The organism is Crenalkalicoccus roseus (assembly GCF_004761865.1).
Taxonomy (GTDB): domain Bacteria; phylum Pseudomonadota; class Alphaproteobacteria; order Acetobacterales; family Acetobacteraceae; genus Crenalkalicoccus; species Crenalkalicoccus roseus.
Map to the genome: position 1 here is coordinate 147,237 of NZ_SJDM01000003.1, position 55,201 is coordinate 202,437.

52 protein-coding genes and 1 pseudogene are annotated in these 55,201 nt (G+C 72.7%); 17 read left to right on the top strand and 36 right to left on the bottom strand.

Going from position 1 to position 55,201, the window contains the following annotated elements; genetic code table 11:
- The first annotated feature begins 350 nt into the window (after positions 1-350).
- From ET526_RS04580 to ET526_RS22325, 5 genes are all read left to right on the top strand, one after another.
- Positions 351-809 carry a hypothetical protein gene (locus tag ET526_RS04580; protein WP_135466492.1) on the top strand — a complete coding sequence of 153 codons (459 nt, stop codon included), beginning with the start codon at positions 351-353 and terminating at the stop codon, positions 807-809.
- Entirely contained in the window at positions 797-1,306 is a 510-nt protein-coding gene (locus ET526_RS04585) for a hypothetical protein (RefSeq protein WP_135466493.1), read from the top strand. Before ET526_RS04580 ends, ET526_RS04585 begins: the two co-directional genes overlap by 13 nt.
- 248 nt (positions 1,307-1,554) lie before the next feature.
- Positions 1,555-2,478 (top strand): dihydrodipicolinate synthase family protein, encoded by a 924-nt coding sequence (locus ET526_RS04590; RefSeq protein WP_158295492.1) that lies wholly within the window; start codon positions 1,555-1,557, stop codon positions 2,476-2,478.
- A gap of 27 nt (positions 2,479-2,505) precedes the next feature.
- Positions 2,506-3,078, top strand: coding sequence for a putative sulfate exporter family transporter (locus tag ET526_RS22320; RefSeq protein WP_135466495.1), 573 nt, complete (start codon positions 2,506-2,508; stop codon positions 3,076-3,078).
- A complete protein-coding gene (locus ET526_RS22325; protein ID WP_135466496.1) occupies positions 3,021-3,488 on the top strand; it encodes a putative sulfate exporter family transporter in 468 nt (155 codons plus the stop codon). Before ET526_RS22320 ends, ET526_RS22325 begins: the two co-directional genes overlap by 58 nt.
- A 563-nt stretch (positions 3,489-4,051) precedes the next feature.
- Here the strand turns inward: ET526_RS22325 and ET526_RS04610 are convergent.
- The 5 genes and pseudogenes from ET526_RS04610 to ET526_RS04630 all read right to left on the bottom strand — a co-directional run bounded on the left by ET526_RS04610 (position 4,052) and on the right by ET526_RS04630 (position 8,840).
- Positions 4,052-5,140, bottom strand: coding sequence for a mandelate racemase/muconate lactonizing enzyme family protein (locus ET526_RS04610; RefSeq protein WP_135466498.1), 1,089 nt, complete (start codon positions 5,138-5,140; stop codon positions 4,052-4,054).
- Between the two features lie 5 nt (positions 5,141-5,145).
- Positions 5,146-6,033, bottom strand: coding sequence for a TauD/TfdA dioxygenase family protein (locus tag ET526_RS04615; RefSeq protein WP_135466499.1), 888 nt, complete (start codon positions 6,031-6,033; stop codon positions 5,146-5,148).
- A gap of 98 nt (positions 6,034-6,131) precedes the next feature.
- Positions 6,132-7,022 (bottom strand): transcriptional regulator GcvA, encoded by an 891-nt coding sequence (gene gcvA, locus ET526_RS04620; RefSeq protein WP_135466500.1) that lies wholly within the window; start codon positions 7,020-7,022, stop codon positions 6,132-6,134.
- Between the two features lie 27 nt (positions 7,023-7,049).
- Positions 7,050-7,991 carry a Bug family tripartite tricarboxylate transporter substrate binding protein gene (locus ET526_RS04625; RefSeq protein ID WP_135466501.1) on the bottom strand — a complete coding sequence of 314 codons (942 nt, stop codon included), beginning with the start codon at positions 7,989-7,991 and terminating at the stop codon, positions 7,050-7,052.
- A 46-nt stretch (positions 7,992-8,037) separates the two neighbouring features.
- A pseudogene (locus ET526_RS04630) lies at positions 8,038-8,840 on the bottom strand (IS5 family transposase).
- A gap of 107 nt (positions 8,841-8,947) precedes the next feature.
- Here ET526_RS04630 and ET526_RS04635 point away from each other — a divergent pair.
- Positions 8,948-9,256, top strand: coding sequence for a hypothetical protein (locus ET526_RS04635; RefSeq protein ID WP_135466502.1), 309 nt, complete (start codon positions 8,948-8,950; stop codon positions 9,254-9,256).
- Positions 9,257-9,266: 10 nt separating this feature from the next.
- Here the strand turns inward: ET526_RS04635 and ET526_RS21500 are convergent, their stop codons facing one another.
- The 6 genes from ET526_RS21500 to ET526_RS04665 all read right to left on the bottom strand — a co-directional run bounded on the left by ET526_RS21500 (position 9,267) and on the right by ET526_RS04665 (position 15,346).
- Positions 9,267-9,539 (bottom strand): hypothetical protein, encoded by a 273-nt coding sequence (locus ET526_RS21500; RefSeq protein ID WP_192898652.1) that lies wholly within the window; start codon positions 9,537-9,539, stop codon positions 9,267-9,269.
- A complete protein-coding gene (locus tag ET526_RS04645) occupies positions 9,536-11,179 on the bottom strand; it encodes a peptide chain release factor 3 (protein ID WP_135466503.1) in 1,644 nt (547 codons plus the stop codon). The genes ET526_RS21500 and ET526_RS04645 overlap by 4 nt, the downstream gene beginning before the upstream one ends.
- Positions 11,180-11,299: 120 nt before the next feature.
- Entirely contained in the window at positions 11,300-12,439 is a 1,140-nt protein-coding gene (locus ET526_RS04650; protein ID WP_135466504.1) for an SbmA/BacA-like family transporter, read from the bottom strand.
- A 164-nt stretch (positions 12,440-12,603) separates the two neighbouring features.
- Positions 12,604-13,098, bottom strand: coding sequence for a VOC family protein (locus tag ET526_RS04655; protein ID WP_135466505.1), 495 nt, complete (start codon positions 13,096-13,098; stop codon positions 12,604-12,606).
- A 120-nt stretch (positions 13,099-13,218) separates the two neighbouring features.
- Positions 13,219-14,103, bottom strand: coding sequence for an RNA polymerase sigma factor RpoH (gene rpoH, locus ET526_RS04660; RefSeq protein WP_192898657.1), 885 nt, complete (start codon positions 14,101-14,103; stop codon positions 13,219-13,221).
- Between the two features lie 232 nt (positions 14,104-14,335).
- On the bottom strand, positions 14,336-15,346 hold the full coding sequence (locus ET526_RS04665) for an RluA family pseudouridine synthase (protein WP_240048252.1): 1,011 nt from the start codon (positions 15,344-15,346) through the stop codon (positions 14,336-14,338).
- Here ET526_RS04665 and ET526_RS04670 point away from each other — a divergent pair.
- Entirely contained in the window at positions 15,333-15,614 is a 282-nt protein-coding gene (locus ET526_RS04670) for a DUF6476 family protein (protein ID WP_135466507.1), read from the top strand. The genes ET526_RS04665 and ET526_RS04670 overlap by 14 nt on opposite strands.
- An 8-nt stretch (positions 15,615-15,622) precedes the next feature.
- Here the strand turns inward: ET526_RS04670 and ET526_RS04675 are convergent, their stop codons facing one another.
- From ET526_RS04675 to ET526_RS04730, 12 genes are all read right to left on the bottom strand, one after another.
- Entirely contained in the window at positions 15,623-16,495 is an 873-nt protein-coding gene (locus tag ET526_RS04675; protein ID WP_135466508.1) for an MBL fold metallo-hydrolase, read from the bottom strand.
- Positions 16,496-16,670: 175 nt separating this feature from the next.
- Positions 16,671-17,297, bottom strand: a complete 627-nt coding sequence (gene upp, locus ET526_RS04680; protein ID WP_135466509.1) for a uracil phosphoribosyltransferase — start codon at positions 17,295-17,297, stop codon at positions 16,671-16,673.
- 4 nt (positions 17,298-17,301) lie between these two features.
- Positions 17,302-18,879 (bottom strand): peptidoglycan -binding protein, encoded by a 1,578-nt coding sequence (locus ET526_RS04685; protein ID WP_240048253.1) that lies wholly within the window; start codon positions 18,877-18,879, stop codon positions 17,302-17,304.
- Positions 18,880-18,908: 29 nt separating this feature from the next.
- Positions 18,909-20,051 (bottom strand): flagellar motor protein MotA, encoded by a 1,143-nt coding sequence (locus ET526_RS04690; protein WP_135466510.1) that lies wholly within the window; start codon positions 20,049-20,051, stop codon positions 18,909-18,911.
- 36 nt (positions 20,052-20,087) lie between these two features.
- Positions 20,088-20,654 (bottom strand): OmpA family protein, encoded by a 567-nt coding sequence (locus tag ET526_RS04695; RefSeq protein ID WP_135466511.1) that lies wholly within the window; start codon positions 20,652-20,654, stop codon positions 20,088-20,090.
- A 65-nt stretch (positions 20,655-20,719) separates the two neighbouring features.
- On the bottom strand, positions 20,720-21,568 hold the full coding sequence (locus ET526_RS04700) for an inositol monophosphatase family protein (protein ID WP_135466512.1): 849 nt from the start codon (positions 21,566-21,568) through the stop codon (positions 20,720-20,722).
- Between the two features lie 30 nt (positions 21,569-21,598).
- Complete coding sequence (gene efp, locus ET526_RS04705; protein WP_135466513.1) at positions 21,599-22,168, bottom strand: elongation factor P; 570 nt, start codon at positions 22,166-22,168, stop codon at positions 21,599-21,601.
- A 94-nt stretch (positions 22,169-22,262) separates the two neighbouring features.
- A complete protein-coding gene (locus ET526_RS04710) occupies positions 22,263-23,558 on the bottom strand; it encodes a TRAP transporter large permease (protein ID WP_135466598.1) in 1,296 nt (431 codons plus the stop codon).
- A 13-nt stretch (positions 23,559-23,571) separates the two neighbouring features.
- Complete coding sequence (locus tag ET526_RS04715; RefSeq protein ID WP_135466514.1) at positions 23,572-24,132, bottom strand: TRAP transporter small permease; 561 nt, start codon at positions 24,130-24,132, stop codon at positions 23,572-23,574.
- Positions 24,133-24,286: 154 nt separating this feature from the next.
- Positions 24,287-25,267 (bottom strand): TRAP transporter substrate-binding protein, encoded by a 981-nt coding sequence (locus ET526_RS04720; RefSeq protein ID WP_135466515.1) that lies wholly within the window; start codon positions 25,265-25,267, stop codon positions 24,287-24,289.
- A gap of 105 nt (positions 25,268-25,372) precedes the next feature.
- Positions 25,373-25,807, bottom strand: a complete 435-nt coding sequence (locus ET526_RS04725) for a CBS domain-containing protein (RefSeq protein ID WP_135466516.1) — start codon at positions 25,805-25,807, stop codon at positions 25,373-25,375.
- A gap of 149 nt (positions 25,808-25,956) precedes the next feature.
- Positions 25,957-27,732: a glucan ABC transporter ATP-binding protein/ permease gene (locus ET526_RS04730; protein WP_135466517.1), complete on the bottom strand. Its 1,776-nt coding sequence runs from the start codon at positions 27,730-27,732 to the stop codon at positions 25,957-25,959.
- A 188-nt stretch (positions 27,733-27,920) separates the two neighbouring features.
- Between ET526_RS04730 and ET526_RS04735 the strand changes: the two genes are divergently transcribed.
- The 4 genes from ET526_RS04735 (at position 27,921) to ET526_RS04750 (ending at position 32,422) form a co-directional block, all read left to right on the top strand.
- Complete coding sequence (locus ET526_RS04735) at positions 27,921-28,892, top strand: Bug family tripartite tricarboxylate transporter substrate binding protein (RefSeq protein ID WP_135466518.1); 972 nt, start codon at positions 27,921-27,923, stop codon at positions 28,890-28,892.
- Positions 28,893-28,964: 72 nt separating this feature from the next.
- The gene (locus ET526_RS04740; RefSeq protein WP_135466519.1) at positions 28,965-29,963 is read left to right on the top strand and encodes a Bug family tripartite tricarboxylate transporter substrate binding protein; all 999 of its coding nucleotides are present in this window, start codon (positions 28,965-28,967) and stop codon (positions 29,961-29,963) included.
- A 352-nt stretch (positions 29,964-30,315) separates the two neighbouring features.
- Entirely contained in the window at positions 30,316-31,314 is a 999-nt protein-coding gene (locus ET526_RS04745) for a Bug family tripartite tricarboxylate transporter substrate binding protein (protein ID WP_135466520.1), read from the top strand.
- A 109-nt stretch (positions 31,315-31,423) separates the two neighbouring features.
- Positions 31,424-32,422, top strand: a complete 999-nt coding sequence (locus tag ET526_RS04750; protein WP_135466521.1) for a Bug family tripartite tricarboxylate transporter substrate binding protein — start codon at positions 31,424-31,426, stop codon at positions 32,420-32,422.
- 202 nt (positions 32,423-32,624) lie between these two features.
- On the opposite strand, the gene ET526_RS04755 is transcribed toward ET526_RS04750, so the two are convergent.
- Positions 32,625-33,578, bottom strand: coding sequence for a TauD/TfdA family dioxygenase (locus tag ET526_RS04755; protein ID WP_135466522.1), 954 nt, complete (start codon positions 33,576-33,578; stop codon positions 32,625-32,627).
- Positions 33,579-33,699: 121 nt separating this feature from the next.
- On the opposite strand from ET526_RS04755, the gene ET526_RS04760 reads away from it, so the two are divergent.
- Both ET526_RS04760 and ET526_RS04765 read left to right on the top strand, forming a co-directional pair.
- Positions 33,700-34,833, top strand: a complete 1,134-nt coding sequence (locus ET526_RS04760) for a M20/M25/M40 family metallo-hydrolase (RefSeq protein WP_135466523.1) — start codon at positions 33,700-33,702, stop codon at positions 34,831-34,833.
- A gap of 152 nt (positions 34,834-34,985) precedes the next feature.
- Positions 34,986-36,800, top strand: coding sequence for a patatin-like phospholipase family protein (locus ET526_RS04765; RefSeq protein WP_135466524.1), 1,815 nt, complete (start codon positions 34,986-34,988; stop codon positions 36,798-36,800).
- Between the two features lie 15 nt (positions 36,801-36,815).
- Here ET526_RS04765 and ET526_RS04770 read toward each other — a convergent pair whose 3' ends face one another.
- A complete protein-coding gene (locus ET526_RS04770; protein ID WP_135466525.1) occupies positions 36,816-37,334 on the bottom strand; it encodes a 2'-5' RNA ligase family protein in 519 nt (172 codons plus the stop codon).
- A gap of 91 nt (positions 37,335-37,425) precedes the next feature.
- On the opposite strand from ET526_RS04770, the gene ET526_RS04775 reads away from it, so the two are divergent.
- The gene (locus tag ET526_RS04775) at positions 37,426-38,817 is read left to right on the top strand and encodes an L-lactate permease (protein ID WP_135466526.1); all 1,392 of its coding nucleotides are present in this window, start codon (positions 37,426-37,428) and stop codon (positions 38,815-38,817) included.
- Between the two features lie 81 nt (positions 38,818-38,898).
- On the opposite strand, the gene ET526_RS04780 is transcribed toward ET526_RS04775, so the two are convergent.
- Positions 38,899-40,926, bottom strand: coding sequence for an alpha-amylase family glycosyl hydrolase (locus tag ET526_RS04780; RefSeq protein ID WP_135466527.1), 2,028 nt, complete (start codon positions 40,924-40,926; stop codon positions 38,899-38,901).
- Positions 40,927-41,070: 144 nt separating this feature from the next.
- On the opposite strand from ET526_RS04780, the gene ET526_RS04785 reads away from it, so the two are divergent.
- Positions 41,071-41,739 (top strand): DNA-3-methyladenine glycosylase family protein, encoded by a 669-nt coding sequence (locus tag ET526_RS04785; protein WP_135466528.1) that lies wholly within the window; start codon positions 41,071-41,073, stop codon positions 41,737-41,739.
- Here ET526_RS04785 and ET526_RS04790 read toward each other — a convergent pair.
- From ET526_RS04790 to ET526_RS04800, 3 genes are read right to left on the bottom strand one after another with little or no spacing between them, the layout of a single operon-like run.
- Complete coding sequence (locus tag ET526_RS04790; RefSeq protein WP_135466529.1) at positions 41,726-42,502, bottom strand: alpha/beta fold hydrolase; 777 nt, start codon at positions 42,500-42,502, stop codon at positions 41,726-41,728. The two genes, ET526_RS04785 and ET526_RS04790, sit on opposite strands and share 14 nt — an antisense overlap.
- A gap of 10 nt (positions 42,503-42,512) precedes the next feature.
- Positions 42,513-43,421: a DMT family transporter gene (locus ET526_RS04795; protein WP_135466530.1), complete on the bottom strand. Its 909-nt coding sequence runs from the start codon at positions 43,419-43,421 to the stop codon at positions 42,513-42,515.
- Positions 43,422-43,428: 7 nt separating this feature from the next.
- The gene (locus tag ET526_RS04800; protein WP_135466531.1) at positions 43,429-44,436 is read right to left on the bottom strand and encodes an NAD(P)H-quinone oxidoreductase; all 1,008 of its coding nucleotides are present in this window, start codon (positions 44,434-44,436) and stop codon (positions 43,429-43,431) included.
- A 140-nt stretch (positions 44,437-44,576) separates the two neighbouring features.
- On the opposite strand from ET526_RS04800, the gene ET526_RS04805 reads away from it, so the two are divergent.
- The gene (locus ET526_RS04805; RefSeq protein ID WP_135466532.1) at positions 44,577-45,794 is read left to right on the top strand and encodes an ABC transporter substrate-binding protein; all 1,218 of its coding nucleotides are present in this window, start codon (positions 44,577-44,579) and stop codon (positions 45,792-45,794) included.
- Between the two features lie 15 nt (positions 45,795-45,809).
- Here the strand turns inward: ET526_RS04805 and ET526_RS04810 are convergent, their stop codons facing one another.
- The 6 genes from ET526_RS04810 to ET526_RS04835 form a co-directional block, all read right to left on the bottom strand.
- Complete coding sequence (locus ET526_RS04810; protein ID WP_135466533.1) at positions 45,810-46,793, bottom strand: Bug family tripartite tricarboxylate transporter substrate binding protein; 984 nt, start codon at positions 46,791-46,793, stop codon at positions 45,810-45,812.
- Positions 46,794-46,884: 91 nt separating this feature from the next.
- On the bottom strand, positions 46,885-47,958 hold the full coding sequence (locus ET526_RS04815) for an ABC transporter ATP-binding protein (RefSeq protein ID WP_135466534.1): 1,074 nt from the start codon (positions 47,956-47,958) through the stop codon (positions 46,885-46,887).
- A 6-nt stretch (positions 47,959-47,964) separates the two neighbouring features.
- Complete coding sequence (ugpE, locus tag ET526_RS04820; RefSeq protein ID WP_456305107.1) at positions 47,965-48,870, bottom strand: sn-glycerol-3-phosphate ABC transporter permease UgpE; 906 nt, start codon at positions 48,868-48,870, stop codon at positions 47,965-47,967.
- Positions 48,857-49,735, bottom strand: coding sequence for a sn-glycerol-3-phosphate ABC transporter permease UgpA (ugpA, locus tag ET526_RS04825; protein WP_135466535.1), 879 nt, complete (start codon positions 49,733-49,735; stop codon positions 48,857-48,859). Before ugpA ends, ugpE begins: the two co-directional genes overlap by 14 nt.
- Before the next feature lie 121 nt (positions 49,736-49,856).
- Positions 49,857-51,197 carry a sn-glycerol-3-phosphate ABC transporter substrate-binding protein UgpB gene (ugpB, locus tag ET526_RS04830; protein WP_135466536.1) on the bottom strand — a complete coding sequence of 447 codons (1,341 nt, stop codon included), beginning with the start codon at positions 51,195-51,197 and terminating at the stop codon, positions 49,857-49,859.
- 164 nt (positions 51,198-51,361) lie between these two features.
- A complete protein-coding gene (locus ET526_RS04835; protein WP_135466537.1) occupies positions 51,362-52,528 on the bottom strand; it encodes a diaminopropionate ammonia-lyase in 1,167 nt (388 codons plus the stop codon).
- A gap of 98 nt (positions 52,529-52,626) precedes the next feature.
- Here ET526_RS04835 and denD point away from each other — a divergent pair, with 98 nt between their 5' ends.
- A complete protein-coding gene (gene denD / locus ET526_RS04840; RefSeq protein ID WP_135466538.1) occupies positions 52,627-53,616 on the top strand; it encodes a D-erythronate dehydrogenase in 990 nt (329 codons plus the stop codon).
- A gap of 327 nt (positions 53,617-53,943) precedes the next feature.
- Here denD and ET526_RS04845 read toward each other — a convergent pair whose 3' ends face one another.
- A complete protein-coding gene (locus ET526_RS04845) occupies positions 53,944-55,101 on the bottom strand; it encodes a bifunctional 2-C-methyl-D-erythritol 4-phosphate cytidylyltransferase/2-C-methyl-D-erythritol 2,4-cyclodiphosphate synthase (RefSeq protein WP_135466539.1) in 1,158 nt (385 codons plus the stop codon).
- Positions 55,102-55,201: the final 100 nt, after the last annotated feature.

Sequence of the window (55,201 nt, forward strand, 5' to 3'; positions counted from 1 at the left end):
GCATCGCCACCCGATACGACAAGACCGCCCGCAACTTCCTCGCCGCAGCCGTCAGCTACTGGTTATGAGTCCAGACCCTAGGCGGCCACTTCGCCTGCGCGACCGGGATCAACCCCGCCCAGAACCGCTTCGGTATTCGCCTGCCCAATGCGCCCGGCGTCTGCAGCAACCACAACCGGCACGTCTTCGACGCGCCGAATTTCGAACTGCGCCAGCTCGATTCGAATGTCGCCATCCCCTTCCTGAACGAGACCAACGGCTCGGCCATCATCGGCCGGGCGCTGCGCATGGAGGCCTGCTCGCCGATCGTCGCCCGCCACACCGGGGCGGCGCAGGACTGCGAATAGGAGGTGGCCTGGGCCAACACCTACCAGATCGGCATCGACTACACCGCGACCGCCACCCGCTGCGGCAACGCGGTCCTCAACCGTCACCGGGCGCCGGCCTCGCGCCACCTCCGCCTGCTCGGGGCGGCGCCGAACCCGCGCGCCGCCGCCTTTCGCCGCAGCGCCACCGAGGTCGGGGTGGAGGGGCTGACCGCGGTCGCGGTTGCCACCTCGACCACCAGCGCCACCACCCTCGCCGCGCTGTCCTTCAACGGGCTGGACAGAATCGCGGCGACCACCCACGGCTTGCTGCTGGAGGCGCAGCGCGGGCTAGCCTTCGTGGTGGAGCCACCGCGGCGAAGGAGTTCGCGCTCGCCCACTGGCTGGCCGGCGGCGCCAATGGCGGGCGGCTGTTCGTGCGCTGCTTCGACGCGGCGATGGCCGTGCGGGAGAACGTCGCCGGAAATGTGTTGGCCTCGCTGACCACCATGCAGTGGAACACCTCCTCCAAGGCCTGGACCGGCGGCACGGTGACGGCGGACGCCTCGCTCAACCGCCGCATGACGGTGCGGCTGGCGGAGGCGGTGGCTTTCGCCCAGATCGGCGTCGTCGGCTTCGACGGGCAGATCGAGCTCGAGGCGTTGCGGCTCTACGGCCTGCCGGAGCACGCCCCGGCGCTGCTCTGCGGCACGCCCACCCTGCCGGTGGGCCAGCGGGAGTTTGCCGCCGAGGTCTCCTGGGACCTGCCCAACCTGGCGCTGAGTGCCACCAGCCTGCTCGACGTGGCGGTCACCGGCTGCCGGCAGGGAGATGGCGCCCATGCCTCGCTGGCCTCATCGACCCGCTTCATCGAGCTCGACGCCGCCACCTGGACCACCAACACGGTCCAGGTGATGGCACGCAACATCTCGCCCACGGCGAGCTTCGACTTCGGCCCGGCCACGCTCTCCGTCGCGGTGATGAAGCGGCGCATTCCATAATGGCACACCTCGTGGACCGAGGGGTACGACTCATACCCGGCGGACTATGGATTGACCGGCCGCACCTCTGCCCCGAAGCCTTGCGATCCTTTCTACACCTATCCCGAAGCTACCCCAACCAAATCGAGGGGTGGCTTAAATGTTTGAATTTGATGATGCGTCCCAGGAGGCGGTAGTCCCCCGCAGGAGGTCGCCGGACCCTGCCGTTCGGGTCGGGGTAGCGGCGCTTACGAGAGATGGAGCACGACATGAAATACGAGGTCGGTGGGATCGGAGCCGTCAATCCGACTCCTTACAATCCGGACGGCAGCATTAATGAGAATGAGTACCGCCGCCACATACGTTGGCTCGTGGATTGCGGCGTGCGCTTTCTGCAGCCGGCCGCGGCCACCGGGCAATCCATGCAGACCACGCGGGATGAGTACAGGCGCCTGCTCGAGATGACGGTCGAGGAGGTGGGCAGCCGCGCCTTTGTCACCGCCTACGCCGGCCGTCCTGACCCTCGCGAAACGATTGATCTCATCAACATTGCCCAGGATGTGGGAGCCCATTCTGCCTTCCTGATCCAGCCGTTCTTTTCACTTCCCGATCAGGAAGGCCTCTATCGTTACTACAAGATGGTGGCACAAAACACTGAGCTTCCGCTCGTCTTCTATAACAATCCCAGCCGGACCGGGATCAATCTCTCGATTGATGTTATGGATCGGATTACGGACGAGTGTCCGAACTACGTTGGCCTGAAGCAGAGCGACATAGAGCAGTACCCGGCCTCAGTCCGCCGGCTGGGCAGCAAGATCAAGGTCATGCCGAAGTCGGAGCATCACATCCTTTTCGGCCTGACCCTTGGGGCGCCGGGTGTGCTCACCTTCGCCGCGAGCATCATTCCGAACAAGGTCGTGAAGATCCTGAGCGCGTGGCAGGACGGAGACCTGGAGACGGCCCGGCGGACCTACCTCGAGTGGCTACCGCTTTTCGACGCCATTCACATCGAACCGGTTCCGAACGCCGTGCACTACATGCTCAACCGCATGGGTTGGTGTTTCGGCCAGCCGCGCGTACCGGGGCATGAGCCGTCGGAAGCCAACAAGCGGAAGCTCGACGAGATCTTGAACAGCTTGGGGCTGCTGCAGCAGGACGTGAACTCCAGGCCTCGCGCCCAGGTTGCCGGCTGAAGACAGTGACGCAGGGCGGCGGCGAACATGCCGGCCGCCGTGCGCCCCGCAAAGATCTTCCTTGCACCTCTCCTGGCCTTCGCGGAGATCACCGAGCCGCGCTCCATGAAGCAGTTTGCAACTGCCCGTCCATCATCCGAGGTCGTCGTCGCGGCCCACCGTCTTGGTCCCGGCATTGACGTCGCCGTGGTCGTAGCACTGGCGGCAAGCGCCTTGGCCCCGCTTGTCGCGCAGGTTTTTCCAATGCCGGTGTTGGTGATCGCGCTCCTTATCGGAATTACGTCGAATCGGATCGCATCGCGGTCTGCGTTCGCGCCTGGCTTGACCTGGTGCGTGAAAGGGCTGCTACGGGTTGCCATCAGTCTGCTTGGAGTGCGGATAGCGTTCGGCGACATTGCCGACCTCGGGCTCTCGACCGCCCTTCTCGTAACCGCGGCGATAACGCTGACGCTGATCTCGGGCGTATGGCTGGCGCGGATCTTCAGGCTTGGCGTCGGCTATGGCGCGCTTGCCGGCGCCGCCGCGCCGCGGGTGGCGCATCCGTGGCGCTTGCGACCGCAATGGTGGTGCCGAACTACCCGCGAAAGGGCATCGATGTGACCTTCACTGTGGTGACAGCAAACGCCGTCTCCACCTTCGTCATGGTGGCCTACTCGCCCCTTTGCTTGCTCCTCGGCTTCGAGGCGCAAACCACGGGCGTCATGCTCGGTGCCACGATCCACGACATGGCCCAGATAGCCGGAGCCGGCTATGCCGTCTCGGAGCCGGTCGACAACACGGCCGTACTGGTCAAACTCTTTCGCGTGCTCCTGCTTCTGCCGGTTGTGGTCGCCGTTGGATGGTGGTTCACCCGGTCCGGCGCGGAGCATGGCAAGGACCGGGTGTCGGTGCCTGTCTTCGCGCTCGCGTTCCTCGGCCTGTGTCTTGTGAACAGCATCTTGCCGAGCATTCCGGGACTCGATGCCCTTTATCCCCCGTTCAAGTCTGCACTCGTGACTGCATCGAATTGAAAGCTGATCGTCGCAATCGCGGCGCTTGGCCTCCGTACTTCGCTCACGGCGATTCTCCGGATCGGGTGGCGCCAATGGCCGTGTTCTTCGGCACCACCCTGGTGATGCTCGTAGTCGTCCTTGCCGGCCTCGTGGTCCTTGAGATCTGTTGATCAAGCGCCGGAAGAATAGCGGATCAGGGCCGGGACCTCACCACCCCGTCAAGCACTATCCAGCGCACATCGCCCTTGTTGGTCACAGCCGAAGGCACGCTGCGCCCGGCCCAGCGGCATCTGGCCGCGCGGCGCAGCACTGCGGCCGCGGACGTCGTCCGAGCGCAAGCCGGCCTCGTCTCCCCGGAAGACGGCGCCCTTCTCGGTCTTGGCCCGCGCTGCGGGCGCCGAATAGTCCCACCGCAGCCAACGGCGCGCCGCAGCCGCATCTGGCTCATAGGCCCGCGGCAGCGGCATCTGCGCAGTGAAGCCCCAGCGCCTCGGGTACTGTCCATGCTGCACGTCGCCATCTCGGCCGGCTGGGGCCGGTACAGGCCGGTTTTCAACTTCACCAATGCCGGTCCCAATATCTCAATGACCAGCCCAAAGGCGCTGGCGTATCTCCGCCCGCGCGACGGTGCAGCGCTCGATCCAGTCGAGGTCCGGCTCCGGCGCCTCGCTGGCCGGCAGCATCATGATCCCATCTTTGAAACTCGGCGGGTTCCGCGACAATGGCCGGGTGAGTTTCAGGTGCCCGTTCATCTCCCCGGCATTGTGGATCATCGCCGGCGCCAGCGCGGCCTCCACCCAGGTGGTCAACTCCGTCGCCACGCCATCGCCCAGAACGAGGTCCAATCCCGCCGCACGGGCCGTCCGGCCGGCCTCCAGCAGCGCATCGCAGCCACCAAACTTCTTGAGTTTCACCTTGACCAGCCTCACACCGGGGATCGCCGCCGCGCGATGGATATCGGGCAGGCCGAAGATGCTTTCATCCAGCATCACCGGTACGGTCGAAACACCCGCGACGGCGGCGTTCGCCTCCCAGTCGTCGAGATGGCAGGGCTGCTCCAGCAGCTCGATTCCCGCCGGGTCCAGCCCCGCCGCGAAGGTGCAGGCCTCGGCAGCCTGGAAGCCCTGATTGGCGTCGAGGCGCAGCGTCGCCCGGCACGTGACCTGGCGCTGGAGCGCCCGCACCCGCGCCGCATCGGCGGCTGCCTCGAAGCCCACCTTCACCTTCAGTGTCCGGTACCCCGCGGCGAGCAGCGCCTCCACCTCCGCCTCCATCGCTGCACCACCCATGGCGTTCACCGGGGCCAGCAGCTCCACACGCTTGGGGCCGGCGAGGGCCGCGTGCCGCGTGATCCAGTCCAGCGGCACGGCGAGCAGCGTGACGGCATGGGCATTGCTCGCGCGGTGGGGGGCGAGGCGCGCCCGTGCCTCGGCCGGCGTCAGCCCAAGGAAGTGGGGCGCCATCTCCCGCGCGAAGGCCCAACCACCGTCCGGCGTCTCGTGGCCGTAGCCCGGGCTGATGATCGCCTCCCCCCAGCCCGTGCGTCCGTTATCCAGGGTGATGCGGCAGAGGAGCGGGTCAAAGACATGGAAGGTCCGCGAGGAGACCTTGTAGGGCACGGTGAGCGGGAACTCTGCCCGCCACAGCTCCACCCGTTCGATCCGCCCCATGGCGTTCAAACCCGTCCGTGGCGTACGCCGGAAACCTGGGTGCGCCGCAGGAGGCGCCGCGTCGTCGGATCGAAGCTGTCGCGGCGGTGCATGGTAGCGAAGTTGTCCCACATCACCAGATCGCCCACCTGCCACTGTTGGTACCAGCAGAAGGCCGGCTGGGTGGCATGGGCCCAGAGATCGTCAAGCAGCGCCTCGCTTTCGACCAATTCCAGGCCAGGGATGTAGGCGTTCCGCCTGCGACCGAGGAAGAGGCAGATCTTGCCGCTGGCGGGATGGCGGATCACCAGCGGGTGGACGGCACCCGGTGCCTCGCGGGGGTCCTCCACCTCCCGGAAGCCGCGGCGCAACTCGCCCGCGCTGTTGCGGCTGCTGTCGTGCTTGCAGGAGAGATCGGCGATGCGCGCCTTCGTCGCCGCCGGCAGCGTCTCATAGGCCACGGCCATGTTGCAGAAGCCGGTGTCGCCGCCGGACGGAGGCACCTCCACCGAGAAGAGGAAGGAGGCATAGGGCGGCTCGTCGAGGTAGCTCATGTCGGTGTGCCACACGGACTCGTAGGCGCCGAGGCCACCGATCGGCTTGCCGTCCACCACGATGTTCGAGATCGTGAGGACGTAGCCCCGCACGGGATCGGCCCGCTCGCCGGCCGGGATGGGCGCGCGGTCCAGCGTGCCGAAGTGGCGGCTGAATGCCATCAGCGCCTCATCGGTCAGGCTCACGCCGCGAAAGCGGAGCACCAGGTGGTCGGCCCAGGCGCGCTTCACCGCCTCCATGGTATTGGCCGAAAGCGGCTTCGAAAAATCCAGGCCAGTGACGTCGGCCGCAAGGGCTGCACCGGAGGGGGTGACGTGAACGCCGGCGCCATAGTGCACGGCGGTGCTGTCGAGAGGCATGGCGACATCTCCTGCCGGCGCCTGGACCGGCGCCTTGGTCGCAAGGAAGTGCCCCCGCCCCGCCCTGGCCAATGCGTTTTTCTGGGGGAGGCCAAGCCCTATCCCTGCCGCCGCGCCTCGGAAAGGATCCAGGCGCGGAACTGCACCACAGGGCGCCGCGCGCGGCCACGGGGCGAGAGCAGCCACCAGGTCTTGGCCCGCGCCACACGCAGGGTGAAGGGCGCAACGAGCCGGCCCATGGCCAGGTCGTGAGCCACAAAAGGCCCATGACCGATGGCGACGCCGCAGCCGTGATGCGCGGCTTCGAGCGCCAGGGCGTAGGTGTCGAAGCGCGGCGCCGGACGGCCCTGCAGCCCTTCGCAGCCCGCCGCCGTGAGCCAGACCGGCCAGTCCTCCGGGGAGGTCTCCACATGCAGCAGGGCGGCCCCGGCAAGCCGGGCCGGAGCATCGAGCGCGGCCGCCAGGCTGGGGGCGCAGACCGGAAAGATCTCGTCGGTCAGCAGCGGTTCCGCATGGAGGCCGGGTGGGGGCGCCTCGCTGAAGCGGATCGCGAGATCCACCTCCTCCGCTAGGGTTTCGAGGCCGTGCCGGTCGGTCTGCACCAGCAGTTCCACATCTGGGTGCAATGCCTGCCAGCGCTGCAGGCGCGGGATCAGCCACCGTAAGGCGAAATTTGGCATGACGCTGAGGGTCAGGCGCGGCGTCTTGCCCTCACCCAACAGCGCCTCGGTCGCGTCGCCGATGCTGGCGAAGGCCTCGCGCAGTGCCGGCAGGTACTGGGCCCCTCGGTCGGTCAGCTCGAGGGAGTTATGCAGACGACGGAACAGGCGGAAGCCGAGGAACTCCTCCAGCAGCTTCACCTGCTGGCTGACTGCCGTCTGGGTGACGCTGAGTTCCTCGGCGGCACGGGTGAAGTTGCTGTGTCGCGCCGCAGCCTCGAAGGCGCGGAGGGCATTCAGCGGAGGCAGGCGCCGGCGCGGGGCCTCCATATGTGATAGATAACCCGTGCCGCGCGGTCAGGCGAGCAGGCGCAACTCGCGCAGGATGCGGGTGTCCTCGGCTGCCTGCTCCTCCAACATGGCGGCAAAGGCGGCACGGTCCATGGTGCCGTCGAGCGTCCCGGTGTCACGGAGATAGGCCTGGAAGCGCGGCGTGCGCACTGCCTCATCCACCCATGCCTTCATCTGCTCCACCTGAGCCTTCGGGACCTCGCGGCGCATGAACATGCCGCGCCAGTGATAGCGGGCCAGGTCCACGCCCTGCTCGCGGAAAGTGGGAATATGGCCGAAGGGCTCGATGCGGCTCTCGCCTGTATGGGCCAGGACTGCCATCTGATCCCGGAAGCTTGGATAGACACTGATATTGCTCATGGACGCTTCAATATGGCCGCCCATGACGGCAGTGATGGCTTTGGTCCCGCTGTCATAGGGCACCCAGGTGAACTTGGCGCCGAGACGCGACGCAAGCTGCATGGTGGTTATCTGATGCGGGCTGCCAGTGGCGAAGCCGCCGATGCGAATGCCCTCGCCCTTGCGGCGCATCGCCTCGGCGAAGGCCGCAAAGTCCGGGAAGTCGCCGCCAGTGCGCACATAGAGGGCGAAGGGATCGAGCTGCAGCCGGGCCAGCGGCTCGAAATCTCGCCAGTGATGCTGGGCATGCGGCAGTTGCAGGATGGAAGTGATACCCGTCCCGTCGGAGAAGATCACGGTGCCATCGGCGGGGGCCCGCTTCAGCATGTTCATGGCGATCTGCCCATTTGCGCCGGGTCGAGCCTCGACCAGCACCGTGCGGGAGAGAAGGCGGCCCAACTCTTCTGCCAGGATGCGCAGCATGATGTCCTGCGGCGCACCGGCAGAGGAGCCGTGCAGGATACGAATGGGCGTCGTATTGGTCTGGGCAATGGCCGGAAGCGGTAGTACCGTTCCCAGGGCCAAGAGGCTACGACGAGAAAGAGCCATGTCCGTTTACTCCCGCACCGCCTCGACGGGCAGCTTGTTTAGTTGTTTACCATACACCCCGGCAGCGGGGGCGCCACAACCGCGCTTTCCTGGGGGAGGCCAAGCTAAGCCTAGGGTCTGGACTCAACCAGTAGCTGACGGCTGCGGCGAGGAAGTTGCGGGCGGTCTTGTCGTATCGGGTGGCGATGCGGCGGAAATCCTTGAGGCGGCCGAACATGCGCTCGATGGCATTGCGGCGGCGGTAGAGGACGGGGCTGAAGCAGTGCTTCCAGCGTCGGGTGCGCTTGGATGGGATGTTTGGCACCGCGCCTTGGGCCTGGATCTGCGCGCGGATGGCATCGGTGTCGTAGGCCCGGTTCGCCATGACCGGGCATCGGGCGGCAGATGCGGCAGCAGAGCCTCGGCCGCGCGGCAGTCCGCGGCTTGGCCTGGGGTGAGCAGGAAGGCCAGCGGGCGGCCTTGGCCGTCGCTCAGGGCATGGATCTTGGTAGTGCGCCCGCCGCAGCTGATGCCAAGCGCCTGGATCCGCTGCCCCCTTTGCCACCTGTAGCGCAACGGTGCGCCTTCACATGGGTGCTGTCGAGCAGCACCTCCGAAGGCGGGCCTCCGGCCGCGGCCAGGGCCTCGAACACCGCCTGCCAGCTGCCCTTGGCGGCCCAGCGCACGAAGCGGTTGTACAGCGTCTTGCGGGGGCCGTAGACGGCCGGGGCATCGGCCCAGCGGCTGTCAGAGCGCAGTGCGTGGACAATGCCGCTGAATCACCCGCCGGTCGTCCACCCGCGGCTTGTTCGGCAGCAATGGCGCAAGCCAGGCCCACTGGCGGTCACTCAGCCAGAACTCCCCAGACACCCTTCGCCCCCGCGCTGACGACAAGGGTGAAGCACAAACTGCGCTTCCGGGGAATCCCGTTTATGGGTCCAGATCCTAGTCTGGCGCCTCCTGGCGGGAGAGGACCGATGCGGAGATCGTCCGGGCCCCTGGCGGCGCTCGCCATGCTGCTGCCGGCTGCGAGCGTGGCCGGGGAGCAGGCATGCTTCATTTCCTACGAGGCCTTCGAGGAGAAGATCCCCCACCTCGACATCGGGATCTGCCCCAGCCATCAGGTGGCGCCGGAGGAGGGGTTCTGCCGTATCGCCCTGCAGGGGCAGGCCGTGCTGATCTACCTGTTCCGCCACGGCGAGGCCGGGCCCTGCCTGGCGCAGGTGGACCGCTACACCGTCAACGAGTTCGTGGCGCCGTTCGGGACCACCTACACCAGGCCGTGAGGGCGTTCCGTCACCCGCCCCCCGCCGCGCAGGCGGCGCACCAGCCGTACTCCCCGGCCTCCATGCGCGCGAAGGCCGCGTCGCGGCGCCGCTCCGTCGCCAGCCCCATCGCCTGAAGCTGAATCGCGTCCATGCGCGAGAGCCGGCCGACGCTGGTCTGGTCCAGCTCGACCGGGTCGCGGCTTTCCGCCGAGACGGCGCTGACGCCGAGCAGCGCCCCGCGCTCCGCCAGCAGCCGGGCGCGCAGCGCCGCGAGGTCGAGGCCGGGTGGGGCGTCCGTCACCGCTTTGCCTCCACCAGCCCGTGCTGCTCGCGCACGGCGTGGAAGCGCAGCATGGGCCATTCCTCTTCGGCACGGCGGCGGCGCCAGTCGGAGGCGAAGAACACCACCGCCTCGCCGTCATGGTCCTCCGCCGCGTCGCGGCGGTGGGCGGCGAGAAAGCGCTCCAGCGCCGCGCGGTCCTCCCCGGCGACCCAGCGCATCGTCTCCCAGGGCGTGGCATCGAAGCCGGCGGGAATGCCGTACTCCGCCTTCAGCCGGCTCTGCAGCACGTCGAGCTGGAGCTGCCCGACCACCCCGACCACGGGCGGCGAGCCGTCGAGCGGGCGGAAGAGCTGCACCACCCCCTCCTCGGCGAGCTGGGCGAGGGCGGTCCTCAGCTTCTTCGCCAGCATCGGGTCCTCGAGCCGCACGGTGCGCAGGATCTCGGGCGCGAAGGAGGGCACGCCGCGGAAATGCAGCGCCTCGCCCTCGGTCAGCGTGTCGCCGATGCGCAGCGTGCCGTGGTTGGCGATGCCGACCACGTCGCCCGGCCAGGCCTCCTCCGCCACCTGGCGATCTCGGGCGAAGAAGAACAGCGGCGCGTTCACCGGCACCTGCTTGCCGGTGCGCGCCTGCCGCAGCCGCATCCCCTTCAGCAGCCGCCCCGAGCAGAGGCGGAGGAAGGCGACGCGGTCGCGGTGGTTCGGGTCCATGTTGGCCTGGACCTTAAACACGAAGCCGGTCAGCCGCTCCTCGCCGGGCTCCACCCCGCGCGGATCGGCAGGACGGGGGCCGGGCGGCGGGGCGTAGCGCGCCAGCCCGTCCAGCAGATGGCCGACGCCGAAGTCGCGCAGCGCGCTGCCGAAGAAGACCGGGGTCAGCGTGCCCTCGCGGAACCGCCCCAGCTCGAATTCCGGACAGGCGGCGAGCGCCAGCCCGGCCTCCTCGGCCAGCGCCGCGGCCCGCGCCTCCCCCACCAGCGCGGTGAGGCGCGGATCGCCGGGGCCCGAGAGGGGCACGCCCGCCTCTTCCGTCGCGTCCACCGGCAGGAAGCGGTTGTCCAACAGGTCGAAGGTGCCGGCGAAGTCCTGGGCGCGGCCGACCGGCCAGGCGACCGGGGCGGCGTCAAGGGCCAGGGTCTTCTCGATCTCGTCGATCAGCTCGAAGGGGTCGCGCCCCTCGCGGTCCATCTTGTTGACGAAGGTGAGGATCGGGATGTCGCGCAGGCGGCAGACCTCGAACAGCTTGCGGGTCTGCGCCTCGATGCCCTTGGCGGCGTCGAGCACCATCACCGCCGCGTCCACGGCGGTGAGGGTGCGGTAGGTGTCCTCGGAGAAGTCCTCGTGGCCCGGCGTGTCGAGCAGGTTGAACACCAGCCCGCCGCGCTCGAAGGTCATCACCGAGGTGGCGACCGAGATGCCGCGGTCCTGCTCGATCTTCATCCAGTCCGAGCGGGTGCGCCGCGCATTGCCCTTGGCCCGCACCGCCCCGGCGAGCTGGATGGCGCCGCCCTTCAGCAGCAGCTTCTCGGTCAGCGTGGTCTTGCCCGCGTCCGGATGGGCGATGATGGCGAAGGTGCGCCGCCGCGCCGCCTCGGCGGCGACCCGCTCGGCGGGGGCGTCGGCAGCGGGGCGTGCGAATTCGGCAGGGGCAGCGTCCATCGGGCACTCGTCGGGAGGAAGCGGGGGATGCCGGCTGGCGGCGGGGGCTCGCGCCCATGTAGGGGCGGCGCGGCGGGGATGCCAGCCGAGGGCGGTCCCACCACCCCCGGCCGGAAACCCTCAGGAGGGCGCGCCGGCGCCCCCGGCGGGGGCCGGAGCCTCGGCCGCCGGGATCGTTCCCGGCACCGGGCCAGCGCTGACGGGGGCGGGGTGCGGCAGCACCGCGTCATGCAGCGCGATCACCCGCTCGGCCGAGGCGCGCCAAGTGGCGATGCGCGGCATGTGGTCCACCGGCCAGTTCAGCGCCCCGGCCACGTACTGGAAGGCCTGGGCCGCCTGCATCACCCAGCCGAGGGTCACCACGCCCGCGAGATAGGCCGGGGTGGCGGCGAGGAAGGGCAGGCCGCTGCCGAGCCGCGTGTTGCCGACGCAGAAGAGCTGCAGATGCGCATAGGCCCGGGTCTGGCGGTGGAAGGCGGCGGCGACCTTGCCGAACAGGCCGGACAGCACCGGCCCGCTCTCCGCCTCCGCCCGCCCGCCATCCCGCGCCCGCACCAGCGCGGCGCGGTACTCGGCCTCCATCGCCTGGCGGTGGTCGGTGGAGCGCACCAGTGGGCGGCCGAGCAGGGCGGCGAGCACCATGCCCGCCCCGGCGTAGAGCACGGCGATCCAGAGCAGATAGCCCGGCACGGCGTAGGGGATGCCGAGGATGGTGACCATCTCGTGGCTCGACAGCGCCCAGAGCACGCCGACGAAGCAGGTGAGGGTCATCGCCCCATGGGAGAGGGAAGAGGCGAGCTCCACCGCCTCCTCCGTGGCGATGCGGGCATCCTCGTGGATGCGCCCATCCGCATTGGCTTCCCCCGGCGCCGCGCGCGGGGCGCCGCCGGCAAGCCAGCGGCCGGTCAGCTCCTGCGCCAGCCAAGCGCGCCAGCCGAGGGCGAGGCCGCGCCGCGCCTGCAGGTGCATGCAGGAGACGGCGGCGAAGGCGGCGACCAGCAGCAGCAGAACGGCGCATTCCAGCAGCACCGCCGGGGTGTCTCGCCGCTCCAGCGCGTCGAACAGGTCGCGGTGCCACTGGTTGAAGCGCAGCAGCAGCGCCACCTCGGTGGCGTTCAGCAGCAGCAGGCCGAGGGTGAGGCCCCAGGCCTGGCGGCGATGCTCGCTGGTCCAGAAGCCGCCGGCGATGCCGAGGAAGCGGCGCAGCGTGCCGCGCCAGGTTCCTGGCAGGGGCACCGGGGCCGCCGGCACGGGCGCCATCGCCTATCCCCCGCCGCCGGCCCGCACGGTCCGGGACCCGGAGGATGGAGCGGCTTGGTGCATTCGAGGCTTCCCTGCTGGCGGACCGTGCCCGGCGCGGGCGGACCCCATACGCTTACGCTATTGCGGGAGCGGGGGAAGCGGTTCAACCGGCCCCGGCCGGCTCAGCCCGGCTCGGCGAGCAATCCTTCGAGATCGAGGCGCCGCGTGACCATCGCCAGCCCGCCCGCGGCGTCGCGCGGCCACTCCGCCTCGGGCCTGTCGCGGTAGAGCTCGACGCCGTTGCCGTCGGGATCGCGCAGATAGACCGCCTCCGACACGCCGTGGTCCGAGGCGCCGTCCAGCGGGATGCCGGCGGCCAGCACCCGGCGGACCACCGCAGCCAGGGCCGCGCGGTCGGGGTAGAGCAGGGCGACGTGGTAAAGCCCGGTGCTGCCGGGGGGTGGTGGCGACCCGCCCGCGCTCTCCCAGGTGTTGAGCGCGATGTGGTGGTGGTAGCCGCCGGCGGAGAGGAACACGGCGCGGCCGCCCATGCGCTGGGTCTCCTGGAGGCCGAGCACGTCGCGCCAGAAGCCAAGGGCACGGTCGAGATCGGCCACCTTCAGATGCACATGGCCGATGCGGAGCGCGGGGTGGGCGGGAATGGAGGGTGCAGGCATGGCGGGGGTCTCCTTCGCCCCAAAACTGAGGCCAGCCGGACGCCCGCGCCAATCGGGCGGGGGAATGGGGCCGATCCGCGACACTCATGACCGGGCGCGGGTGGCCACCCCCGCGCGGCCTCAGGCGCTCTGCAGGCGCCGCTCCACGATCTGCTGCTTCATGCTCTTCTGCAGCTTCTCGAAGGCGCGCACCTCGATCTGGCGCACCCGCTCGCGGCTGATGCCGTATTGCTGGGACAGCTCCTCGAGGGTGGTGGGCTCGTCCTTGAGGCGGCGCTCGATTAGGATGTGCCGCTCGCGGTCGTTCAGGGTCTTGAGCGCCTCGCTCAGCAGGGCGCGGCGGTTGGACATGTCCTGCCGCTCGGCGAGCTCGGTCTCCTGACTCTCCTGCTCGTCCACCAGCCAGTCCTGCCACTCGCCCTCGCTCTCGGCGCGGACCGGGGCGTTCAGGCTGTGGTCGGGGCTGGCGAGGCGGCGGTTCATGGAGATCACGTCGGCCTCGGGCACGTCGAGCGTGCGGGCGATCTTCGCCACCTGCTCCGGCTTCAGGTCGCCCTCCTCGAGCGCGGCCATCTGGCCTTTCAGGCGCCGCAGGTTGAAGAACAGCTTCTTCTGTGCCGCCGTGGTGCCCATCTTCACCAGCGACCAGGAGTGCAGGATGTATTCCTGGATCGCGGCGCGGATCCACCACATGGCGTAGGTGGCGAGGCGGAAGCCGCGGTCCGGGTCGAACCGCTTCACCGCCTGCATCATGCCGACATTGCCCTCGGAGATCAGCTCTCCCACCGGCAGGCCGTAGCCCCGATAGCCCATGGCGATCTTGGCGACGAGACGCAGGTGCGAGGTGACCAGCTTGTGGGCCGCCTTCTCGTCCCCCTGCTCCTTCCAGCGCTTCGCAAGCTCGTACTCCTCCTCGGGAGAGAGCATCGGGAATTTGCGGATCTCCTGGAGGTAGCGGGAGAGGTTGCCCTCCGGAGCGATGGGGATGACCGAGTTGGAAGCCATCGTGAGCATCTGCCTCCTGCGCTGGCCGGCTCGCCCCGTGACGGCGGCGTCCGCGCCAGCGTCCGACCCTGGCAGCACGAACGCCACGCGGGCCCCCTGGGCCGACCCTCCCCCTGTCACGACGGGGTGAAGTCGGGCCGGCCGAGGCTTGCGGCACCCGTGTGGCGCTGCCGGGGAGGCTGATACCACGGCAGGGGAAGGCAGGGCAATCAAAACCGACCATGGCAGTCGGTTACTCGCTGTTACCATCCAGCAACACGAGCAGCGCCGCCAGATCGGCCGGCAGGGGGGAGGAGAAGCGGAGCCTCTCGCCGGAGACGGGGTGGCGGAAGCCCAGGGTCGCGGCGTGCAGCGCCTGGCGGGGAAAGGCAAGGAGCGCCCGCCGCGCCGGCTCGGGCAGCAGCCGGGCGGCCGCCGGGGCGCGGCGGAGATAGACCGGGTCGCCGACCAGCGGATGCCCCCGATGCGCGAGATGCACCCGGATCTGGTGCGTCCGCCCGGTGAGCAGGCGGCAGCGCAGCAGGGCGCAGGCCGTGCCCCAGGCCCGCTCCGTGGCGTAGCGGGTGAGGGCCGGCTTGCCGCTGCGGGCGACCACCGCCATGCGCTTGCGGTCCACGGGGTGGCGGCCGATGGCGCCCTCGATCTCCCCCGCGGGCGGCTCCGGCAGGCCCCAGACCAGCGCCAGATACTCCCGCTCCAGGTCGCGGGCGGCGAAGGCCGCGGAGAGGGCGTGATGCGCCCGCTCGGTCTTGGCCACCACCATCAGACCGGAGGTGTCCTTGTCCAGCCGGTGGACGATGCCGGGCCGCCGCTCTCCACCGATGCCGGGCAGCTCCTCCCCGGCATGGGCGAGAAGGGCGTTGACCAGCGTGCCCTCCTGGTTACCGGGAGCGGGGTGGACGACCAGGCCCGCCGGCTTGTCCAGCACGATCAGCTCGGCATCCTCGTGCAGGATCGAGAGCGGCATGGCCTGGGGCCGCGGTGCCGCCGGCGCGGCGGGGGGAATGGAGAGGGCGTAGCGGCTGCCCGCGCGCACCGCCTCGGCCGGGTCGGAGAGCGGCGCGCCGTCGCGCCGCGCATGCCCCCCGGCGATCAGCGCCTTGACCCGGGAGCGCGACACCGACCCTATGGCGGCGGCCAGGAAGCGGTCGGCGCGCTCGCCGGCGGATTCCGGCCCGGCCGTGACCTCGAAGGTCGCGCCGGCGGGCTCGGGCAGGGGGGGCGAATCGGTGCGGGCGCTCAAGGTTCTGGTGGTGGTGATGGGGGTGCTGATCGTGTTCGGCACCGTGGCGCTGGCGATCGCCATCGTCCAGCGCCTGGGCGAGGCGGGCAGGGAGATCACGCGCGCCGACCTGTCCCTGGCGCTCCCCGAAGGGGCACGCATCGGCGGCATCGCCGCCGCGGCGGACGGGACGCTCGCGGTCTGGGTCACCGGCCCCGGAGAGGATCGGATCCTGCTCGTGGACCCCCGGCGCGGGCGGGTCGCGGGGGAGATCCGCGCGGGCCGGTGAGACGGGCATCAGGCCTGCGGTTCGAGGCGGAAGCCCTCATCCCAGCGCGCAAGCCGGCCGCGCGAGGGGGAGGGGAAGTGCGCCGTGCAGAGCAGCGTGCCCGCCTCGCAATGGCATTCCAGGAAGCGCCGGCGCGTCGCCGCCGCCTGCCGGGGGTCGGTGTCCGCGCGCATGGACATCTCCGGGTAGCGGGCCTGCAGCGGCGAGTGGATCAGGTCGCCGGTCAGCACCGCCTCGGTGCGGCCCCTGCCGAGCTCGACGGCGAAGTGGTCAGGGGTGTGGCCCGGCGTCGGGGAGAGGCGCACATGCTCGTCCAGCACGTGGTCGCTCCGCACCAGCTCGGCCCGTCCGGCCTCGATCACCGGCAGCACGCTGTCCTCGAGCACGGGGTTCGGCGCCTTCGCGTGTTCCGCCTTCCAGTGGGCGAGCTCCCGCTCGGAGAAGAGGTAGCGCGCCCTCGGGAAGGTCGGCACCCAGCGGCCATTCTCGAGGCGCGTGTTCCAGCCGACATGGTCCACATGCAGGTGGGTGCACATCACCACGTCGATGTCCTCCACCGCGAGGCCGGCGGCGGCGAGGCCGCGCATCCAGCGGTCGTCGGACTTCATGTGCCAGAAGGGGCGGCCGGGCCGGTTCTTGCCGTTGCCGACGCAGCTGTCCACCAGGATGGTGCGGTGCGGCGTGCGCACCACGTAGGACTGGATGCAGAGCCTGAGCCGGCCGGTGGCGGGGTCGAGCGCCAGGGGCTCCAGCCATGTGCGGTTCTCTTCCAGCCGCTCGGGCGTCAGGGTGGGGAAGAATTCGAGCGGGTCGAACAGGGGGTCCTCCTGCTCGACGATCCGGTGGATGGTCATGTCGCCCACCCGGAAGGTCTCGGTCATCGGCGGTGCTTTCCTGGGTTCCTTCCCGCGGGGAGCCTAGCGCCTGATCCGCGAAGATGGGAGCGCCGGAGTGGTGAACCGGCCACCCAACGCAGAGCGGAAGCGTGATCCATCAAAGCGGATCACGCTGTAGAGCGGATCCTATTCAGGCGGGCTCACCCGAACGGGATCCGCTCTAGGTCCCGAAGCAGCGGTCCCCGGCATCGCCGAGCCCGGGGACGATGTAGCCCCGCTCGTCCAGACGCTCGTCGAGGGCGGCGGCCAGCACCGGCACGTCCGGGTGCTCGGCCGCCAGGCGGGCCGCTCCCTCCGGCGCCGCGACCACGCAGGCGAAGCGGATCGCAGCCGCGCCGGCCGCCTTCAGCCGCGCCACCGCGGCCGCGGCGCTGCCCCCCGTGGCCAGCATCGGGTCGAGCAGCAGCGCGCCGCGGCGCGCCAGGTCCGGGGGCAGGCGGGCCACGTATTCGCTCGGCCGCAGCGTCGCCTCGTCGCGCACCAGGCCGAGATGGCCGACCGGCGCCTCGGGCAGGATCCGCTGCGCCCCCTCGAGCAGGCCGAGCCCGGCGCGCAGCACCGCCACCAGGCAGGGCTCGGGGCCGGCCAGGGCCTGGGCACGCATTGGGGCAACCGGCGTCTCGATCGCGACCGGCATGGCGGGCAGGTCGCGCAGCGCCTCGACGGTGAGGATGGCCCCGATCTCGGCCAGCAGCCGGCGGAAGGCGGCGCTCGGCGTGTCGCGGCGGCGAAGCTGCGTCAGCTTGTGCGCGAGCAGGGCGTGGCGGGGGACGCGCAGCGTGCCCATGGGATCACCGGTCGGTCAGGCGCAGCTCGATGCGGCGGTTGCGGGCGTAGGCTTCCGGCGTGTCCGCCGGGTCGAGGGGCTGGTGCTCGCCGAAGGCGGCGGCGGCGACGCGGCTCGGCGGCAGCCCCTCCTGGATCAGCAGCTGGGCGACGGCGATGGCCCTCGCCGAGGACAGCTCCCAGTTCGAGGCGAAGCGCGGGCTGCGGATCGGCGTGCGGTCGGCGTGCCCGTCCACCCGCAGGATCCAGGGAACGTCGGGCGGGATCTGCGCGGCGATCTCCCGCAGCACCCTGGCGAGGTCGCGGATCTGCTGCTCGCCGCGCGACGAGAGCTCGGCCGAGGCGGGAGGGAACAGCACCTCGCTCTGGAACACGAAGCGGTCCCCGACGATGCGCACCTCCGGCCGCTCGCCCAGCACGTCGCGCAACCGGCCGAAGAAGTCGCTGCGGTAGCGCTGCAGCTCCTCGACGCGGGCGGCGAGCGCCGCGTTCAGCCGCTGGCCGAGACTGGCGATCTGCGCGTCCTTCTCCTGCGCCGCCGCCTCGGACGCCTCCAGCGCCGCGGCGATGCGGGCGAGCTGGCGGCGCAGCTCCTCGATCTGGCGGGTCAGCAGCGCCACCTGGGCGCGGGCCGATTCGCCGAGGCGCACCGCCTCCCGCGCCTCGGCCTCGGCGGCGCGGCGCGCCTCCCCCTCCGCCTCGGCGCGGGCCAGGGCCTCCCCCGCCTGCCGCTCGAGCTGGTCGCGCAGCGCGGTCAGGGCGCGGACCTGCTCCGAGAGGCGGGCGATCTCGGACAGCCGTGCCTCGATCGTCTCGCGGTCCGCCCGCACCTGCCGGTCGAGCGCCGCCATCTCCTCGCGCATCGCGGCGAGGCGGCGCTGCGCCGCCTCGAGCTCGGCCTGCGCCTCGGCCAGGCGGCGGCTGACGCCGGCAAGCTCGAGACGCGCCGTCTCCGCCTCGCCGCGGGAGCGCGCCAGCTCCTCGCCGAGCGCCGCCGCCCGCGCCTCCGCCTGCTGCCGCGCCGCCTGCTCGGCGGCCAGGCCGCGCCCGGTCTCGGCCAGGCGGGCCAGGGTCTGCGCGGCGTCGCCGCCCGCCGCCTCGGCGCGACGCAGCGCCTCGGCGAGCTGCGCCTCCAGCCCCGCGATCCGCTCCCCGGTGCCGCGCCCGGCCAGCTCCAGATCGGCGATGCGGGCGGTGAGGCGGTCGCGCTCGCCGCGCGCCGCGTCGCGCTCCGCGCTCAGCCGGTCGCGCTCCTCGCGCAGGTCGCGAAGCTGCGCCGCGAGCGCATCCCGCGCGGCGGAGGCGGCGCGCAGCTCCTCCGTGGCGCGGGTGAGGGAGCCGCGCAGCTCCTGGGTCTGGCCGCGCTCCAGCGCCAGCATCTCGGCCAGCTCCGCCACCTGTCGGTTGAGCCGGTCGAGCGCCTGGTCGCGGCTGGAGAGGACGACGGAGAGGAAGCCCTGCGCCAGCACGAAGACCAGCAGCACGAAGATCAGCACCATGAGCAGCGTGGAGAGGGCGTCCACGTAGCCCGGCCAGGCCTGCAGCCCGCCGTTGCGGTCCCGCCGCCCCCCGACCGCCGGCACGGGTCAGCCCCCTTCCCGCCGGCGCGCGCTCACCGCGGCTGCTCCTCGGCCAGCGCGGCGATGGTGCGGGCGAGGACGCGGATCTCGTTGCGGATCTCCGCCGTTGCCTGGGCCCGGCCCTGGGCGATCTCCTCCAGGATGCGGGCGAGGTAGATCTCGGCGTTGCGCAGGTGGGCGCGCGTCGCCTCGTCCGCCGCGCCCTGCGCCTCGGCGTCGGCGAGGCGGGCCAGCACCGGGCCGAGCGCCTGCTGCTGCTCGGCGACGCGCAGCATCAGGCTTTGCCCGGCGCGCATCTGCTCGGTCAGCACGGCGAGGCGCTCGGTCAGGCGGATCATCGCCTGGCTGGCGGCGGCGCGGCTCTCCTCGCCGCGGCTCATGATCTGCTGCAGCCCCTCGAGGTTCTCCGCCGTCTGCTCGAGCAGCGCCTGGACATAGGCGGGAACGGAGCCGCCCTCGGCCTCCGCCCCGAGCCCGCCGGAGGAGAGGCGGGTGATGCCGGCGAGCCACTCCTCGAGCTCGTTGTAGAAGCGGGTCTGCGCCTGTCCGGCGCAGAGGTCGAGAAAGCCGAGCACCAGCGCCCCGGCGAGGCCGAGCATGGAGGTGGAGAAGGCGATGCCCATGCCGCGCAGCGGCTGGGCGAGGCCGGTCTTGAGCTGGTTGAAGAGCTGGTTGATGTCCCCGGTGCCCACCGCCATGTCGGCGATCACCTCGCTGACCGAGCCGATGGTCAGCAGCAGCCCCCAGAAGGTGCCGAGCAGGCCGAGGAAGATCAGCAGCCCGGTCATGTAGCGCGAGATCTCCCGGCTCTCGTCGAGGCGGGAGGCGATGCCGTCGAGCACGCTGCGCATCGCCGGGGCGGAGAGCGACAGCCGCTCCGACCGGCGCTGGGCGAACATGCTCGCCATCGGGCCGAGCAGGCGCGGCGCCGGCTGGGCCGGGGCGCCGAGCCGGGGGCTGCGGAAATTCTCCAGCCACGCCACCTCCGGGCGCAGCATCAGCACCTGGCGCAGCGTCCAGAAGATGCCGACCAGCAGCACGCCGAGGATCAGGGAGTTGAGCACCAGGTTGGTGGCGAAGGCGCTGGCGATCTGCGGGGCGAGCAGGATCGCCACGATGGCGACCACGGCGAGGAACCCCAGCATCCGCCAGAGGTAGCGTTCGGGCCTGGTCATCGGGCAGGGCGTCCGGTCATGCGGCGTGCGATGCGGTCATCGGGCGGGGCGCCGGGCCTCGGGCGGCAGGATGTCCACGGCATCCAGCGCCTCCTCCGTCCGGCCCAGCGGCCGGACGTCGATGCGGGTCGGCGGCAGCCCTCCCGCCGCCAGCGCCTCCTTCACCGCCAGGCCGCGGGCGAGGGAGAGGCGACGGGCGAGGGAGACGTCCGCCTCGGGCCCGCTCGTCTGGGCCTCGAGGGTGAAGCGGCCCTGGGGCAGCTCGGCCAGCCGGCGCCCGAGCGTGGCGAGCGCCGTGGCAGCGGGTGGGGGCGGGGCCTCGGCCCCCGGCGGGAAGCGCAGCCGCCAGGCGCCCTCCGGCAGGCTCTCGAGCCCCGGCAGGGGCGGCGCCGCGCGGAGCGGCGGCGGGGGCGCGGGGCGGGGTGCATCCTCCAGGCGGGCAGGGGGAGGGGGGGCGGCGGCGGGGTCCGGCGGCGGGGCCGGGTCGGGCAGCGCGGCGGGGGGAGGCGCGGGCTGGGCCAGGGCCGGCGGCGACAGGGCCAAGCCAGGCAGCGCGGCGGACAGCAGCAGCAGCAGGGGGCCGAGGCGAATCACGGGCGCCACCGTAGAGGGTTTTCGCCCGCCATCCGACCGGAAAGCGAGCCGGTCGCCATGCCGTGCGCGCCGCCTCAGGTGCCGGGGCGGGCGGCCGCGCGCGCGGCGGCTATGCCTTCCGCCACCAGCTCGCGCAGGCGCGGCTGCAGCCCCGGATTGCCGGCGACCACATTGCCTTCGAGGTAGGGATCGCCCCCTTCCGGATCGGTGGCGAACCCGCCCGCCTCGCGCAGGATGATCAGCCCCGCCGCCATGTCCCACTTCTTGATGCCGAGCTCCCAGTAGCCGTCGTAGCGGCCGGCGGCGGTCCAGGCGAGGTCGAGCGCGGCCGAGCCGAAGCGGCGCACCCCGGCCACCTGCGGCATGACCCGGGCGAGGATCGCGCTGAACTCCGCCTTCCGCGGCACGCCGGCGAAGGGGATGCCGGTGGCGAAGACCGCCTGCTGCATGTCCCGCCGCGCGGAGACGCGCAGCCGCCGGTCGTTGAGGAAGGCGCCCATACCCTTCTCGGCCCAGAACAGCTCGTCCGCCGCCGGGTTGTAGATGACGCCGGCCATCAGCTCGGTGCGCTCGCCCTCGAGCCGCTTCTCGACGCCGACGCTGATGCACCAGTGCGGGATGCCGTGCAGGAAGTTGGTGGTGCCGTCGAGCGGGTCCACCACCCAGCGCCACTGCCAGTCCTCCGGCCCGAGCGTGCCGCCCTCCTCCATCAGGAAGGCGAAATTGGGCCGCGCCCGGGACAGTTCCTGGCGCAGCGTCTCCTCGGCGCGGGTATCGGCCTGGGAGACGAAGTCGCCCGGACCCTTCACGTTGACCTGGAGGTTCTCCACCTCGCCGAAATCGCGCAGCAGGCGCCGCCCGGCCTTCTGGACGGCGGCCACCACCACGGTGAGGGCGGGGGAGAGGCGGGAGGGAGGGGGCATGCGTGTCCTCGGGGCGCGGCGGGCGGGGCGTCAGCCCTTGGCGCGCTCGACGTAGGAGGCGTCCTCGGTCTTGACCACGATCCTCTCGCCGGCGGTGATGAAGGGCGGGACCATGGTCTTCACCCCGTTCGACAGCACGGCCGGCTTGTAGCTGCTGGCGGCGGTCTGGCCCTTCACCACCGGATCGGCCTCGGCCACCTCCAGCACCACCGTCTCCGGCAGGTCGATCGAGACCGGCTCCCCCTCGATCAGGCGGACGTTCACGGTCATGTTCTCGACCAGGAAGGGCAGGCGGTCGCCCAGGATGGAGGCCGGGACGTGGAGCTGCTCGTAGGTCTCGGGGTCCATCAGCACGAGCTGGTCCCCGTCGGCGTAGGAGAAGGTGTATTCCTTGTCCTCGGTGGTCAGGCGCTCCACGGTGTCGGAGGTGCGCCAGCGCTGGTCCTTCTTCGCCCCGGTCTTGATGTTGCGCATCTCCACCTGGATGACGGCGGCGCCCTTGCCGGGGATCATGATGTTCTGCTTGAGGATGGTGTAGCGCTGGCCTTCGAACTCGATGACCATGCCGGCGCGCATCTGGTTGGCCTGCATCTTTGCCATGGGGCGGGACCTGGGGGCTGGGCGGTTGCGGGATCGGCCCGGGGTTTAGTGGGGAAGGGAGGGGGTGGCAACGCCGCCCGCCCGGCGCGCCCCTTCAGCGCGCCAGCAGCAGTTCCGGCAGGCCGGTGACCAGCGTCGCCGGGAACAGCGTCACCAGCACCACGGTCAGCACCAGCATCAGGAAGAAGGGCAGGGCGGCGAGCGCGATCTCCCCCTGTTCCCGGTTCGTTATGGTCTGCATGACGAACAGGTTGAACCCCACGGGCGGGGTGATCTGCGCGATCTCGACCAGCAGCACCACGAAGACGCCGAACCAGACCAGGTCGAAGCCCGCCGCCTGCACCAGCGGGATGACGATGGAGGTGGTCAGCACGATCATGGACACGCCGTCGAGCGAGGTGCCGAGGGCGATGTAGACCAGCGTCAGGATGGCGATCAGCGCGTAGGGGCTGAGGCCGAGGCCCACCACCCACTGCGCCAGCGCGGCGGGGATGCCGGTCAGCGCCATCGCCTTGGTCAGGAAGGCGGCGCCGGCCAGGATGAACATGATCATGCAGGAGGTGCGCGTCGCCGCCGCCAGGCTGTCGAGGAAGCTGCGCCAGGTCAGGGCCCGGGTCAGCGCCGCGAGGATCAGGCTGCCGAGCACGCCGCAGGCCGCCGCTTCGGTCGCCGTGGCCCAGCCCGCCACCATGCTGCCGATGACCCCGAGGATGAGCAGCAGGCAGGGAATGAGCTGCGCGCTCTGCCGCAGCTTCTCCCGCAAGGGCAGCGGCGGGTCGGGCGGCGGCTGGCGGCGCGGCGTGAGCAGCGCCCAGGCGGCGATGTAGAGGCTGAACAGCGCCATCACGATGGCGGCCGGGATGATCCCGGCGATGAAGACGCGGATGATCGAGACCTCCGCCGCCACCGCATAGACCACCATGATGATCGAGGGCGGGATCAGGATGCCGAGCGTGCCCGCGGTGGCGAGGCTGCCGATTGCCGTCCGCTCGTCGTAGCCGCGCTGGCGCAGCTCCGGCAGCGCGATCTTGGAGACGGTGGCGCAGGTGGCGGCGGAGGAGCCGGAGACGGCGCCGAAGATGCCGCAGGCGAAGATGTTGACGTGCAGCAGCCGCCCCGGAACCCGCCGCACCCAGGGCGCGAGGCCGCTGAAGAGCTGCTCCGAGAGGCGGGTGCGGAACAGGATCTCGCCCATCCAGATGAACATCGGCAGCGCGGCGAGCGTCCAGGAGCCGGTCGCCTCCCAGAAGGCGGTGGCGAGGAACAGCCCCGGGCTCGGATGCGCGGCCGACATCGCCACCCAGCCGACGACCGCGAGCGCCATGGCGATCCAGAGCCCCGCGCCGAGCAGCAGGCAGAGCAGCACCAGCAGCAGCAGCGCGAAGGTCATCAGCTCCACGGCGTCAGGGTTCCTTGGTGTAGTCGCCGGCCGCCGCGCGCTCGGCCGCCGCGCGGACGTAGGAAGGAGTGGCGCCCCGCAGCGTCGCCGCCAGCTCGTCGAGGATCGCCACCAGCAGCAGCCCGGCGCCGAGCGGCATGACGAGCTTCGGCACCCAGAGCGGGAAGGCCACGGTGCCCTGCGCCACCTCCTCGATCTCCCAGGCGAACAGCGCCTCCTGCGCCGTCCACCAGGTGACGTAGGCCATGACGCAGGCGGCGAGGGTCAGCGTCAGGATCTCCATCGCCCGCCGCGGGCCGGGGCGGAGGTGGTTCAGCACCATGGAGACGCGGATGATCTCGCCGCGCCGGAAGGTGGCGGCGAGGGCGAGGAAGGTGGTGGCGACGCAGAGATAGGCGCTGAGGTCGTCGGCGCCCGGAAGCTGGCGCCCCATCTCGCGCAGCACGATCTGCGCGATCATCACCACGAAGATCGAGAGCAGCGACAGGGCGGCGAGGCCCGCCGCCGCCGCGTAGAGGCCGTCGAGCAGCCGCCGCAACGTCACGGCCGGGCCAGGGCCGGGCACGGCGCGCGGCCATGCCCGCGCGCCGCCGCGCTGCGTCTGCGGCAGGACGATGCCATGCGGAACGAGCCCCCCTCATGCTGCGTGCCGGGACCTTCGCCGCCCGTCGCCGGGCGCGCAAGGGGGCGGGCGCCGGCGGCCCGCCCGGATCAGGCCCTCAGGCGCCGGCGCGGAACTGCTCGATCAGCTTCCGCCCGTCCTCGCCGGCGCGCTGGATCCATTCCTCGGTCATGACGCGGTTGATCTCGGCGAGCTGCGTGCGGAGCTCGTCGGTGACGGTGCCGATCTGCATCCCCCGCTCCGCGAGGCGCTTGACCGACGCCTCCTCCGCCTCCTCGGACCAGCGCCAGCCGCGCTCGTTCGCCTTCTCCGCCGCGGCCAGGAGCGCCTGGCGGTGGTCCTGCGGCAGGCCCTCCAGCGCGCGGCGGGAGACGATGACGGCGTTCTTGGTCATGGAGAAGGTCGCCGGGGTGAACACCCGCGCATAGTCCCAGGCGGCGGTGTCCACGCCGGTCTGGGCGCTGGTGACCATGGCGGTGGCGATGCCGGTGGCGAAGGCCTGCGCCACCTCCGCCTGCTGCACCAGCACCGGGCTGGCGCCGATCAGGGCGGCGAAGCGGTTGGTCATCGGGCTGAAGGTGCGGAACCGGCTGCCGCGCAGCACCTCCAGGCTGGTCAGCGGCACCTGGGTGTAGAAGCCGGCCGGCGGCCAGGCGACGGTGTAGAGCAGCGACAGGCCCTGGCGCTGCAGCCGCTGCTCGACGAAGGGCCTCTGCAGCGCCGCCAGGCGCTTCGCGTCCGCGAAGCCGGAGACCAGGAAGGGAATGGCGTCGGCGTCGAAGAAGGGGTCCTCGTTGGCATAGGCGGTGAGCAGGATCTCCCCCATCTGCACCTGACCGCGCTGCACCCCGGCCTTGATCTGCGGCATCGGCAGGAGCGAGGCGTTGCTGTGCACCTGGATGGAAAGCCGCCCGCCCGTTGCCTGCTCGACCTCCGCCACCATCTCGCGGATGTTGCGGGTGTGGAAATTCCCGTCCGGGTAGGGGGTGGCCATCTGCCAGCGCGTCTGGGCGCGCGAGGCGGCGGCGCCAAGGAGGAGAAGGGGGGTCGCGAGCGCCGCGCGGCGGGTGACGGTCATGGTGAAGCTCCCCTTGCCATAGTTCTGCCGCGCCGATTGATGAGCGGCCGGGACGATGGGGGCAAGGGCTTATCGCCGGCCGGCGGCGCCCCGCCCCGCCGGCCCCTATCCGGCCGAGGTCACGTAGGCCTTGAGGGCCTCCGCCTCGTATTCCGCCTCCTCGATACGCGCCTTCACGAGATCGCCGATGGAGACGAGGCCGGCGAGGCGCTCCTCCTCCAGCACCGGCAGGTGCCGCACCCGGTGGCGCGTCACCATGGCGAGCGCCTCCGTCACCAGGGTGCGGGGGGTGACGGTGATCAGGTCGCGCGTCATCAGCCGCTCCGCCGGCAGGAGGCAGGTCTCCTGCCCGCGCTCGGCGATGCCGCGCACGATGTCGCGCTCGCTGATGATGCCGAGGATGCGCCCTTCGGCGTCGCGGACCAGGGCGGCGCCGATGCCGCGCTGCGTCAGGATGCGGGCCACCGCGTGCACCGTCTCGTCGGGCCCGACCGAAACGACCTCCGTGCCCTTGCGGGCGAGGATCGCGCCGATGATCATGGCACTGCTCTCCCGGCCGGGGCGCGCGTGCCGGCACGTCCCGCCCGGATGGGCGGCACCGGCCCGCTCCGCCGCGCCCGGCCCCGTCACAGCCTGCCCCGGCGCGGCGGGGGAAGGCAAGCGAAAGCCCCGCCGGCGGGCGGCACGTGTCAGTGTGCCGGCTGGGCGGGAAGCGCCTGGCCGGTGAGCTGGGTGCGCACCAGCTCGGCGAAGCGCCCGCCCTGGTGGACCAGCGCCTCGAAGCCGCCGCGCTCGACGATGCGGCCGCCCTCGAAGACCAGGATCTCGTCGGCGTCGCGCACGGTGGAGAGGCGGTGGGCGATGATGAAGGTGGTGCGTCCCGCCATCAGCGCCCGCAGCGCCCTCTGCACCCGCGCCTCGGTCGCCGCGTCGAGCGCGCTGGTCGCCTCGTCGAGGATCAGCACCGGCGGGTTCTTGAGCAACGCCCGCGCGATCGCCAGGCGCTGCCGCTGCCCGCCGGAGAGGCTCGCCCCGCGCTCCCCCACCATGGTGTCGTAGCCCCTCGGCTGGCGGAGGATGAAATCGTGCGCCTCCGCCATGCGGCAGGCCTCCTCGAGCTCCTCCTGCGTCGCGTCCGGCTTTCCCACCAGCAGGTTGTCGCGGATGGTGCGGTTGAACAGCATGCTCTCCTGGAACACGACGCCGATGTTGCGCCGCAGGCTCTCGAGCGTGATGTCGCGCAGGTCGTGCCCGTCGAGGGTGATGCGCCCCTCCACCGGGTCCCACATGCGCTGCAGCAGCGCCATGGCGGTGGACTTGCCCGCCCCGGTCTGGCCGACCAGCGCCAGGGTGCGCCCGGGCGGCGCCTCGAAGGAGACGCCCTGCAGGATGCGCGGCCCGCCCGGATAGGCGAAGGAGACGTTCTCGAAGGCCACGGCGCCGCGCGCCCGCCCCACATCCAGCGCCCCCGGCTTCTCCGGCACGGTGGAACGGGCGTCCATCACCTCGAAGAATTCGGAGATCGCGGGCGCGTGGAACACCAGGCGGGAGACGAAGCCCACCGCGCCCTCGAGCTTGCCGATCAGGAGGGTGGCGAAGCCCATGAAGGTGACGATCTCGCCCACCGTCGCCTTGCCGTCGAGGTGCAGGACAGTGCCGAGCACGAAGATCGCGATCACGGTGATGGTGCTCGCCGCGCGCGTCATCACCGAGACGACGGCCCACCAGTTCAGCACCGGGAATTGCCGGTCCAGCACCATGCGGACGATGTCGCCGAAGATCCGCGCCTCGGTCGCCATGCGGCTGAAGGACTGCACGACGACGATGTTGGACAGCGCGTCCTGCGCGTTGCCGGCAAGCTGGCTGTGGTAGCGCTCCACCGCGCTCTGCGCCTCGTCGGTGCGGCGGATCACGAAGGCGACCAGCACCGAGAACACCACCACCAGCGCGATCAGCAGCAGCGCCAGCCGCCAGTTCAGGAACAGGGTCAGCGGCAGCAGCACCAGCACGGCGACGAAGGTGTTCAGGTGCTCGCGGAAGAAGGAGAGCCACAGGGCGAACATGTGGTCGGTGCCGACCAGCATCACCTTCATCAGCCGTCCCGACTGCACGTCCCCGTGGAAGGAGAGCGGCAGGGCGAGCACGTGCTGGAAGTAGCGGCTCATGGCGGCGAGGCGGTTGCGGTGCGCCATGCGGTCCGAGAGCAGCGCCACCGCGACGTTGGCGCCGATGCCCGAGAGGCCGACCGCGCCCCAGAGCGCGAGCAGGGCCAGCGACTCGGCCCAGACCGCCTCGCGGCTCATCCCCGCCGCGTGGGTCAGCACGTCCACCACCCGGCCGAACAGGACCGGTTCCAGGAATTGCAGCCCGGCGAGGGCGACATTCGCGATGCAGAGCCCTAGGGCGACCCAGCGGTCGGGCGCCAGGACCCTGAGCACCCGCAGGTAGAGCCTCACGAAATCCATCCGCCGTGCCCCCGATGGCCGCCCCGGCCGCGCCGGATTCGTGTGGCGGGCGTAGTGTGGGCACGAACGTGCCTACCGGCAGGGCGGGGTGGCGGCAAGGCTTGCCCGCGCCCCCCCGATGCGGCAGGAACGATCAGGCATCGGCAGAACGGGGCGGAAGTCCCCGAAGGTCTGGGAGGATGACGGAGATGCTCGAGCTTGCCCGCCGGACATGGCTCGCCGCGCTGGCGCTGCTGCCCGCCGCGGCCGTGGCGCAGCCCCCTTCTGCCTGGCCTGCCCGCCCAATGCGGCTGATCATCCCCTTCCCGCCCGGAGGCTCGACCGACCTGCTCGCGCGGCTGCTCGCCGACCGGCTCGCCCATCACCTGCGCCAGAACGTGGTGGCGGAGAACCGTGCCGGCGCCGCCGGCAGCATCGCCGCCGAACTCGCCACCCGCGCCGAGCCGGACGGCCACACGCTGTTCTTCGGCACCGTCGGCACCGCCTCGATCAACATGCACATCTATCCGCGCCTGCCCTACCGGCCGGAGGATCTGGCGCCGGTGGCGCTCTGGGCCGACCTGCCGAACGTGATCGTGGTGGCCCACCACTCGCCGATCCGCAGCCTTGCCGGGCTGATCGAGGCGGCGCGCGCGCGGCCGGGCGAGCTCAGCTACGCCAGCGCCGGCAGCGGCACCACGCTCCACCTCTCGGGCGAGCTGCTGAAGGCGATGGCGGGGGTGGACCTGCTGCACGTGCCCTTCCGGGGCGGGAACGACAGCATGAACCAAGTGCTTGGCGGGCGAGTGGACCTCGCCTTCAACAACCTCCCGACCGCGATCGGCCTGATCCGGTCGGGAGAGCTGCGCGCGCTCGCCGTCACCGGCGCCGAGCGCAGCCCAGCGCTGCCCGAGGTGCCGACGGTGGCGGAGCTGCTGCCGGGTTATGAGGCCACCTCCTGGTTCGGGCTGCAGGTTCCGGCCGGCACGCCGGCACCGATCGTGGCGCGCCTCAACGCCGTGGTGAACGCCGCCCTCGCCGAGCCGGCGACGGTGGAGCGGATCACGATGGCGGGCGCCCGGCCGCGCGGCGGCACGCCGGAAGAGTACGCCGCCTTCATCCGGGCCGAGACCGCGAAATGGGCCGAGGTGGTCCGCCGCTCCGGCGCGCGGCTCGACTGAGCGTGCGCGGCGCCGTTTACCGCATCGTCAGCCGCCCGGTCACAGTCTGCAACCGCAGGAACGAGGAGCTACATGACGCCATTCACCCGCCGCACCGTCCTTGCCGGCGCCGCCGTGCTGCTCGCCACCCCCGCCGCGCGGGCCCAGGGCAACTGGCCGACCCGGCCGATCCGCCTGATCGTCCCCTTCGTCCCCGCCGGCACCACGGACATCGCCGCGCGCATCCTGGCCGAGCGGCTGACGCATCGCCTCGGCCAGCAGGTGATCGTGGAGAACCGCGCCGGCGCCGGCGGCAATGTCGGCTCCGACGTGGTCGCGAAGGCCGAGCCCGACGGCTACACGCTGCTGATGTGCACGGTCAGCAGCAGCGCCATCAACTACTCGCTCTACGGCCCGCGCATGCCCTACCGGCCGGAGGACCTTGCCGCGGTCGGGCTGGTGGTGCGGGTGCCGAACCTGATCTTCGTCACGCCCTCGCTGCCGGTGCGGACGCTGCAGGAGCTGGTGGACTACGCCAAGGCCCGCCCCGGCCAGCTCAACAACGGCAGCTCCGGCATCGGCACCTCCCTGCACCTGACCGGGGAGCTGCTGAAGACCGTCGCCGGCATCGACATGACGCATGTCTCCTTCCGCGGCGCGGGCCCGATGCTGCAGGAGGTGATCGCCGGCCGCATCGAGGTGGCGGTGGACAACCTGCCCTCCGTGATCGGCCATGTGCGCGACGGGCGGGTGCGGCCCCTGGCGCTGACGGCGCGCGAGCGCAGCCCGGCGCTGCCGGACGTGCCGACCACGGCCGAGGCGGGGTACCCCCAGGTGGAGGCGACGGCCTGGTTCGGGGTGCAGGCCCCCGCGCGCACCCCGCGCCCGATCATCGAGCGCCTGGGCCGGGAGATCGACGCCGTGGTGAAGGAGCCGGAGACCTGGCAGCGCTATGCCGATCTCGGCGGGATGAAGCCCAACCTGACCCCGGATGGTGGCACCACCCCGGCCGCGTTCGAGGAGTTCATCCGCGCCGAGATCGCCAAATGGGGCGAGGTGGTGCGCGCCTCCGGCGCGCGCATCGACCAGTGACGCCCGCCGCCCGGATGCGCGGCGCATCCGGGCGCAGGCGCATGGGGTGTGATCCTGCCCCGCGAAGGGACGGCCCGGGGCCGGTTTCGCCCCGCCATGCCCGCGTACACGGCTCCGGGCCGCCATGGGCCGCAGTGCGAGACCTCATCGAGGAGGCACGGCATCGCCGGCAGGTCCCCGGCGCGGCCCCGGAGCAGATCCCGTTCGGGTGGCCTCGCCCGAACGGGTGAAGATGCCCGCGCAACGAACGAGCTGGAGCATTTGCCGTGCGCCGGGGCGGACGGACAATGCTCCAGGCACCGGTCACGGACCGGTGCCACCACCATAAGTCAAGGAACAGGGAGGATCCGCCATGCCAGCCACCCGTCGCCACCTGTTCGCCGCCGGCGCCGCCGGGCTGATCGCGGCGCCACGCGCGGCGCGCGCCCAGGCCGCCTGGCCGACCCGGCCGGTGCGCCTCGTCGTCCCCTTCACCCCGGCCGGCACCACCGATCTGGTCGCCCGGCTGGCGGCGGAGATCCTGTCGCAACGCCTCGGCCAGCAGGTGATCGTGGAGAACCGCGCCGGCGCCGGCGGCAATGTCGGCGCCGACCACGTCGCGCGCAGCGAGCCGGACGGCTACACCCTGCTGCTGACCACCATCGGCACCGGCGCCATCAACTTCTCCGTCTATGGCGAGCGCATGCCCTACCGGCCGGAGGACCTCGCCGCGGTCGGGCTGTTCACCCGCGTGCCGAACGCGCTGCTGGTCTCGAACACGCTGCCGGTGCGCACGGTGGCGGAGCTGGTGGAGCTGTCGAAGCAGCGGCCGGGCGGGCTGAATTACGGCACCGCCGGCATCGGCACCTCGCCCCATGTCTGCGGCGAGCTGTTCAAGCTGATGACCGGCGCGCAGCTCACCCACATTCCCTACCGCGGCAGCGGGCCGATGCTGACCGAGCTGATGGCGGGACGGGTGGAGGTCGGGATGGACAACATCCCCTCCTGCCTGCCCTTCATCCGCGACGGCAGGATGCGCGCCCTCGCCACCACCGGGGCGCAGCGCAGCCCCGTGCTGCCGGAGGTTCCCACCATGGACGAGGCCGGGGTTGTCGGCTTCGAGGCGACCGCCTGGTTCGGCATCCTCGCCCCCGCCGCCACGCCGCGCCCGATCATCGAGCGGCTGGGGCGGGAGGTGGACTACGTGGCGAAGGAGCCCGGTTTCCGCCGCCGCCTCGCCGAGCTCGGCGCCGACCTGCCGAGGCTGACCCCCGATGGCGGCACCTCGCCCGAGGCCTTCGAGGCCTTCCTCAGGGAGGAGCGGGAACGCTGGGCCGAGGTGGTCCGCCGCAGCGGCGCCAGGGTGGAGTGACGCTCTCCACAGGGGCGGGCCGCTTGCGCCCGCCGCCACCGCTCTCCAGACTGCCGCCAACAAGATGAACGGCCGGGCCAACCCGCACCGGCCGGACCGGGAGGAAGCCATGCACGTCACCCGCCGCGGCCTTGCCGCCGCCGCCCTTGCCGCAGCAACCGTCCCGCGCGCCGGGGCGCGCGCCCAGCCGGCCTGGCCGGCACGGCCGGTGCGCTTCGTGGTGCCCTTCCCGCCGGCGGGCACCACCGACATCACCGCCCGCATCGCCGCCGAGAAGCTGACCCCCCGCCTCGGCCAGCAGGTGATCGTGGAGAACCGCGCCGGCGCCACCGGCAACCTCGGCGCCGACCACGTCGCGCGCAGCGAGCCGGACGGCTACACCTTCCTCGTCTGCACCATCTCCACCGCCGCCATCAACTATTCCCTGTGGGGCGCGCGGATGACCGTGCGGCCCGAGGATCTCGCCGCGGTGGGGCTGCTGATCCGCGTGCCCAACGTGCTCTTCGTGCCCGCCGCCTCGCCCTTCCGCAGCGTGGCGGAGCTGGTCGCGGCGGCGAAGGAGCGGCCGGGGGCGCTGAACTACGGCAGCGCCGGCAGCGGCGGCTCCCCGCACATGACGATGGAGATGTTCAAGCTGCGCACCGGCGTGGACATCGTGCACGTGCCCTTCCGCGGCGCCGGGCCGATGCTGGTCGAGGCGGTGGCGGGGCGGCTGGACGCGGGCTGCGACAACATGCCCTCCTGCATCGGCCATATCCGCGACGGGCGGCTGCGCGCCCTCGCCGTCACCTCCGCGCAGCGTTCCCATGCCCTGCCCGAGGTGCCGACCCTGGCCGAGGTCGGCGTGCCGGATTTCGAGGCGACGGCCTGGTTCGGCATCCAGGCCCCCGCGCGCACGCCGCGCCCGATCATCGAGCGGCTGGGGCGGGAGCTCGACGCGATCACGCGGGAGCCGGACTACCGCCGGCGCATCGAGGAGCTGGGCGGTGCCCCGCCCGGCCTGACGCCGGAGGGCGGCACCACGCCCGAGGCCTTCGAGGCCTTCATCCGCGACGAGATCGTCCGCTGGGCCGAGGTGGTGCGGGTCTCCGGCGCCCGGATCGACTGACCGGGAAGGCGCGGCGCGCTGATGCCGGGCCTCGCGGATCGCAACCGGTCCGCCCTTGTGCCGGCGGCTCGGGCGCCGACGCATCCGGGCCGTACGCGGCATAGGCCGCGCCCCGGCACCCCCATCGAACAGGAACCGGTGCCGCCGGCACCGGAGGCCGATGCGCGCTCCGCCACGAAGGCGGGCGCGCCGGAGCGGCGACTCAGCCGCCGGCCGCGGGGTGGCCGGAAGGCTGCACGCCGCCGCGCGGGGCGCCGGCCGCCGTCTCGCCGAACAGCGCGCGGAAGCTCTCGGGCAGAGCGCGGGAGTTGGGCATGGCCAGCCACAGCCGCAGCAGGTGCCGCGTCTCCTCCGCCGCCGGCTCCTCGGCCCGGCTGGCCTGCTTCCAGACGAGCTGAGGGTTGCGGAACAGCAGATCCCCCGGATGCAGCGGGATGCGCAGCGCCATGCCCGGCGCCGTGGCGGCCGCCACCAGCGCCGCCAGCGCCGCGCGCTGCGGCTCCGTCAGCGCCTCGCCGGCGATGGCGTCATGGTCGCAGCGGCCGATGAAGGCGCCGCTCGCCATGCTGAACACCGGCAGCGTCACCGGCGCGGCCTGGCCGACGCGCTGTGGCAGGCCCTCGTACAGGGCCGCCAGCGCCGCCCGGTCGGCCTTCAGCAGCGCGTTGTGCAGCGCGGCGGCGGAGAACAGGGCGACGCTGCCCCCCTCCCGCGTCTGACGCAGGCAGAGCAGCCCCACCGCATCGGCCGGATCGGCCTGGAAGCGGGGTGGGCCCGGCTCCGGCGTGCCGGGGCCGGCGAGGGCACGCAGCAGGCTGCCGCCCTCGTCCTGCGGCAGCGCCGTGCCGAGCCGCGCGGCGAGCGCGAGCAGCGCCGCCTCCGGCCCGCCGGCGCCGAGGCGATCGAGCGGCAGGCCGCGCAGCAGCACGAAGCCGCGCCCGTTCTCCAGCCGCTCCGCCACCGCCTGCAGCACCGGGACCAGCCGTGGCGGAACCTCGCGCCGCGCCCGGCCGGCATCGTCGGGTGCCGCCGCCAGGGTTTCGAGGCAGGCGGCTTCCTCGGCGCCGATCGGCAGCATCCAGTCGGCGGGGCTCAGGCTGTCGCCGCTCCAGACGGCCGGGCCGGCCTGGGGGACGAGACGGGGGGGAAAGGTCATGCCCCCAGGGTAGCAGAGCCGGGGCGCCCGCAACCGGAAAAGCCGCGGGCGGAAGAACCGCCGCCCCTTGCCGCGCCCGCCGCCGCGCCGCACCCTGCGGGCGCCGCGGAAGGAGAGACGCATGGACGCGCCCGCCCTCGACCTGCCCTTCGACGCCGAGGCGATGCTGCCCGGCCTGCGCCGCTGGGTGGAATGCGAGAGTCCCACCTTCGATGCCGCCGCCGTGGCGCGCATGATGGACCTCGCCGCGCGCGAGCTCGCCCTGCTCGGCGCGCGGATCGAGACCATTCCCGGCCGCATGGGCTATGGGCCCTGCGTGCGGGGGAGCTTCCCGCACCCGAGGGCGGGCGAGCCCGGCATCCTGGTGCTCGGCCACCTCGACACGGTGCATCCGCTCGGCACGCTGGAGGCGCTGCCCTGGCGGCGCGAGGGCGGGCGGCTCTACGGGCCCGGCGTCTACGACATGAAGGGCGGCAACTACATCGCGCTCGAGGCGATCCGCCAGCTCCTGCGCGCCGGCATCGCCACCAGCCGCCCCGTCACCGTGCTGTTCACCTCCGACGAGGAGGTGGGCAGCCCCTCGACGCGCGACCTGATCGAGGCGGAGGCGGCGCGGCACGCCGTGGTGCTGGTGCCCGAGCCGGCGCGGCCGGACGGCGGCGTGGTGACCGGGCGCTACGCCATCGCCCGCTTCAACCTGCGCACCATCGGCCGGCCGAGCCATGCCGGCTCGCGCCTCGCCGACGGGCGCAGCGCCATCCGCGAGATGTGCCGCCAGGTGGTGGCGATCGAGGCGATGACGAGCGAGAGCGTCACCTACTCGGTCGGCGTCATCCGCGGCGGGCAGTGGGTGAACTGCGTCGCCACCTACTGCGACGCGGAGAGCCTCTCCATGGCCAAGCGCCAGGAGGATCTGGACGAGGCGGTGGAGCGGATGCTCGCCCTCAGGCCCATCGGGGAGGAGGTGCGGCTCGAGGTCACGCGCGGCGTGACGCGGCCGGTGTGGGAGCCGGATGGGCGGGTGATGGCGCTCTACGAGAAGGCCCGCGCCATCGCCAACCGCATCGGCTTCGACATCACCCACCAGAGCTCGGGCGGCGGCTCGGACGGGAACTTCACCGGCGCCATGGGCATCCCGACCCTCGACGGGCTCGGCGTGCAGGGCGCGGGGGGGCACACCCTGGAGGAGCACCTGCTGGTGGACAGCCTGGTGCCGCGCGCGAAGCTGCTGGCGGGGCTGCTGCAGAGCGTGTGACGCCTGCCACCTCCACGCGCGGCCTGTGCGCCGGCGCATTGCGCGTGGGGGGCGTTCCCCCTGGGCTGTTCCCGCCGCGCGGGACTTTGGCCTAGCCTTTTCGCGCGGAGTCGGCGGCGTGGCCGCCGGCCGCGGCAGGGAAGGGAAGGGCCATGGACCAGGTCGCGACGGATCTGCTGGAGGAGCCCGACGAGCTCGAGATCTGGGCCCGGGACTACCCCGTGGAGCGCCAGCCCAAGCCCGATGGCATCTTCGAGCTCGCCTTCTGCATGGCCGGCGCCGTCTCGGCTGGCGCCTACACGGCCGGGGTGCTCGACTACTTCGTCGAGGCGCTGGACGCCTTCGCCGAGGAGCGGCGGCGCCGCGCCGGCACCGGGGAGGCGCCGCTGCACGAGGTGCGGGTGCCGGTGCTGGGCGGCGCCTCGGCCGGCGGCATGTGCGCCGCGCTCGCCGCCGTCTTCCTCGACCGGCGCTTCCCGCCCGCCCGGCCGGAGATGGCGCCGGCGGAGCGCCGCGCCAACCCGCTCTACCGCGCCTGGGTCTCGGACATCGACATCCGCCACCTGCTCGGTACCGAGGATCTGACCGAGGGCCGCAAGCTGGTCTCCCTGCTCGACTGCACGGTGCTCGAGCGGATCGTGGACGGGCTGCTGGACGAGGCGCAAAGCATGGCGCCGGCGCACCGCCCCTGGCTCGCCAGCCCGCTGCGGGCGGTGGTGACGCTGAGCAACCTGCGCGGCGTTCCCTATGCGATGCGCTTCCAGGGCCGGGGGTTCCGGCACTGGATGTCCTGGCACGCCGACTACGTGCGCTATGCCGTGACGCTCGACCCCGCGGCGGGCGCCGCGACGGAGGATCCGATCAAGATCGGGGAGACGGTGCTCGACCGCGCCGCGCCCCGCGGCAGCGCGGCGCGGGAGGCATTCAAGGCGGTGGCGCTCGGCACCGGCAGCTTCCCGGTGGCGCTGGCCCCGCGCGTGCTGCGTCGGCCGGCGGCGGACTATCTCTACCGCGCCGCGCTGACGCCGACCGGGCCGTTCCGCAAGGGCGGGACGTACCGTCCCCGGCCGGGCTGGGCGGAGTGCATCGCCCCGGCCTGGTCGCCCGCCATGCCCGACCCCTACGCCGCGCTCTGCGTGGATGGCGGGGCGATGAACAACGAGCCTTTCGACCTGGTGCGGCGGGTGCTGGTCGGCCACGGCCCGAGCGTGCCGAAAACGGTGCAGGAGGCGCGGCGCGCCCTGCTGCTGATCGACCCCTTCGTGAATCCCCCTGATCGGCCGGGGCCGGAGGAGGCGCAGGGGCTGGTCAGCGCCATCCTGCCGCTGTTCCGCGCCCTGGTGCAGAATGCGCGCTTCAAGCCGGAGGATCTGGCGGCGGCGGCGGATGAGCGCATCGGCAGCCGCTTCCTGATGGCGCCGAGCCGCGGCCCCAACTGGGAGGCCGAGGGCGCGATCGCCGCCGGCCATCTCAACGGGTTCCTAGGTTTCTTCTCCGAGGCCTACCGCGAGCACGATTTCCTGCTCGGCCGGCGCAACGCCCGCAGCTTCCTGCTGCACCATTTCGTGCTGCCGGAGACCAACCCGCTCTTCGCCGGCGGGCGCTGGTCGGAGGCGGACCGCGCGCGCTGGACCGTGGAGGTCGAGGATGGCGTGCGCAACCTGCCCATCATTCCCCTCTGCGGCGACCTCGCGGCGCGGGAGGAGCCGATGCCGGCCTGGCCTGCCGGCCGCTTCCGGGTGGAGGAGGTTGCGCCCCACATCCGTGCGCGCGCCGCCGCCGTGGTGCCGGCCCTGCGCGAGGCGCTGATCGGGGCCGCGCTGCGCAAGCCGGGGATCTGGCCCTGGCTCGGTCGCCAGGGGGTGCGCGGCCTGTCGCGGCTGCTGATGCCGAGGCTGGTCGAGGCGATGCTCGACAAAATCGCGGCCGAGGTGCGGGACCTCGACGAGGGGCGCCACCGGGTCTGACCCCCTGAGCGGAGCTCAGGCCAGGGCGAAGCGCCCCGCCGCCTCCCAGGGCCCGCCCCGGTAGCGCCAGAGCAGCAGCGCCTCCGTCATCGCCCGCCGTGGCGGCAGCATGGCCGAAAGGCGCGCGTGGAGGGCGCGCGCCGCCTCCGGCGCCACCTTGTTCTGCACCGTCGCGTGCGGGCGCCAGCCCTGGCGGTCCTGCGCCGTCAGCCAGGGGCGCCAGGCCTCCGCGAGCCGCGCCCGCAGCGCCGCCACCTCCGGCGCCGCGACCGCCAGCGCCACGCCGCGGCCGAGCAGGAGCGGCGGGCCGAGCGTCGCCGGCGCCCGGCGCACCGTGGCGCAGGCCGCCGCCAGCGCGGCGCGGATCCTGGCCTCCTCCCCGCCGGGCAGGGCATGGAACAGGGTCACATGCGCCGGCACCAGGGTGCGCCCGGGCGGGAAATGCGCTTGGCGCAGCGCCTCGAGCCAGGCCATCGCGTCCGCATCGAGCGCCAGGGTCAGGATCAGGGGTGGCGCATCCGCGCAGGGCCGCATGCGCAGGGTGTGGGGCCGCCGCGCCCCGCCGCAAGCCCGCCATGCCGGTCCGGCGCTGGCGCGCGAAGGGAAGGGCGGCGAGGATCGGCGCATGACGCTGCTGCTCCAGGCCCTGCCGCTGCTGGTGCTGCTGGCGCTGCTCGGCAGCGGGCGGGCGGGGCCGGTCGGCGCCTGCCTCGTCGCGCTGGCGGCGGCGGTGCCGGCCGCGCTCGTTTCGCTGCCGCCGGGGACGGCGCTGCCTGGCTTCCTGCTCGGCGAGGCGCTGCGCGGCGCCTTCCTGGCGCTGCAGCCGGTGGCGGTGGTGGCGGGCGGCCTGCTGTTCCACGCCGCGGTGTCGCAGGGGGAGGGGCCGGCGGCGCGCCCGGCCACCGCGGCGCGGATCTTCGCCGTGACGCTGCCGATGGGCGCCTTCCTGGAGAGCGTCACCGGCTTCGCCGTCGGCGCCGTCTTCGCGCTGGCCGCGCTGCGCGGCATGGGGATCGGCGGGGCGGTGGCGGCGGCGCTGTCGCTCCAGGCCCTGGTGCTGGTGCCCTGGGGCGGGCTCGGGCCCGGCACGGCGCTCGGCGCGGTGCTGGCGGCGGTGCCGGCGCAGGATGTGGCGCGCGTCGCCGCCTGGCCGAACGCCGCCTGGCTGCTGCTGCTCGGGCCGCTGATCTGGTCCCTGGCCGCGCGCGCGGGCGTGGCGGTGCCGGGGCGGGAGCGGGCGGCGCAGGCGGCGATGCTCGGCGCCATCGCGGCGCTGCTGCTGGCCTGGAACGCGCTGCTGCCCTTCGAGGTGGCGGGCATCCTGGCGACCGGCCCGGTGCTGGCCCTCGCGCTGTGGCGGGCCGATCCGCCCCGCGACCTCGGCGCCGCCCTGCGCGCCGCCGCGCCCTATCTGCTGCTCACCGCCTGCCTGCTGCTGGCACGGCTGTGGCGGGAGCCGCCGGGCTTCCGCCCCTTCGCGGAATTCCCGGCCTTTCCGCTCACCCATGTGGCGGTGGTGCTGTGGCTGGTCTCGGCGGCGCTGCTGCTGCGGCGCGCCGATGGGCTGGGCCGTGCCGCCGCGGCGCTGCGGCGCGCGGCGCGGCCGGCGCTGGCGATGCTGCTCTTCGTCGTGCTCGGCCGCATCCTGGCCGGCAGCGGCGCGGCGGCGGCGCTGGCCGGGGCGGCGGCGGAGGCGCTTGGGCCGCTCGCCCCCTACGCGATCGCGCCGATGGGGCTGCTCGCGGGCATGGTCACCGGCAGCAATGTCGGCGCCAACGCGGCGCTGACGCCGGTGCAGGCCGCCCTCGGCGCGGCCGCGGGGCTGCCGCCGGCGCTGGCGCCGGGCGTGCACAATTTCGCCGGCGGGGCGGGGGCGGGGATGAGCGTCGGCGTCCTCGCCATGGTCTGCGGTCTGCTCGGCGACGGTACGCGGCCGGCGCAGGTCTGGCGGCTGCTGCTGCCCTCCATGGCCGCGGTGGTCGCGCTCGGCTGCGCCGCGGTGTGGCTGCTGCGTTAGGGCGGATCGCGGAGGGCCGGAAACGGCCGGGAGCGCGACTCTGCGCCGCGAGCAACGGAGTCCGGGTCACCCGCGCGCGGCTCAGGCGGGCAGGGTGGTGTAGACCTTGGCCTCCCAGGGGTAGAGAGGCTCCCGCCCCACCCAGCCGGGCGGCACCTCGCGCGCCTGGGTCACCTCCCGCCAGCTTCGGCCGGGCGGCGTCGCCGGCCAGTTCGGCACCAGGTATTCCGAGGCGGGATGCCGCGGGTCCGGCGTGCCCCAGTCGGAGAAATTCGCCACCACCACGACCGGATCCTGTCCCGGCCCGCCGCGCCGCCAGGCGAGGATGCGCCGCTCCCCGGTGAAGTCGGCGTGGAGGAACTCCGTGTCGTTGACGCTGAGCGCCGGGCTCGTGGTGCGCAGCCGCACCAGCCGCGCCACGCAGTCGAAGACGCGGCGGCGCCAGGGCTCCTCCAGCCGATCGAAGCGCACTGGATCCACCTGCTTCGCCGGGTGCACCGGCGGCAGGTCGTGCTGGTCGGCGAACTCCTCCCCGGCCAGGATCATCGGGATGCCCACGGCCGTCAGCAGGCAGGCGAAGGCGAGCCTGATGCGCCGCTCCCGGTCCGCGACGCCGTTGTTGCCGAGGAAGTCGTAGAGCCGCTCGTTGCGGAACCCCTCCACGTCGTGCGAGGTGACGTAGTTCACCGCCTGCGCGCCGTCCGCGAAGCCGAGGCGGCGGCAGTCCACCATGCTCCGCACCGTCTCCTCGAAGCCGCGCCCGCCCTCGTCCTCGCCGAGGAGGGCGGCGCGGAGCAGGTGCTTGAAGGTCTCGTTCCACAGCGCGTCCACGCGGTTCTGGTGGACCAGCGCCACGGGCACGGCGAGTTCCTCCGCCACCACCAGGAAGCGCGCCTCCGCCGCCGCGCCGGTCAGCCCCTGCGCCGCGGCGCGTTCGCGCCACAGGGCGCGGGCATGGTCCTTGAACTCCTGGATGAAGTCCCAGCTCCTGAAATTGACCACGCTGTCCATGCGGATGCCGTCGAGGCGGAAGTCGCGCATCCAGCGCGCCAGATGCGCCCGCATGATCTGCCGCGCCGGAACGTGGCGCCCGCGTGCCCCGGAGACCGGGTCGTAGCATTCGGTGCGGAAATTGTACTTGAACAGCGTGCCGCCGAAGGCCTCTCGCCCGTCCTCCTCGGGGTCGCCGGTGCCCTGCCAGACGTGGAAGTCCAGGAAGTTCACCGTCTCGCAGGACCAGCGCGTGGCGAAGGCCATGACCTGGTCGGCGAGGAAGCGGATGCCCGCCTGGTGGCAGGCGCGGACCAGCGCGGCGAGGTCGGAGGAGGCGGTGGGCGAGGCGTGGCGCTGCGGGAAGCCGAGGTCGTAGTCGGCCGCGAAGTAGTTGCTGGTGGCGTAGCCCCACTCGCGGTCCACGAAGCTGTCCGCCGGCGGCAACAGTTCCAGCGCGTTGACGCCGAGCTCGCGCAGATGCGCCCGCCCGGCCTCCAGCGCCGGGACGGCACTGAAGTGGACGGGCTCGGCCTCGGGGTCCACCAGGGCGCGGACATCGCGGAAGGTGCCGATGCCGAGCGCGACACCCGCCTCGGTCTCCAGCGCCACGCTCCAGGTGGTCGGCAGCTCGTAGATCACCAGCCGGTTGTTGGGCGGCAGGGTGGCGAGGGGCGGATCGCCGGCCCAGTCCGGCCGCTCGCCGCCCGGATCGGCTTCCGCCAGGACCCCGCCGGAGAACAGCACGACGCCGGCCGGGTCGCGGTCGTCCTCGCCGTAGCCGGGGCCGGGGCGGGGGGCGAGCAGGCGCCAGTCCACCACCGGCGCCGCCGGATCGGTGCAGAGCATGCGCGCCGGCGCCGCCCGGCGCGGGTCGCTGTCCGTCACCTCGAACCAGTAGTGGTAGACGGTGCCGTCGGCGAGGCCACACTCGGCGGCCGGGAGCTCCCACAGGTCCGGGTGTCCCGCGGCGGGGCGGAGGTCGAGGCGGCGGTGCTCCTCGAAGCGCGCCGGGTTGCCGGGCCGCAGCGTGCCGATGACGAGGCGGGGCGGCGGGTCGGTCACGCGCGGCCGCCACAGCACGAAGCCCTCCGCCTTGCGCGCCAGCAGATCGGCCATGGCGCCGGCTCCTTCCGCACGGGAGGCGCGAGCATGGCATGCATCGCCCGGCGCCGCCGTGCCCTGGCGCATGGCGCCGGCGCCGCCTCGCGCGGCCGTGTTGCGGGAGGGGTGGCAGCGGGCTACCCCAGAGGCATGAGCGACATGGCGGGGAGCACCGCGCGGCCGCGCCGCCAGGCGGTGGACTGGACGGCGGCGGCGCGCCACCTGCGGCGCGACCCGGTGCTCGGGCGCGTGGTGCGCGAGATCGGCCCCTGCACGCTGCGGCCGGTGCGCCGCGAGCCCTATGAGGCGCTGGTGCGCGCCATCGCCCACCAGCAGGTGCATGGCCGCGCGGCCGAGGCGATCCTGGGGCGCTTCCTCGCCCTCTTCCCCGGGCACGCCTTCCCGCCGGCGGAGCTTGTGCTGGCGACGGAGGCGACGGCGCTGCGCGCCTGCGGCTTCTCGCAGTCGAAGATCGCCGCCATCCGCGACATTGCGGAGAAGACGGTGGGCGGGCTGGTGCCGAGCCGCCGCGGCTGCGCCCGCCTCTCGGACGAGGCGCTGATCGAGCGGCTCTCGGCCATCCGCGGCGTCGGGCGCTGGACGGTGGAGATGCTGCTGATCTTCACGCTGGGCAGGCCGGACGTGCTGCCGGTGGACGATTTCGGCGTGCGCGAGGGCTGGCGCGTCGCCGCCGGGCTGGAGGCGCAGCCGAAGCCGAAGGCGCTGGCGGCGATCGGCGAGGCCTGGGCGCCCTGGCGCAGCGCCGCCGCCTGGTATCTGTGGCGCGCCGCCGACGCGGCGAAGCGCAGCGCCTTCAGGCCGCAGTAGCGCCGGCGTCCAGGAAGGGTTCGGCCAGCGCCAGGAAGCCCTCCGGATTCTCGGCATGCACCCAGTGGCCCGCCTTGGGCACGGTGGCGAAGCGCGCGGCGGGGAAGAGGGCGCGGATGCGCGCATGGTGCTCCGGCCGGATGTAGTCGGAGCGCTCGCCGGCGAGGAACAGCGCCGGCCCCTGGTAGCGCGCACCAAGCTCGGGGAAGCCCTCGATCGCCGGCATGGCGGCGGCGATCTCCGCGAGGCCGAGGCGCCAGTCGGGCGGGTCGCGGTCGAAGCGCAGGTTCTGCAGCAGGAAGGCGCGGATGCCGGGCTGCGGCACCGCCGCCGCCAGCGCCGCATCCGCCTCCCGCCGCGTCAGGCCGGGGCGCAGCGCCAGCCCCCGCAGGGCGGCGACGTAGCCGCGCAGTGCCGGCGGGTAGGCGAGGGGGGCGATGTCGGCCACCAGCAGGCGCGACACCGCCTCGGGCCGGGTCAGCGCCAGGGCCATCGCCACCTTGCCGCCCATGGAATGGCCGATGATGGCGGCGGGCAGGGCCCCGGCGGTGGCCAGCGTCTCGGCCACGTCCTCCGCCATCGCGGGGTAGTCCATCGCGGGAGCGCGCGGCGAGGCGCCATGGTTGCGCAGGTCGAGCGCCAGCACGCGGTGACGCGCCGCCAGGCGCCTCTGGATGGCGCCCCAATTCTGTGCCGCGCCGAACAGCCCGTGCAGCAGCGCGACCGGCGCGCCCGCCCCCGCCTCCACCAGGTTCAGCCGCATCCCCGCCCCCTCATCCGCGCGCCGCCAGCCAGACGCTGGCCGCGATCAGCGCCCCGCCCAGCACGATGTCCCAGCCCAGCGCCTCGCCGAGCCAGAGGTTCGACAGCAGCACCCCGACCGCGGGGATCGCCAGGAAGCCGAGCGAGGCGAGCAGGCCGGAAAGGCGCCGCCCTGCCTCGATCGTCGCCCAGGTGCCGATCGGCGCGGCGACGGCGCCGACGAACACCGCCTGCCACAGCGCCGCGGAGGGGATGCCGCCCTCCGGCGCGCGCAGCAGGGCGAGCGGCGCGATCAGCAGCGCACCGATGGCGAAGCACCAGGGCAGCAGCTCCAGCACCGGCCGGGCAGGCGGGAAGCGGCGAGTGGCAAGGATGGCGAGACTCCAGGCCAGGCTCGCCCCGAGCAGCAGCGCGTAGCCCGGCAGCATGGCGAGCGACGCCTGCAGGGACCAGGGCGCCATCAGCGCCAGCACGCCGGAGAGGCCGACTCCCGCCGCCGCCCATTGCCGGCCCGAGACCCGCTCCCCCAGCACCAGCACCGAGAGCGGGATCAGCCAGAACACGGTGACGTTGCAGAGGATGGCGGTGCGCCCTGCCGGCACGTAGTCGAGCGCCAGATGGGTGAGGGTGAAGAAGCTGCCGAGCTGCAGCAGGCCGATCGCCGTCACCGCAGGCCAGTCCGCTCGCCCCGGCAGGCGCAGCCGCCCGAGCGCCAGCAGCACCGCCGCCGAGACCAGCGCCGCCATTCCTGCCCGGTTCAGCGCAAACCACAGCGGTGAGGCGCCCTGGTCCAGCGCGTCCTTGGTGATCGGCCAGATGCCGCCGAACAGCAGCACCGAGACGACAAGGTAGCGCAGCCCAGCCAGGGGCCGCGCCTGCACCGCCCCCGCCGGGGCGGCCGTCCCGGCCTCCGCGCGCATGGCGCGGCTAGTCCGCCACCTTCAGCACGATCTTGCCGATATGCGCGCTGCTCTCCATCAGCGCATGCGCCGCCGCCGCCTCGCGCAGCGGGAAGACCTTGAAGATCGGCGGGGCGCAGCGCCCCTCGTCGAGCAGTGGCCACACCTTCTCGCGCAAGGCGGCGGCGATCGCACCCTTTTGCGCCGTCGTGCGCGGGCGCATGGTGCTGCCGGTGACAGTCAGTCGGCGCAGCATGATCGGCCGCAGATCGGCCTTCTCCACCTCGTGACCGCCGAGGAAGGCGATCAGCACCAGCCGCCCGTCCATCGCCAGGCAGCGCAGGTTGCGCTGGAAATAGGCGGCGCCGACCATGTCCAGCACCACATCCGCGAGCTTCCCCCCGGTCAGTCGCTTCACCTCTTCGGCGAAATCCTGCTCGCGGTAGTTGATCGCGGCGTCGGCGCCGAGGTCGAGACAGGCGCGGCACTTCTCGGCACTGCCGGCGGTGGCGAACACCCGAGCGCCGAAGGCCTTGGCGAGCTGGATGGCAGTGACGCCGATGCCGGAGGTGCCGCCATGGACCAGCACCGTCTCGCCTGCGGCGAGGCGGCCATGGCCGAACAGGTTGGCCCAGACGGTGAAGAAGGTCTCGGGCAGGGCGGCGGCGCGGATGGCGTCGTAGCCCCGCGGCCAGGGCAGGCATTGCGCCGCCGGGGCGACGCAGTACTCGGCGTAGCCTCCGCCATTGGTCAGGGCGCAGACGCGGTCGCCCAGCTTCCAGGGTGCCGCCTCCGGCCCCGCCGCCACCACCTCGCCCGCCACCTCCAGTCCGAGGATGGGGCTGGCGCCCGGAGGCGGCGGATACTCGCCCTTGCGCTGCGCCACGTCGGGGCGGTTCACGCCCGCGGCGAGGACGCGGATCAGCACCTCGTCCGGCTTCGGCTGCGGCAGGGGGGTGGTGGCGGGGACCAGCACCTCCGGCCCGCCGCCGTCGCCGTGCGCGATGTAGGTCATGCTCTGCGGCAGCGCGGCCATGGCGATCCTCCTCGTCCTCGGGCCGCAGCCTTCCGTCGGGGCGGAGGCGGCGTCAAGCCGCGCATCCGGGATGGACAGCGGCGCCCGCAGCGCGTTGACTCCGCGCCGGTCCCCGCCCTGGCAGGGAATCGGAGAAGGTCATGCCCGCAACGCGCCGGATGCTGCTCGCCAGCACAGCCGCGGTGCTGGCGCCGCGGCTGCCGGCGCTGGCCCAGGCGGGCGAACTGCGCTTCGGCGCGCTGTTCCCGCTCTCCGGCCCGCTGGCGCTGCTCGGCGACGAGTGCTTCCGCGGCCTCGAGATGGCGACCGAGGAGCGCAACGCCGCCGGCGGCGTGCTCGGCCGGCCGGTGCGGCTGCTGCGCGCCGACGTCACCGATCCGTCGCAGGCCGGGGCGGAGGCACGGCGGCTTGCCACTGCGGCCTCGGACCGACCGGTGGCGCTGTTCGGCACGCTCGACAACCAGCTCTGCCTCGCCGCCTCCCAGGCGGCGGAGCTCGCCGGCATGCCGTATCTTGAGCTGGCCGCGCCGGCCGATGCGGTGACGGAACGGGGCTTCCGCCACCTGTTCCGCGCCTGCCCGCGCTCCACCGATCTGGCGCGCGCCGCGCTCGACGCGCTCACGCCGCTCGCCGGGCGGCTCGGCCTGCCGGAGACCTCGGTGCGGCTCGGCATCCTCTACGGCGACGGGCCGGGGCCGGAGGCGACGGCCGCCGCGCTGGAGGCGCGGATCCGCGAGGCCGGGCTGCTGCTCTCCGAGCGGGCGAGCTATGCGCCGCAGCCCTCGGAGATCACCGCCGCCGTGCGGCGGCTGCGCGTGGCGCAGGCCGAGGTGGTGCTGCACGCCGGCCGCGGCGCCGATGCGGTGCTGCTGTTCCGCGCGCTGCAGGACGAGGGCTGGTGGCCCCGAGCCCTGATCGGCATCGGCGGAACCTACGCGCTCGCCGACACCGCGCAGGCGGTCGGCCCCGCCTTCGAGGCGACCCTGGTCGCCGACCTGCCGCGGCCGGAGATCGCGCCCGGCTTCGCGCCCGGCATGGCGGGTTTCGCCGAGGCCTATCGCCGGCGCTACGGCGCCGAGATGCGCTCCGGGCACTCCGCGGCCTGCTACTGCGGCGCGCTGCTGTTCTACGATGCGCTGCAGCGCGCGGGCGGGGCCGAGCCGGCGCGCCTGCGCGCCGCCATCCTCGCCACCGACGTGGCGGAGCGCGGCCTCGCCAACGGCTGGGGCGCGCGGTTCGACGAGCGCGGCCAGAACCAGCGGGCGCTGCCCGTGGTGCAGCAGTGGCGGGAGGGGCGGCTGCTCACCGTCCATCCCGCCGAGGCGGCGGTGGCGCCGATGCTGCTCCGCCCCCCCTGACGCCGCAGGGCGCCGTCAGTTGATGGTGATGCCGGCGTCGCGGATGATCGCCTCCCACTTGTCGATCTCGTCCATCAGCCACTGCCGTGCCGTCTCCGGCGTGGTGTCGCTGCGCACCTGCATGGTGAGGTCGGTGAGGCGGCGCTGCACCGCTTCCTGCCGGGCTGCCTGGTTGAAGGCCTGGTTGATCGCCTGCACCACCGGCGCCGGCGTGCCGGCGGGGGTGTGGACCATGTGCCAGGTGTAGGATTCGGCGCCGGTGATGCCGCTCTCGGCGAAGGTCGGCAGATCGGGCGCCTGCGGGATGCGGCGGTCGGCAGCGATGCCGAGGGCGCGCACCTCGTCGCGCTGCAGATAGGGCAGCCCGCCCGCGGCGACATCGAGGAACATCGCGATGCGCCCGGCGATCAGGTCAGGCAGCGCCTGGCTCGAGCCGCGATAGGGCACGTGGTTCATCTTCAGGCCGCCGGCGCGGGCGAGGAAGAGCTCGCTCGCGAGATGCACCGCCCCGCCATTGCCGCTGCTGCCGTAGTCGTACCTGCCCGGGTTGCGGCGGATCAGCTCCACGAATTCGGGCAGGGTACGTGCCGGCACGTCCTTGTTCACCAGCAGCATCATCGGGATCACGCCCATCAGCGCCACCGGCTGGAAATCGGCGACCGGATCGAAGGGCAGGCGCTGGAACAGCGCCCGCAGCACGGAATGGGCGATGGTGCTGTAGAGCAGGGTGTGGCCGTCCTTCGGCGCCCGGGCCACGATCTCCGTGCCCACCACCACGCCGGCGCCGGTGCGGTTCTCCACCACCACGCGCTGGGGCAGGGATTTTGACATCTCCTCGGCGAAGAGGCGGGCGGGAATGTCGGTGGGGCCGCCGGCGGCGAAAGGCACGATCAGGCGCACCGGCTGGGTGGGCCAGACCGGCTGCTGGGCCGCTGCCGGCCGCGCCAGCCCGGCGGCGACCGCACCGCCCGCAACCCCGAGAAAACTCCGACGACGCATTCCTGGCTTCCTTCCTGCTGTGGGGCCTGGCCCCTGTCGTTGACATGCTGGAGATGGAACGGCCGCGCCGCGCGGTCAACGCGGCGGGCGGTCACAGCGGATCCAGCCGCCGGCCGGTCTCGGCGTCGAAGACGTGCCATTCCTCCGGCGGCAGGGCGATCCGGATGCTGCCGGAGGTGCCCTGGGGAAAGCCGGCGAGCTTCGCCGTCAGCGCCTCGCCGCCCGGCAGGCGGCCGTGCAGCACCGTCTCCGAGCCGAGCGGCTCGGCGAGGTCGAGGGCAAGCTCGAGGCCCGCCATGCCGTCGCGCCGCACATGCTCGGGCCGGATGCCGATCAGGATCGGCCGGCCGGCGGGGCCGGGGCGCGGGCCATCGGCGAAGCGCAGCACCGGCCCGGCCTTCAGCGCCGCCGCCGCGCCGCCCTCCGCGAGCCTCGCCTCGAGCAGGTTCATCGCCGGGCTGCCGATGAAGCCGCCGACATAGGTGTCAGCGGGGCGCGACCACACCTCCATCGGGGTCGCCACCTGCGCGGCGTGGCCCTGGTGCATCACCACCAGCCGGTCGCCGAGGGTCATCGCCTCGGTCTGGTCGTGGGTGACGAAGAGGGAGGTGACGCCGAGGCGCTTCTGCAGCCGCCTTATCTCGGCGCGCATCTGCACCCGCAGCTTGGCGTCGAGGTTGGAGAGCGGCTCGTCGAACAGGAACAGCTTGGGCTCGCGCACGATGGCGCGCCCCATGGCGACGCGCTGGCGCTGCCCGCCGGAGAGCTGGCGCGGCCGGCGGTCGAGCAGGGAGGAGATGCCGAGCAGCTCCGCCGTCTCGCCGACGCGGCGGCGGATCTCCTCCTTCGGCAGGCGGCGGATCCTGAGCCCGTAGGCCATGTTCTCGAACACGCTCATGTGCGGATAGAGCGCGTAGTTCTGGAACACCATCGCCACGTCGCGGTCGGGCGGCTCGAGGGCGGTGACGTCGCGCCCGTCGATCAGCACGGCGCCCGAGGTCGGCGCCTCGAGCCCCGCCACGATGCGCAGCAGGGTGGACTTGCCGCAGCCCGAGGCGCCGACGATGACGATCATCTCCCCGTCCTCGACGGAGAGGTCTATGCCGTGCAGCACCTGCGTGGCACCGAAGGACTTGCGGACGTTCTCGATCCTGAGGCGGGCCATGGCGCCCTACTTCTCCGTATCCGTCAGCCCCTTGACGAACCAGCGCTGCATCAGCAGCACCACCGCGACCGGGGGCAGCAGCGCCAGCACGGCGGTGGCCATGACGATGTTCCAGTCGGTGTTCGACTCGGAGCCGATCATCTTGACGATGCCGATGACCACCGTCTCCACCTCGGTCGAGGTCGTCACCAGCAGCGGCCAGAGATACTGGTTCCAGCCGTAGACGAACAGGATGACGAACAGCGCCGCCATGTTGGTGCGCGACAGCGGCAGCACCACGTCCCAGAAGAAGCGCAGCGGTCCGGCCCCGTCGATCTTCGCCGCCTCCACGAACTCGTCCGGGATGGTGAGGAAGAACTGGCGGAACAGCAGCGTGGCGGTGGCGGAGGCGACGAGGGGCACGATCAGCCCCGCGTAGGTGTCCACCATGCCGAGGTCGGAGACCACCTTGAAGGTGGGGAAGATGCGCACCTCCACCGGCAGCATCAGGGTGATGAAGATCGCCCAGAAGGCCGCCATGCGGAAGGGGAAGCGGAAGAACACCACGGCATAGGCGGAGAGCAGGGAGATCGCGATCTTGCCGACGGCGATCAGCACCGCCATGACGAAGCTGTTCCACATCATCAGCGCCACCGGCACGCCGGTGGTGCGGGCCGCGCCCTCGGTCCAGGCGGCGGCGTAGTTCTCCACCGCGTGCGCGCCGGGCAGCAGCGGCACCTCGCCGCGGCCGATGGTGGCGGCGTCGTGGGTCGAGCCCATCAGCACGATCCAGAGCGGCAGGGCGAAGAGGATGACGCCCAGGATCAGGATGGCGTGGGTGATGGCGGTCGCGCGGCGCCGGCGGCGGGAGGCCGCGAGCGCCGTCGCCATGGGCGGGACGGCAAGCGCCCGGTCGAGCTCAGTAGTGGACACGGCGTTCTATGAACCGGAACTGGATGGCGGTCAGCGCGATCACCGCCAGCATCAGCACCACGGACTGGGCGGAGGAGGAGCCGAGGTCGAGGTTCACCCGCCCGTCTATGTAGGCGCGGTAGATCAGCGTCTCGGTCGCCTTGGCCGGGCCGCCGCGCGTCAGCGCGTCGATGATGCCGAAGGTGTCGAAGAAGGCATAGGTCAGGTTCACCACCAGCAGGAAGAAGGTGGTGGGGGAGAGCAGGGGGAAGACGATGGTCCAGAAGCGGCGCGCCGGGCGGGCGCCATCTATGGAGGCGGCTTCCAGCACGCTGCGCGGGATGCTCTGCAGCCCCGCCAGGAAGAAGATGAAATTGTAGGAGACCTGCTTCCAGGCCGAGGCGAGGATCACCACCAGCATCGCCTGCCCGCCGTTCAGCCGGTAGTCCCAGGCGACGCCGGCGGCGTTCAGCATCCGCCCGAACAGGCCGATCGTCGGGTGGAACATGAAGATCCACAGCACGGCGGCGAGGGCCGGCGCCACCGCGTAGGGCCAGATCAGCAGCGTGCGGTAGGCCTGGGCGCCGCGGATCTGCCTGTCCGCCAGCACCGCGAGCAGCAGCGCCACCCCCATGGACAGCGCGGTGACGGAGACCGAGAAGACCACCGTGTTCCAGATGGTGGCGATGTAGAGCGGGTCGGCAAACAGCTCGGCGAAATTCTCGAAGCCGACGAATTGCGTGCGGATGCCGAAGGCGTCCTGGCGCAGGAAGGAGAACCAGATCGCCTGGCCGGCCGGCCAGAAGAAGAAGACGAAGGTGACGGCGAGCTGCGGCGCGAGCAGCAGGAGCGGCAGCGCCTGCCCGCGGAAGATGACGCGTTTCATGTGCTATCCGCCTGCCGCGCGGCCAGCACTCCGCCCCCCCGTCCGGACCCCGGCGGGAACCCGGCAACCCTGCGCGGCAGGCGGAAGGGAGGGCGGGAGCCGCCCTCCCTGGCCCCCTCGCTCACGCGCGGTTCGCGCGCTCGAAGTTGCGCAGCACCACGTTCCCCCGGCGGTTGGCGTTCTCCAGCGCCTGGGCGGCGTTCTGCTGGCCCTGGAAGCACCGCTCCAGCTCCTCCTGGATGATGTTGCGGATCTCCACCATGCCGCCGAGGCGGAAGCCCATGGAGTTGGGCGTCGGCTCGGCGCGGGAGAGCTGCAGGATCGCCGCGTCCGCGCCCGGGTTCTGCTCGTAGTAGCCCTCGGCCTTCGCCTGCTCGTAGGCGGCCTGCGTGATCGGCACGTAGCCCGTCGCCTTGTGCCACCAGAGGTCCTGCTCCGGCTGGCTGATGAAGCGGAAGAACTCGGCCACGCCCCGGTACTCGGCCGGCGTGCGGTTGCGCGCGGTCAGCGTCCACAGGCTGGCGCCGCCGATCACGCCGTTCTTCGGGCTCTGGATCACGTCGTCATGATAGGGCAGGGGGACGCTCGCCCACTTGAACCGCGCCTCCCGCTCCACCCGCGAGCGCAGGGCGGAGGACATGAAGCTGATCGCCACCTCGCCGTTCGGGAACAGCGGGTCGGCGGCGTTGTCGCGCCCGCCATAGCGGAACAGCCCGTCCCGTTGCAGCCCGAGCAGGAACTCCGTGTGCTTGCGGAAGAAGTCGCCGGTCAGGCGCAGCTCGGCGTTCATGCCCTCGAAGCCGTTGGCCTGGGTGGCGAAGGGCGCATCGTGGATCGCCGCCATCTGCTCGAACATCACCCAGGTCGGCCAGGAGGTGGTCATCGCCACCGGGGTGGCGTTCGCCGCCTTCAGCTTCTCGGCGGCCTCGCGGATCTGCCGCCAGGTCTTCGGCAGATCGGTGGTGGAGAGCCCCGCCTTCTCGAAGGCGTCGAGGTTGATCCACATCACCGCCGAGGAGGAGTTGTGCGGCATGGAGACCAGCCGCCCCTGGGTGTCGCTGTAATAGCCGCGTACGCCCGGCAGGTAGCGCCGCGGGTCGAGCTCCACCCCTGCCTCGGACAGGAGCTGGTGCGCCGGGCGCACCGCGGGGCCGGCGGCCATCATGGTGGCGGTGCCGACCTCGAACACCTGCACGATGTGCGGCGGGTTGCCGGCGCGCCAGGCGGCGATGGCGCCGGTCATCACCTCCGTGTAGCTGCCCTTGAAGGTGGCGACGACGTTGACCGCGGACTGGCTCTCGTTGAAGCGGCGCACCTGCTCGGCCACCCGCTCGCCGAGCACGCCGGAAAGGCCGTACCAGAACTGGATCTCGGTGCGGCCCTGCGCCCGCGCCGGGACGAGCCCGGGCGCGGCGAGGCCGAGCGCGCCGGCGCCGGCCAGGAGGGTGCGACGCTGCATCATGCCGTGGTCTCCCTGCACTCGTTGTGCGCCGCGGCAGTACCCGCCGCGCATTGCCGTTCTGTGACGATCTGGCGACACATTGATGAAGCAGCGGCACGACGGCAAGCGCCGCCATGCGCCCCGCCGCCCACGGGCGTCTTCACGCCTGCGGGCGCGGCCGGGGATCAGCCCGGCGGGACCAGCCGCGCGTAGGAGTCGGGGTCGGTCGCGCCCTCGGTGCCGAACAGCAGCACCCGGCTCTCCGCGTCGAGGCCGAGCGCCGCGCGGGCGAAGGGTTCCTGCGCGGCGAGCAGCAGGCCGGCCAGCCCCGCCACCGCGCTCTCCCCGGCCACCACCGGCGGGGCGCGGCGGGCGAGCAGGCGCATGCAGGCCACCGCCGCATCGTCGGGCACGGCCATGAAGGCGAAGGCGGCGCGTTCCAGCTCCTGCCAAGCGAGCAGGCTCGGCTCGCCGCAGGCGAGGCCGGCCATCAGCGTGTCGAGCGCGCCGGTCACGGCGGTGGGCTGGCCCGCCTCGGCGCTGGCCAGCAGGCAGGCGGCCTTCTCCGGCTCCACCACCACGAGCCGGGGCGCCGCCGCGCCGTAGCATGCCCGCATCTGCACCGAGACGGCCGCGGCGACGCCACCGACGCCGCCCTGGACGAAGACGTGGGTGGGGGGCTTCTCCAGCGCCTCCGCCGCCTCCTCGGCCATCAGCCGGTAGCCCTGCATCACGTCGCGCGGCACCTCGGTATAGCCAGGGTAGGAGGTGTCGGAGACCACGAGCCACCCCTCAGCCTCCGCCGCCCGCTGCGCCGCGCGCACGGCGTCGTCATAGGTGCCGGGGACGACCCGGATCTCGGCGCCGTAGCGGGCGATGGCGTCGCGGCGGGCCTGGCTTACCCCCTCATGGACGAAGATGACGCAGCGGCAGCCGAAGCGCTCCGCCCCCCAGGCGACGCTGCGGCCGTGGTTGCCGTCCGTGGCGCAGGTGACGGTGATGGCGCGGGTGGCCTCGGCATGGGCGCCTGCGGCCAGCTCCTCCGGCGTCGCCGCCCTGGCCTGGTCGCGCCGGGCCAGCTCCGCCTGCAGCAGCCGCATCACCGCATAGGCGCCGCCGAGCGCCTTGAAGCTGCCGAGGCCGAACCGTGCGCCCTCGTCCTTCCAGTGCACGGCGCCGAGCCGGGCGCCGCGCGCCACCTCGGGCAGGGGGAGCAGCGGGGTAGGGGCATACCCTGGCCAGGCGGTGATCGCCTCCCTGGCGCGGCGGTAGCCGCCATCGGGCAGGATGACGGTGCCGGGGGTGCCGAAGCGGCGGTTGAGCAGGAGCTGGAAGGGGTGGCGGGGAATCATGGCAGGGGACCTTGGCCGCAGCGGGCGGCGGGGGCAATCCTTGCACGCCCCGCCCGCGCCCGGCACATCGGGGCGTGACGGACCCGGCGGAGGATGGCATGCGGATCACGATCCTGGGCGGCGGCGGCTTCCTCGGCCGCAAGCTGGCGCAGCGCCTGGCGCGGGACGGGGCGCTCGGGGGGGATCCGGTCGAGGCGCTGACCCTGTTCGACCTGGCACCGCCGGCGACGCCGGAGGGGGCGGCCTTTCCAGTGCGCTGCCTGTCGGGCGATGTCGCGGATCCGGCGGCGCTCGCCGCCGCGATTCCCGTCGGCACCACCCATGTGTTCCACCTCGCCGCCGTGGTCAGCGCCCAGGCGGAGGCGGATCTCGACCTTGGGCTGAGGGTGAACCTGCACGGCACGCTGGCGGTGATGCAGGCCTGCCGGGCGCTGGAGCGGCCGCCGCGGGTGGTGTTCACCTCCTCGGTCGCCAGCTTCAGCGGCGGGCAGGAGGCGGTGCTGCCGGATGACGCCCGCCAGCTTCCCGCCAACAGCTACGGCGCGCAGAAGGCGATGGGCGAGCTGCTGCTGCAGGACGCCTCCCGGCGGGGGATCCTGGACGTGGTGAGCATCCGCCTGCCGACCGTGGTGATCCGCCCCGGCCGCCCCAACAGGGCGGCCTCCAGCTTCGTCTCGGCGATCCTGCGCGAGCCGCTGCTCGGCCTGCCTACCGAACTCCCGGTGGGGGAGGATTTCGCGCTCTGGATCTGCTCGCCCCGGCGGGCGGTGGAGTGGTTCCTGCACGCCGCGACGATGGACACCGCCGCGCTCGGCCTTGACCGCGGCATCAACCCGCCCGGTCGCAGCGCCACGGTGGCGCTGATGCTGAACGCGCTGGAGGCGGTGGCCGGGCCCGCCGCGCGCGCCCTGGTGCGACCGGCGCCCGATCCGGCGGTGGCCGCCATCGTCAGCGGCTGGCCGGCGGCCTTCACCGCCGAACGGGCCCGCCGCCTGCTCGGTTTTTCCGAGCAGGAGTCGCTCGAGGAACTCATCGAGGCCTTCATCGCCGAGGACCTCGAGGAGACGCGGCGGGAAAGGGGGCTCTGACGCGCTTCTGGAGCCGTGGCTCCGGAGGTGGCCTTGAGCACTCTTTGTTCATGATACGGACAAGACCGTCCGGCCGCTCACGCGCCGCCGTCGCCGGCAGAGGGGGGCGGAATCGGACCGCCATCGCTTCATCCCCAAAGGCGTTTATCGCATAAGATATATTATGGAAAATATCCATTGTTGGGAAAGCTGTGGAAAGCTTGGCGCCGCCCGGGTCCAATGGCGTCGAACACCTGTTCCCGCTTCGTGCCCGGAGGCCGCCGGGGGCGCATTCCCCGGCTCGTCGCGCACCAGTGACGCGGATATCTCCGCGAAGCCGCGGGCACCTCACCCGGGCAGCAGCAGCAGCGCCGCCGCCTGCGCGGCGATCCCTTCGCCGCGGCCGGTGAAGCCGAGCGTCTCCGTGGTGGTGGCCTTCACCCCGATCCGCCCGGCCTCCACCCCGAGAAGCTCGGCCAGCCGCGCCTGCATCGCCTCCCGGTACGGGCCGATGCGCGGCCGCTCGCAGAGCAGCGTGACATCGGCGTTGAGCAGCCTGCCGCCGCGCGCGGCGATGCGGCCGGCGGCGTGGCGCAGGAACAGGGCGCTGTCGGCGTCCTTCCAGCGCGCCTCGCTGGGCGGGAAGTGCCGGCCGATATCCCCCTCGGCGAGCGCCCCGTAGATGGCGTCGCACAGGGCGTGGATGCCGACATCCGCGTCCGAATGCCCCTCCAGCCCGAATTCGCAGGGAATGGTCACGCCGCAGAGCACCAGCGGCCTTCCCGGCATGGTGCGGTGGACGTCGAAGCCGGTGCCCACGCGGGGCAGCATGTGCGCCATCAGCAGGGCCTCCACCCGATCCAGATCCTCCGGGAAGGTGAGCTTGACGTTGGTCTCCGAGCCCTCGACCAGGATCACGGCCTGCCCGGCGGCCTCCAGGAGCTGCGCGTCGTCCGTGGCCTCCCCGGCCGCGGCGCGGTGCGCGGCAAGCAGCGCGGGGAAGCGGAAGGCCTGCGGGGTCTGGGCGCGGAACAGTCCGTCGCGGGACAGGGTGGCGGTCACCCGCCCCGCCTCGCCGCGCTTGAGCGTGTCGGCCACCGGCTGGGCAGGAATCGCTCCCTCCGCCCGGTCCAGCGCGGCGAGCAGGCGGCCCACCGTGCCGGCGGGCACCACGGGGCGGGCGGCATCGTGCACCAGCACCACCTCCGGGGCGCGCGCATGCCGGGCAAGTGCCTCCAGCCCCGCGCGCACACTCGCTTGGCGGGTGGCGCCGCCCACCACCGGCGGCAGAGCCGGAAGCCCCGCCAGCAGGGACGCGACCCGCGCCTCCTCGCCCGCGGCGCAGACCGGCAGGACGGCTTCCACCAGCCCTTCGGCCAGCAGCGCCTCGGCGGCATGGCGCAGCACCGGTCGGCCGAGCAGCGGCAGGTACTGTTTCGGCACCTCCGATCCGAACCGGCTGCCCCTGCCCGCGGCAGTCAGCAGCGCGACGACGTGAAGCGGCATGGTCGCGACCCTGGCATCCGTTCCTTGGGGCAGGATCGGGCCCTCCCCCTACCCGGCCCTGGCCGGGGTGGCGCCGGTCTAGGGCAAATCCCAGGCCTCC

Excerpts from the sequence above, each read along its gene's own strand:
- ET526_RS04625 (WP_135466501.1), bottom strand. The coding sequence starts at position 7,991 with ATGGCTCTTTCTCGTCGTAGCCTCTTGGCCCTGGGAACGGTACTACCG.
- ET526_RS04815 (WP_135466534.1), bottom strand. The coding sequence starts at position 47,958 with ATGGCCCGCCTCAGGATCGAGAACGTCCGCAAGTCCTTCGGTGCCACG.
- ET526_RS04810 (WP_135466533.1), bottom strand. The coding sequence starts at position 46,793 with ATGCGTCGTCGGAGTTTTCTCGGGGTTGCGGGCGGTGCGGTCGCCGCC.
- ET526_RS04740 (WP_135466519.1), top strand. The coding sequence starts at position 28,965 with ATGACGCCATTCACCCGCCGCACCGTCCTTGCCGGCGCCGCCGTGCTG.
- ET526_RS04590 (WP_158295492.1), top strand. The coding sequence starts at position 1,555 with ATGAAATACGAGGTCGGTGGGATCGGAGCCGTCAATCCGACTCCTTAC.
- gcvA (WP_135466500.1), bottom strand. The coding sequence starts at position 7,022 with ATGGAGGCCCCGCGCCGGCGCCTGCCTCCGCTGAATGCCCTCCGCGCC.
- ET526_RS04765 (WP_135466524.1), top strand. The coding sequence starts at position 34,986 with ATGGACCAGGTCGCGACGGATCTGCTGGAGGAGCCCGACGAGCTCGAG.
- ET526_RS04790 (WP_135466529.1), bottom strand. The coding sequence starts at position 42,502 with ATGCGGCTGAACCTGGTGGAGGCGGGGGCGGGCGCGCCGGTCGCGCTG.
- ET526_RS04610 (WP_135466498.1), bottom strand. The coding sequence starts at position 5,140 with ATGGGGCGGATCGAACGGGTGGAGCTGTGGCGGGCAGAGTTCCCGCTC.
- efp (WP_135466513.1), bottom strand. The coding sequence starts at position 22,168 with ATGGCAAAGATGCAGGCCAACCAGATGCGCGCCGGCATGGTCATCGAG.
- ET526_RS22320 (WP_135466495.1), top strand. The coding sequence starts at position 2,506 with ATGCCGGCCGCCGTGCGCCCCGCAAAGATCTTCCTTGCACCTCTCCTG.
- ET526_RS04835 (WP_135466537.1), bottom strand. The coding sequence starts at position 52,528 with ATGATTCCCCGCCACCCCTTCCAGCTCCTGCTCAACCGCCGCTTCGGC.
- ET526_RS04675 (WP_135466508.1), bottom strand. The coding sequence starts at position 16,495 with ATGACCGAGACCTTCCGGGTGGGCGACATGACCATCCACCGGATCGTC.
- ET526_RS04805 (WP_135466532.1), top strand. The coding sequence starts at position 44,577 with ATGCCCGCAACGCGCCGGATGCTGCTCGCCAGCACAGCCGCGGTGCTG.
- ET526_RS04730 (WP_135466517.1), bottom strand. The coding sequence starts at position 27,732 with ATGGATTTCGTGAGGCTCTACCTGCGGGTGCTCAGGGTCCTGGCGCCC.
- ET526_RS04655 (WP_135466505.1), bottom strand. The coding sequence starts at position 13,098 with ATGCCTGCACCCTCCATTCCCGCCCACCCCGCGCTCCGCATCGGCCAT.
- upp (WP_135466509.1), bottom strand. The coding sequence starts at position 17,297 with ATGGGCACGCTGCGCGTCCCCCGCCACGCCCTGCTCGCGCACAAGCTG.
- ET526_RS04690 (WP_135466510.1), bottom strand. The coding sequence starts at position 20,051 with ATGACCAGGCCCGAACGCTACCTCTGGCGGATGCTGGGGTTCCTCGCC.
- denD (WP_135466538.1), top strand. The coding sequence starts at position 52,627 with ATGCGGATCACGATCCTGGGCGGCGGCGGCTTCCTCGGCCGCAAGCTG.
- ET526_RS04725 (WP_135466516.1), bottom strand. The coding sequence starts at position 25,807 with ATGATCATCGGCGCGATCCTCGCCCGCAAGGGCACGGAGGTCGTTTCG.
- ugpA (WP_135466535.1), bottom strand. The coding sequence starts at position 49,735 with ATGAAACGCGTCATCTTCCGCGGGCAGGCGCTGCCGCTCCTGCTGCTC.
- ET526_RS04700 (WP_135466512.1), bottom strand. The coding sequence starts at position 21,568 with ATGCCCCCTCCCTCCCGCCTCTCCCCCGCCCTCACCGTGGTGGTGGCC.
- ET526_RS04645 (WP_135466503.1), bottom strand. The coding sequence starts at position 11,179 with ATGGACGCTGCCCCTGCCGAATTCGCACGCCCCGCTGCCGACGCCCCC.
- ugpB (WP_135466536.1), bottom strand. The coding sequence starts at position 51,197 with ATGATGCAGCGTCGCACCCTCCTGGCCGGCGCCGGCGCGCTCGGCCTC.
- ET526_RS04650 (WP_135466504.1), bottom strand. The coding sequence starts at position 12,439 with ATGGCGCCCGTGCCGGCGGCCCCGGTGCCCCTGCCAGGAACCTGGCGC.
- ET526_RS04780 (WP_135466527.1), bottom strand. The coding sequence starts at position 40,926 with ATGGCCGATCTGCTGGCGCGCAAGGCGGAGGGCTTCGTGCTGTGGCGG.
- rpoH (WP_192898657.1), bottom strand. The coding sequence starts at position 14,103 with ATGGCTTCCAACTCGGTCATCCCCATCGCTCCGGAGGGCAACCTCTCC.
- ET526_RS04755 (WP_135466522.1), bottom strand. The coding sequence starts at position 33,578 with ATGACCTTTCCCCCCCGTCTCGTCCCCCAGGCCGGCCCGGCCGTCTGG.
- ET526_RS04795 (WP_135466530.1), bottom strand. The coding sequence starts at position 43,421 with ATGCGCGCGGAGGCCGGGACGGCCGCCCCGGCGGGGGCGGTGCAGGCG.
- ET526_RS04720 (WP_135466515.1), bottom strand. The coding sequence starts at position 25,267 with ATGACCGTCACCCGCCGCGCGGCGCTCGCGACCCCCCTTCTCCTCCTT.
- ET526_RS04735 (WP_135466518.1), top strand. The coding sequence starts at position 27,921 with ATGCTCGAGCTTGCCCGCCGGACATGGCTCGCCGCGCTGGCGCTGCTG.
- ET526_RS04750 (WP_135466521.1), top strand. The coding sequence starts at position 31,424 with ATGCACGTCACCCGCCGCGGCCTTGCCGCCGCCGCCCTTGCCGCAGCA.
- ET526_RS04770 (WP_135466525.1), bottom strand. The coding sequence starts at position 37,334 with ATGCGGCCCTGCGCGGATGCGCCACCCCTGATCCTGACCCTGGCGCTC.
- ET526_RS04710 (WP_135466598.1), bottom strand. The coding sequence starts at position 23,558 with ATGACCTTCGCGCTGCTGCTGCTGGTGCTGCTCTGCCTGCTGCTCGGC.
- ET526_RS04745 (WP_135466520.1), top strand. The coding sequence starts at position 30,316 with ATGCCAGCCACCCGTCGCCACCTGTTCGCCGCCGGCGCCGCCGGGCTG.
- ET526_RS04785 (WP_135466528.1), top strand. The coding sequence starts at position 41,071 with ATGGCGGGGAGCACCGCGCGGCCGCGCCGCCAGGCGGTGGACTGGACG.
- ET526_RS04615 (WP_135466499.1), bottom strand. The coding sequence starts at position 6,033 with ATGCCTCTCGACAGCACCGCCGTGCACTATGGCGCCGGCGTTCACGTC.
- ET526_RS04760 (WP_135466523.1), top strand. The coding sequence starts at position 33,700 with ATGGACGCGCCCGCCCTCGACCTGCCCTTCGACGCCGAGGCGATGCTG.
- ET526_RS04845 (WP_135466539.1), bottom strand. The coding sequence starts at position 55,101 with ATGCCGCTTCACGTCGTCGCGCTGCTGACTGCCGCGGGCAGGGGCAGC.
- ET526_RS04800 (WP_135466531.1), bottom strand. The coding sequence starts at position 44,436 with ATGGCCGCGCTGCCGCAGAGCATGACCTACATCGCGCACGGCGACGGC.
- ET526_RS04775 (WP_135466526.1), top strand. The coding sequence starts at position 37,426 with ATGACGCTGCTGCTCCAGGCCCTGCCGCTGCTGGTGCTGCTGGCGCTG.
- ET526_RS04635 (WP_135466502.1), top strand. The coding sequence starts at position 8,948 with ATGCGGAGATCGTCCGGGCCCCTGGCGGCGCTCGCCATGCTGCTGCCG.